The organism is Terriglobia bacterium (assembly GCA_020072815.1).
GTDB lineage: Bacteria > Acidobacteriota > Terriglobia > Terriglobales > Acidobacteriaceae > Angelobacter.
Genome location: JAIQGE010000019.1, coordinates 57672 through 115211 on the forward strand (window position 1 = coordinate 57672; position 57540 = coordinate 115211).

52 protein-coding genes and 1 pseudogene (2 of these 53 running past the window's edge) are annotated in these 57540 nt (G+C 59.1%); 30 read left to right on the forward strand and 23 right to left on the reverse strand.

Annotation, left to right across the window (positions count from 1 at the left end):
- A protein-coding gene (locus tag LAO20_19900) for a hypothetical protein (GenBank protein MBZ5533700.1) crosses the window boundary here: on the reverse strand, positions 1–208 show its 5' portion. Its footprint begins 209 nt before the window's first position; only the first 208 of its 417 coding nucleotides appear in the window; the start codon lies at positions 206–208; its stop codon lies off the left edge, out of view.
- A gap of 224 nt (positions 209–432) precedes the next feature.
- Between LAO20_19900 and LAO20_19905 the strand changes: the two genes are divergently transcribed.
- The 9 genes from LAO20_19905 to LAO20_19945 all read left to right on the forward strand — a co-directional run bounded on the left by LAO20_19905 (position 433) and on the right by LAO20_19945 (position 9754).
- Positions 433–948: a hypothetical protein gene (locus LAO20_19905; GenBank protein ID MBZ5533701.1), complete on the forward strand. Its 516-nt coding sequence runs from the start codon at positions 433–435 to the stop codon at positions 946–948.
- Positions 949–1351: 403 nt separating this feature from the next.
- Positions 1352–2635 carry a hypothetical protein gene (locus LAO20_19910; protein MBZ5533702.1) on the forward strand — a complete coding sequence of 428 codons (1284 nt, stop codon included), beginning with the start codon at positions 1352–1354 and terminating at the stop codon, positions 2633–2635.
- A gap of 124 nt (positions 2636–2759) precedes the next feature.
- Positions 2760–3584: an RNase adapter RapZ gene (gene rapZ, locus LAO20_19915; protein MBZ5533703.1), complete on the forward strand. Its 825-nt coding sequence runs from the start codon at positions 2760–2762 to the stop codon at positions 3582–3584.
- Positions 3585–3677: 93 nt separating this feature from the next.
- Positions 3678–5528, forward strand: coding sequence for an ATP-binding cassette domain-containing protein (locus LAO20_19920; GenBank protein ID MBZ5533704.1), 1851 nt, complete (start codon positions 3678–3680; stop codon positions 5526–5528).
- Between the two features lie 34 nt (positions 5529–5562).
- Positions 5563–6456: a YicC family protein gene (locus tag LAO20_19925; protein ID MBZ5533705.1), complete on the forward strand. Its 894-nt coding sequence runs from the start codon at positions 5563–5565 to the stop codon at positions 6454–6456.
- A complete protein-coding gene (gene gmk, locus LAO20_19930; protein ID MBZ5533706.1) occupies positions 6453–7148 on the forward strand; it encodes a guanylate kinase in 696 nt (231 codons plus the stop codon). Before LAO20_19925 ends, gmk begins: the two co-directional genes overlap by 4 nt.
- 27 nt (positions 7149–7175) lie before the next feature.
- Positions 7176–7391: a DNA-directed RNA polymerase subunit omega gene (gene rpoZ / locus LAO20_19935; GenBank protein MBZ5533707.1), complete on the forward strand. Its 216-nt coding sequence runs from the start codon at positions 7176–7178 to the stop codon at positions 7389–7391.
- A gap of 280 nt (positions 7392–7671) precedes the next feature.
- Positions 7672–8886, forward strand: a complete 1215-nt coding sequence (gene coaBC, locus LAO20_19940; protein MBZ5533708.1) for a bifunctional phosphopantothenoylcysteine decarboxylase/phosphopantothenate--cysteine ligase CoaBC — start codon at positions 7672–7674, stop codon at positions 8884–8886.
- A gap of 118 nt (positions 8887–9004) precedes the next feature.
- Positions 9005–9754 (forward strand): uracil-DNA glycosylase, encoded by a 750-nt coding sequence (locus LAO20_19945; GenBank protein ID MBZ5533709.1) that lies wholly within the window; start codon positions 9005–9007, stop codon positions 9752–9754.
- A gap of 76 nt (positions 9755–9830) precedes the next feature.
- On the opposite strand, the gene LAO20_19950 is transcribed toward LAO20_19945, so the two are convergent.
- The 4 genes from LAO20_19950 to LAO20_19965 all read right to left on the reverse strand — a co-directional run bounded on the left by LAO20_19950 (position 9831) and on the right by LAO20_19965 (position 12555).
- On the reverse strand, positions 9831–10151 hold the full coding sequence (locus LAO20_19950; GenBank protein MBZ5533710.1) for a hypothetical protein: 321 nt from the start codon (positions 10149–10151) through the stop codon (positions 9831–9833).
- 26 nt (positions 10152–10177) lie between these two features.
- Positions 10178–10936 carry a response regulator gene (locus LAO20_19955; protein ID MBZ5533711.1) on the reverse strand — a complete coding sequence of 253 codons (759 nt, stop codon included), beginning with the start codon at positions 10934–10936 and terminating at the stop codon, positions 10178–10180.
- A gap of 42 nt (positions 10937–10978) precedes the next feature.
- On the reverse strand, positions 10979–11992 hold the full coding sequence (gene lpxD, locus LAO20_19960; protein MBZ5533712.1) for a UDP-3-O-(3-hydroxymyristoyl)glucosamine N-acyltransferase: 1014 nt from the start codon (positions 11990–11992) through the stop codon (positions 10979–10981).
- Between the two features lie 83 nt (positions 11993–12075).
- Entirely contained in the window at positions 12076–12555 is a 480-nt protein-coding gene (locus LAO20_19965; protein ID MBZ5533713.1) for a hypothetical protein, read from the reverse strand.
- A gap of 228 nt (positions 12556–12783) precedes the next feature.
- On the opposite strand from LAO20_19965, the gene LAO20_19970 reads away from it, so the two are divergent.
- Positions 12784–14457, forward strand: a complete 1674-nt coding sequence (locus LAO20_19970) for a CCA tRNA nucleotidyltransferase (GenBank protein ID MBZ5533714.1) — start codon at positions 12784–12786, stop codon at positions 14455–14457.
- Between the two features lie 136 nt (positions 14458–14593).
- Here LAO20_19970 and LAO20_19975 read toward each other — a convergent pair whose 3' ends face one another.
- From LAO20_19975 to LAO20_19990, 4 genes are all read right to left on the reverse strand, one after another.
- Complete coding sequence (locus tag LAO20_19975; protein MBZ5533715.1) at positions 14594–14767, reverse strand: hypothetical protein; 174 nt, start codon at positions 14765–14767, stop codon at positions 14594–14596.
- A 283-nt stretch (positions 14768–15050) separates the two neighbouring features.
- Positions 15051–16070: a hypothetical protein gene (locus LAO20_19980; protein MBZ5533716.1), complete on the reverse strand. Its 1020-nt coding sequence runs from the start codon at positions 16068–16070 to the stop codon at positions 15051–15053.
- A 2-nt stretch (positions 16071–16072) separates the two neighbouring features.
- Positions 16073–16369: a hypothetical protein gene (locus LAO20_19985; GenBank protein MBZ5533717.1), complete on the reverse strand. Its 297-nt coding sequence runs from the start codon at positions 16367–16369 to the stop codon at positions 16073–16075.
- A gap of 4 nt (positions 16370–16373) precedes the next feature.
- Positions 16374–16721, reverse strand: a complete 348-nt coding sequence (locus LAO20_19990; protein MBZ5533718.1) for a PadR family transcriptional regulator — start codon at positions 16719–16721, stop codon at positions 16374–16376.
- 231 nt (positions 16722–16952) lie between these two features.
- Between LAO20_19990 and ybaK the strand changes: the two are divergent.
- The 3 genes and pseudogenes from ybaK (at position 16953) to LAO20_20005 (ending at position 18614) form a co-directional block, all read left to right on the forward strand.
- Positions 16953–17432, forward strand: a pseudogene (gene ybaK, locus LAO20_19995) (Cys-tRNA(Pro) deacylase).
- 156 nt (positions 17433–17588) lie between these two features.
- Positions 17589–17927 (forward strand): hypothetical protein, encoded by a 339-nt coding sequence (locus LAO20_20000; GenBank protein MBZ5533719.1) that lies wholly within the window; start codon positions 17589–17591, stop codon positions 17925–17927.
- A 162-nt stretch (positions 17928–18089) separates the two neighbouring features.
- Positions 18090–18614, forward strand: coding sequence for a hypothetical protein (locus LAO20_20005; GenBank protein MBZ5533720.1), 525 nt, complete (start codon positions 18090–18092; stop codon positions 18612–18614).
- Here LAO20_20005 and LAO20_20010 read toward each other — a convergent pair.
- A complete protein-coding gene (locus LAO20_20010) occupies positions 18595–19104 on the reverse strand; it encodes a PaaI family thioesterase (protein MBZ5533721.1) in 510 nt (169 codons plus the stop codon). The two genes, LAO20_20005 and LAO20_20010, sit on opposite strands and share 20 nt — an antisense overlap.
- A gap of 141 nt (positions 19105–19245) precedes the next feature.
- Here LAO20_20010 and dnaE point away from each other — a divergent pair, with 141 nt between their 5' ends.
- From dnaE to LAO20_20050, 8 genes are all read left to right on the forward strand, one after another.
- Positions 19246–22716 (forward strand): DNA polymerase III subunit alpha, encoded by a 3471-nt coding sequence (gene dnaE / locus LAO20_20015; GenBank protein MBZ5533722.1) that lies wholly within the window; start codon positions 19246–19248, stop codon positions 22714–22716.
- 12 nt (positions 22717–22728) lie between these two features.
- Complete coding sequence (locus LAO20_20020; protein MBZ5533723.1) at positions 22729–23682, forward strand: acetyl-CoA carboxylase carboxyltransferase subunit alpha; 954 nt, start codon at positions 22729–22731, stop codon at positions 23680–23682.
- Positions 23683–23710: 28 nt separating this feature from the next.
- Entirely contained in the window at positions 23711–24715 is a 1005-nt protein-coding gene (locus LAO20_20025; GenBank protein MBZ5533724.1) for a GHMP kinase, read from the forward strand.
- A 173-nt stretch (positions 24716–24888) separates the two neighbouring features.
- Complete coding sequence (locus tag LAO20_20030) at positions 24889–26085, forward strand: hypothetical protein (protein MBZ5533725.1); 1197 nt, start codon at positions 24889–24891, stop codon at positions 26083–26085.
- A gap of 42 nt (positions 26086–26127) precedes the next feature.
- Complete coding sequence (locus tag LAO20_20035; GenBank protein MBZ5533726.1) at positions 26128–27768, forward strand: NAD+ synthase; 1641 nt, start codon at positions 26128–26130, stop codon at positions 27766–27768.
- Between the two features lie 3 nt (positions 27769–27771).
- A complete protein-coding gene (locus LAO20_20040; protein MBZ5533727.1) occupies positions 27772–28716 on the forward strand; it encodes a thioredoxin domain-containing protein in 945 nt (314 codons plus the stop codon).
- A gap of 25 nt (positions 28717–28741) precedes the next feature.
- The gene (locus LAO20_20045) at positions 28742–29734 is read left to right on the forward strand and encodes a DsbA family protein (protein ID MBZ5533728.1); all 993 of its coding nucleotides are present in this window, start codon (positions 28742–28744) and stop codon (positions 29732–29734) included.
- Between the two features lie 93 nt (positions 29735–29827).
- Entirely contained in the window at positions 29828–30757 is a 930-nt protein-coding gene (locus tag LAO20_20050; GenBank protein MBZ5533729.1) for a choice-of-anchor D domain-containing protein, read from the forward strand.
- Positions 30758–30874: 117 nt separating this feature from the next.
- Here the strand turns inward: LAO20_20050 and LAO20_20055 are convergent, their stop codons facing one another.
- The 7 genes from LAO20_20055 to LAO20_20085 form a co-directional block, all read right to left on the reverse strand.
- Positions 30875–32650, reverse strand: a complete 1776-nt coding sequence (locus LAO20_20055) for a hypothetical protein (GenBank protein ID MBZ5533730.1) — start codon at positions 32648–32650, stop codon at positions 30875–30877.
- 273 nt (positions 32651–32923) lie between these two features.
- Entirely contained in the window at positions 32924–33211 is a 288-nt protein-coding gene (locus LAO20_20060; protein MBZ5533731.1) for a histidine kinase, read from the reverse strand.
- Positions 33212–33242: 31 nt separating this feature from the next.
- Complete coding sequence (locus tag LAO20_20065; GenBank protein ID MBZ5533732.1) at positions 33243–33785, reverse strand: CvpA family protein; 543 nt, start codon at positions 33783–33785, stop codon at positions 33243–33245.
- A 15-nt stretch (positions 33786–33800) separates the two neighbouring features.
- Positions 33801–34715 (reverse strand): phosphoribosylaminoimidazolesuccinocarboxamide synthase, encoded by a 915-nt coding sequence (locus LAO20_20070; GenBank protein MBZ5533733.1) that lies wholly within the window; start codon positions 34713–34715, stop codon positions 33801–33803.
- 232 nt (positions 34716–34947) lie between these two features.
- Complete coding sequence (gene smc, locus LAO20_20075; protein ID MBZ5533734.1) at positions 34948–38955, reverse strand: chromosome segregation protein SMC; 4008 nt, start codon at positions 38953–38955, stop codon at positions 34948–34950.
- Between the two features lie 339 nt (positions 38956–39294).
- The gene (locus LAO20_20080) at positions 39295–39585 is read right to left on the reverse strand and encodes a hypothetical protein (protein ID MBZ5533735.1); all 291 of its coding nucleotides are present in this window, start codon (positions 39583–39585) and stop codon (positions 39295–39297) included.
- Positions 39586–39636: 51 nt separating this feature from the next.
- Positions 39637–40749 carry a glycosyltransferase family 4 protein gene (locus tag LAO20_20085; protein ID MBZ5533736.1) on the reverse strand — a complete coding sequence of 371 codons (1113 nt, stop codon included), beginning with the start codon at positions 40747–40749 and terminating at the stop codon, positions 39637–39639.
- Positions 40750–40867: 118 nt separating this feature from the next.
- On the opposite strand from LAO20_20085, the gene LAO20_20090 reads away from it, so the two are divergent.
- Positions 40868–41863 (forward strand): GDP-mannose 4,6-dehydratase, encoded by a 996-nt coding sequence (locus LAO20_20090; GenBank protein MBZ5533737.1) that lies wholly within the window; start codon positions 40868–40870, stop codon positions 41861–41863.
- 84 nt (positions 41864–41947) lie between these two features.
- Here the strand turns inward: LAO20_20090 and LAO20_20095 are convergent, their stop codons facing one another.
- The 4 genes from LAO20_20095 to LAO20_20110 all read right to left on the reverse strand — a co-directional run bounded on the left by LAO20_20095 (position 41948) and on the right by LAO20_20110 (position 46078).
- On the reverse strand, positions 41948–43573 hold the full coding sequence (locus LAO20_20095; protein ID MBZ5533738.1) for a hypothetical protein: 1626 nt from the start codon (positions 43571–43573) through the stop codon (positions 41948–41950).
- Between the two features lie 272 nt (positions 43574–43845).
- On the reverse strand, positions 43846–45219 hold the full coding sequence (locus tag LAO20_20100; protein MBZ5533739.1) for a dipeptidase: 1374 nt from the start codon (positions 45217–45219) through the stop codon (positions 43846–43848).
- A gap of 62 nt (positions 45220–45281) precedes the next feature.
- Positions 45282–45851, reverse strand: coding sequence for a nucleotidyltransferase family protein (locus LAO20_20105; protein ID MBZ5533740.1), 570 nt, complete (start codon positions 45849–45851; stop codon positions 45282–45284).
- Positions 45848–46078: a hypothetical protein gene (locus LAO20_20110; protein ID MBZ5533741.1), complete on the reverse strand. Its 231-nt coding sequence runs from the start codon at positions 46076–46078 to the stop codon at positions 45848–45850. The genes LAO20_20105 and LAO20_20110 overlap by 4 nt, the downstream gene beginning before the upstream one ends.
- A 38-nt stretch (positions 46079–46116) precedes the next feature.
- Between LAO20_20110 and ribA the strand changes: the two genes are divergently transcribed.
- On the forward strand, positions 46117–46725 hold the full coding sequence (gene ribA, locus LAO20_20115) for a GTP cyclohydrolase II (protein MBZ5533742.1): 609 nt from the start codon (positions 46117–46119) through the stop codon (positions 46723–46725).
- A 267-nt stretch (positions 46726–46992) separates the two neighbouring features.
- Here ribA and LAO20_20120 read toward each other — a convergent pair whose 3' ends face one another.
- The gene (locus LAO20_20120; protein MBZ5533743.1) at positions 46993–47850 is read right to left on the reverse strand and encodes a DUF2520 domain-containing protein; all 858 of its coding nucleotides are present in this window, start codon (positions 47848–47850) and stop codon (positions 46993–46995) included.
- 135 nt (positions 47851–47985) lie between these two features.
- On the opposite strand from LAO20_20120, the gene LAO20_20125 reads away from it, so the two are divergent.
- The 4 genes from LAO20_20125 (at position 47986) to LAO20_20140 (ending at position 52608) form a co-directional block, all read left to right on the forward strand.
- Entirely contained in the window at positions 47986–48555 is a 570-nt protein-coding gene (locus tag LAO20_20125) for an NUDIX hydrolase (GenBank protein MBZ5533744.1), read from the forward strand.
- 302 nt (positions 48556–48857) lie between these two features.
- On the forward strand, positions 48858–49067 hold the full coding sequence (locus LAO20_20130) for a cold shock domain-containing protein (GenBank protein MBZ5533745.1): 210 nt from the start codon (positions 48858–48860) through the stop codon (positions 49065–49067).
- Positions 49068–50286: 1219 nt separating this feature from the next.
- Complete coding sequence (gene tnpA / locus LAO20_20135) at positions 50287–50820, forward strand: IS200/IS605 family transposase (GenBank protein ID MBZ5533746.1); 534 nt, start codon at positions 50287–50289, stop codon at positions 50818–50820.
- 255 nt (positions 50821–51075) lie between these two features.
- Complete coding sequence (locus LAO20_20140) at positions 51076–52608, forward strand: beta-lactamase family protein (GenBank protein MBZ5533747.1); 1533 nt, start codon at positions 51076–51078, stop codon at positions 52606–52608.
- A gap of 139 nt (positions 52609–52747) precedes the next feature.
- Here LAO20_20140 and LAO20_20145 read toward each other — a convergent pair whose 3' ends face one another.
- Positions 52748–53497, reverse strand: a complete 750-nt coding sequence (locus LAO20_20145; GenBank protein MBZ5533748.1) for a hypothetical protein — start codon at positions 53495–53497, stop codon at positions 52748–52750.
- Between the two features lie 431 nt (positions 53498–53928).
- On the opposite strand from LAO20_20145, the gene LAO20_20150 reads away from it, so the two are divergent.
- From LAO20_20150 to polX, 3 genes are all read left to right on the forward strand, one after another.
- The gene (locus LAO20_20150; GenBank protein ID MBZ5533749.1) at positions 53929–55827 is read left to right on the forward strand and encodes a hypothetical protein; all 1899 of its coding nucleotides are present in this window, start codon (positions 53929–53931) and stop codon (positions 55825–55827) included.
- A 195-nt stretch (positions 55828–56022) separates the two neighbouring features.
- Positions 56023–56646: a DNA starvation/stationary phase protection protein gene (locus tag LAO20_20155; GenBank protein ID MBZ5533750.1), complete on the forward strand. Its 624-nt coding sequence runs from the start codon at positions 56023–56025 to the stop codon at positions 56644–56646.
- An 89-nt stretch (positions 56647–56735) separates the two neighbouring features.
- Positions 56736–57540, forward strand: partial view of a DNA polymerase/3'-5' exonuclease PolX gene (polX, locus tag LAO20_20160; GenBank protein MBZ5533751.1) — the beginning only. Its footprint extends 974 nt past the window's final position; the window shows 805 of its 1779 coding nt (coding positions 1–805); the start codon lies at positions 56736–56738; its stop codon lies off the right edge, out of view.

Below are 57540 nucleotides of genomic sequence, written 5' to 3' on the forward strand. Positions count from 1 at the left end.
CAGTGAGGAATACCGCAACCGTGTTGGGATGGCTGTGCATGACCGATTTCTCATGCGCGCCGTAATGCACCTTGAGGATCCGCACCTGGGCGTTGTCCGTCACCACGGTGTAATGTTTGGGATCAACTTTGGCCGCGTCCTGGGCCGAGAGAATGGGGGCCGCGCAGACGCACAATATCACCACATAAAATGCTAGTCGCAAACGCATGTTGTACTCCTGGGATTTTTTGATTTTCTTGCTTTGGGGGACCCAACGTTGGCTGCAACCCTACTCCGGCAGGTTACTGAAGTCAAATAGGCTTCCGTGATTGCGAACGCGGGCACATACGGGACGCGGTGAGAAGGTCATGCGGAAAATCCGTGCTAATATGCGGACACATTCAGCAAGCAAGAACTTCTCACCACTAAAAATGCGCTTGAGCGGAGGACTCGATGGCAAGCATTAAGTCAGCAGCGGCTTTGTTCGGACTGATGTTCTGGGCGGCGATTGCAGCGTCCCCAACCGTGCATGCCGGAGGAGCCAGCCAGGGAACGTCGGCCGCCGCGCCCAACCAGCTTACCAACGATAGCCTGCGCCAGATGCTGGACGGCATGGGTCTGGAGCCGAAAGCGCTTTCCAAGGGCTATTTGATCGTGATCAAACGCGACACCTGGACCTACAACATGCAACTGGTGCTCAGTGAGAATCAGGAAAAGCTGGGCTTCAACGCCAATTTGGGCATCGTCGAAAACCCCGATGCGGTGACGGCGGCGCAGTGGAAGGCCCTGATGATTTCCAATGGCGACATCGAGCCATCATTCTTTTACTTCGACGCCAAGACCAAGAAGCTGTACCTGCACCGGGTGTTGGACAATCGCGCTATCACGCCTGCTTTCCTGCGCGGCCAGATAGAAAACTTCGTCGGCAACATGAAGAGCACGGCGGACTTGTGGAAATTTACCAAGTGATGCAATCGCCGGGATCGCCGGCATCGCGCGCCATCACCGTAATCGAAACGGAAAAACCTTACCGCTGATGACGCTGATCAGAATCGGTGATTGGGTTGGAATTGCGAAACGCCGAGTTTGGTGAGAACGCCCCACAGCTGTATGGATGACTGACGCAGTGTCGGGATGTTTCGACTTCTCCTCGTCCGCTACGCGGATTCGGAGTCGCTCAACATGACATGTCCCGGAGGGAATCGAGTGGGAGAATAGCTGGAATCATTGACGCCCATTGGCCCCTCGTGGATGCCTAAGTAAGCGGGTGGGTCATCGCTGGTGACCAAAGGCCATCCACTTAAGGCTTAGTGTAGTTGGGCTACAACGACCTTATTATGTCTGTGGCTGGGTCGTTCGGCCCACTCCCCAAATGGAACTTGCAGCGGACACAAGACTGATTGCGCAGTACTCGCCCACGTCCACGCCCATTCTGGACGTGCTCCGGCCCGTTCCGCATGAATCGCGCGCCAAGCTCAGCGCCGGGGAATACTTCTTTTTGTGCAGCGCGGTGATCCTGGTATTGATCGGCCTGCAGGACATCCTGCGGGTGCTGGAAGCCCTGGGTTCCAAGCTGCCGGATCTGGCGCTGATCGGTCTGCTGGTTCCCGCGTGCTGTCTTGGCGCCGCCGCGCTGGTGCACGAATTGGGGCATCTGCTGGCGGGAAAAATTGCCGGGTTCCGCTTAGCGGGATTGAATCTTAGCTCGGCTGCCGGCAGCAATAGCTACGAAGGCCAAAAGCTGGACGCCTGCCAGGTGCTGCCGCTGGGAATTCTGGTCCTGGAGCCAGGCAAGACGGACCGTCTGCCTCGGCGGCTGACCATTCTTCTGCTGGGCGGGCCGCTGGCCAGCCTGCTGGCGCCGCTGGTGCTGGAGGCCTCTCAGTATTGGGCACAGCATTTCTTGCTGAACGTCTTTCTGAACTATGCGGTGCATGTGTTTACCGCCGTATCCGTGTTAGTAGGACTTGCGGCGCTGCTGCCGGATGTGAGCCGTCGCGGAAATTTCAGTGATGGCGCAAGGCTGCTCATGCTGGCCAAGAAAGATGAACTCGCCGCGCGCTGGCTGGCCATCCTTAAATTACAGATGGCGCTGGGACGCGGCGAACACCCGCGAAAATGGGATGAGAGTTCCGTCTTCCGCGCCACTGCTGTGAATGACGGCTCGCGCGACGCGGTCACCGCCATGTGGCTGGCGTACCTGTGGGCCTCTGAGCGCCAGGACATTACTTCCGCCACTCGATATCTGGAAGACGCGCTGGCGGCGCCGCGCGCTTCGTCGGCCTGGCTGCGCGATCGCCTGTTTGTGGAAGCCGCGGTGTTCCAGGCCTGGTTCCGCGACAATCCGGGAAAGGCGCGCTCCTGGGTGGCGCAGATTCACGGACGCAAGCTCACGCCGCTGCAGCAGCAACGCCTGAACATCGCGCTACTGTGGGCGGAAGGCCGGCTCTTTGATGCCTGGGAGAAAACCGCGGAATGCTTCCGCCTGCTCGCCGCCATGCCGGATTCTCCGGCGCGCGACCTGGCCAAGCAAAGCGTAGAGGAGTGGAAGCGTCAGATGGAATCGCGCATGCTCACGCGGGCATGGCGCACCATGTATTCGCTGTCGCACCAGATGGACGCCGCGGTTCGGCAGACGGAACTGTCGTCATCGTGAAGAATCTGCTGGATTGGCTTCATGGTAGTATCGCTGTGTGTCCCCCTCACGGAAATCTCCACGCAGGGGCGGAGTCAAATCGCGGCCCCGGAAGAGCGCCAAGCATCTGGTGGTGATCACCGGAATGTCGGGTTCCGGCAAAGCGTCTGTGCTCAAAGCGTTTGAAGATCTGGGTTACTACTGCGTGGACAACCTGCCCATCGGATTGATCCCGCGCTTCGCTGACCTGGCGAAACAGTCCTCTGAAATCGAAAAAGCCGCGCTGGTCACGGACATCCGCGAAGGCGAGCAGCTAAAGAAATTGCCGGACATCATTCGTTCCCTCAAACGCCAGGTCAACACCACGGTGCTGTTTCTGGAGGCGTCCGACGAAGCGCTCTTGCGCCGCTTCAGTGAGACGCGGCGCCCGCATCCGCTGGGAAAGGAATCCACGGTGAAGGCCGCGCTCAGCCAGGAGCGCCGCATGCTGCAGCCCATCCGCGCCATGGCGGACATGGTGGTGGACAGCTCGCGCTTCAACGTCCACGAGCTGCGCTCGCACATCACTTCAAAGTTCGCCGCCGGCAGCACGGACAAGGACATTCTTGTCTCCATTGTCAGCTTCGGATACAAAGCCGGCGTGCCCAACGATTCTGATCTGCTCTTTGATGTGCGCTTCCTGCCCAACCCGCATTTTGTTCCGGAATTTCGTCCGTTGACGGGACGCCATCCGCAAGTGGCCAAGTACATCCGTTCCTTTCCCCAGACGCGCGAGTTCATCGAACGCATTTCTGAGCTGCTGATCTACCTGATTCCGCATTACGTGCGCGAAGGCAAGAGCTACTTGACCATCGGCTTTGGCTGCACCGGCGGCCAGCACCGCTCGGTGATGATCGCCGAAGACGTGAAGAAACGCCTGGCCAAAGCGGGATACCGCGTGAAGGTTGTCCATCGTGATGCGCCCAAGTGAATTAACAATACTTAACGCAGTTCGCATTGGTGTGCGCGGCAGGATTCAAGTGTGCTCCGTTAGAATAATGAGAATGTTCAGGGAGGGAGGCGTATGCGGCAACTGACTCGTTTGCTCGGATACCTCCGTCCTTACGTGGTCCAGTTTTCCGCGGGTGTGCTGCTCATGGCGGCTGTGGGCGCACTGGAAGGCTTCCGCATTATGTTGCTGGGGCCGATCATTGACAAGGTCTTGAACCCCGGCTCGCCTTCCACCGGACTCATCATGTTCACCATGCCTGTCTCGCAGCGTGTGGTTTTTCTCCAGCAATTTATTCCCAGCCATTTTCACAACGCGCTCACGGTGGTCGCCGTGGCCCTGATCGGTTCCACGCTGATCAAGGGAGTTTGCGATTACGTTGGGACGTACCTGGTGAACCGCGCGGGCTTTGGCCTGATCACCGATCTGCGCAATAGTCTGTACGACCGCATCCTGCAGCGCTCCACGGCTTTTTTCTCGCGCCACGCCACCGGCACCCTGGTTTCCACAGTGATCAATGACATTGAGAAGGTGCAGGTCACCCTGACCATTGCCTTCGCCGAGTTTCTGCAGCAGCTTTTCACTCTGGTGTTCATGGTGGCTGCGGTCATCTTGCTGGGGCACAAGCTGTCGCTGATCCTGCTGGTCTTTGTTCCGTTTGTGGTGGTCTCCGCAGGCAAGATCGGCCTGCGCGTTCGTCGCACCACGCGCAAAGGCCAAGACAAGCTGGCGGACATCCAGAACATCTTGCATGAGTCCATTACCGGCAACCGCATCGTCAAGGCCTTTACCATGGAGCGATGGGAGATTGACCGCTTTCGCGCCGCGGCCAAGAAACTGCTGAAGGCCAATCTGAAGTCGGTGGCCGCCCAGGCCATCAGCTCGCCGCTGATGGAGATTATCGGATCGGTGGCCGTGGCCGCGCTGCTGGTGCTGGGCCGCAACCAGATCAAGACCGGCGCCATGACCACGGGAATTTTTCTCACCTTCATCATCGCCGTGTTCAAACTCTACGACCCCGTCCGCAAGATGGCCTTCTTCAACAACAGTTTTCAGCAGGCGCTGGGCGCGTCGTCAGAGATTTTCCGCTTCCTGGATGAAGAAGACGAAATCAAGGAGCGTTCCGGGGCCATCGCTCTGCCGGCGTTCCGCGAGCGCATTCGCTTTGAGAACCTAAGCTTCTCTTACGCCGGCGCCAGCGGCAGCGAACCCGACATTCTGCGCGAGGTCAACCTGGAAGTGCGCTCCGGAGAAGTGGTGGCCATTGTCGGCTCCAGCGGCGCGGGCAAGAGCACGCTGATGCAGTTGATCCCCCGGTTTTTTGACGTGACCGGCGGCGCCGTGAAAATTGACGGTCACGATGTGCGCGACGTCACCCTGGCTTCGCTGCGCGCGCAGATCGGCATCGTCACCCAGGACACCATTCTGTTTAATGACACGGTGCGCAACAACATCGCTTACGGCCAGCCCGACGTGCCCCAGGACGCTGTCATCACCGCAGCCAAGGCCGCTCTGGCCCATGACTTCATTGAGAAAATGCCCGAAGGCTATGACAGCGTGATCGGCGAACGCGGGTTGCGGCTCTCCGGCGGCGAACGCCAGCGCATCGCCATTGCCCGCGCGCTGCTGAAGAACGCTCCAATCCTTATTCTGGATGAAGCCACTTCCGCGTTGGACGCCGAATCGGAGTCGCTGGTGCAGGCCGCGCTGCACAACCTGATGAGCGGACGAACGGTGCTGGTCATCGCCCACCGCCTGGCCACCATCCGCCGCGTGGACCGTATCGTGGTGCTGGAGCACGGTTGCATCGCCGACTCCGGCACGCATGACGACTTGTTGACCCGGCTGGGCACCTACCGCAAACTTTATGAATTGCAGTTTATGGATTTAGAGCCGAAAATGAGCGAAGAAGAAATTCGGGGCTAATACTAGGGCTGCAAGGATTTTTGCCAATCAATCTATGTCCATCCGATCCATGACCGGGTTCGCGCAGGTGAAGGCCCAGGCCGGGGAAGGCGTTTCCTTCACCCTGTCGCTCAAGTCCGTGAACCACCGTTTTCTTGATCCCCAACTGCGCCTGCCCGCGGACATGGATGAGCTGGAAATGAAAATCCGCCGCGCGCTGAAAGAACGCCTGGCGCGCGGGCACGTGGAGGTCACGCTGGCCGTGGACCGCCGCGGGGTTGAGGGCTTTGATTTCAACCGCGAACTGGTGGGCGGATACGTGTCGGCGTTTCGCAAAGCGGCCAGGGAATTCGGCACCGTGGGCGAACCTGACTTGAACGTGGTGTTTCGCATGCCGGGCGCGCTGGGTGAGAGCGCCAGCCTGGACGGCAATTTTCAATCGGCGGTCATGGCCAGCCTTGATCAGGCCGTGGAAAAGCTCAACGTGATGCGCGAGCATGAAGGTCGCGACACCACCGCCGAGCTTCGCCGCCGCCTCAAGGTCCTGGAAGACGCGGCCGAAGAAGTTTCCAAAATGCGCGCCGCCGTGACCCGAGCCGTGATGGAAAAAGTCCGCGGACGCATGCAGGAGCTTCTGGACAACGCCAACGCCAAAGCCGACCCTGACCGCATCCTGCAGGAAGCGGCCCTGCTGGCCGAACGCAGTGACGTGCAGGAAGAACTGGTCCGCCTGCAGACCCACATCGAGCACTTCCGCAAATTGCTGGATCAGGGCGGCGAAGTGGGCAAGAAGCTGGATTTTCTTCTGCAGGAGCTGAATCGCGAGAGCAACACCATGCTCTCCAAGACCTCCGGCGTCACCGGGGAAGGCCTGCGCATCACCGAACTGGGCCTGCTGATGAAATCAGAGATTGAAAAATGCCGCGAACAGGTGCAGAACCTGGAATGAGCGGAATCCTTTTTATCATCTCTGCGCCTTCCGGCTCCGGCAAATCAACCTTGGTGAATGAGCTGCGCAAGTTTGTGCCGAACCTGGAGTTCTCCGTTTCGTACACCACGCGGCCTCCGCGCGGCAGCGAGCAAGACGGCCGCGAATACCATTTCATCGCGCGCGAAGAGTTTGAGCGGATGATCGCGGCGGACGGCTTCTTTGAATACGCGGAAGTCTTCGGCAACTATTACGGCACCGCAAAAAGCGTGCTGGCCGATGCCGCCCGCGCTGGCAACGATCTGCTTTTGGATATTGACGTCCAGGGTGAGCGCCAGGTCAAGCTGCGCATGCCGGACGCGGTGAGCATCTTCGTGTTGCCGCCCAGCCGCGCGGAGCTGGAGTCGCGCTTGCGCAAGCGCAGCATCAGCGAGAACGTCCACCCCAATGAGATCCGCCGCCGGTTGGACACGGCCCGCCGGGAGATTGAGAACTATCCCAATTACGACTATATTTTGGTAAACGACCACCTGGAGCAATCCGTGGACCGGCTGGTGGCGATTGTCCTGGGTGAGCGTATTCGGCGTTCAGGGAAACCCCCGGCGCCGGACCAGAAACATTACTTAATGAATGCGGAGAAATGCCTGAAGTCCAGAATGGAGCAGGAAATCAGGGCTATTCTGGATTCATTCCGCTTCCCTCCGCAGGCGTGATCTCAAAAGCATGAGGTGATGATCGCCATGAAACTCAAAGACGGCTTTGACAGCAACTATCGCTATGTCCTGGTGGCGGCGCGGCGCGCGCGCCAGCTTTCCGGCGGCGCTCCCCCGCTGGTCAACACCAGTTCGCGCAAAGTCTGCAAGATTGCCCAGGAAGAAATTGACGCCGGCAAAGTGCAGTTCGTGCAGGGCCAGGCCGCGGCCCCTGCGCCTCCGGAAAAACCGCCGGAGAAGTAGCTGGTTTTCCTCTGGAGCACGACCCCCAACCTGCTCTCTCCTCCTGAGGCTCGCTGGGTTTAGCGATGATCGGCGCAATTCGCTGAACTAAGCGCCGTAGGCGCGACCAGAGGTTAGCCCACCCTAAGGCGAGCGAACGCGAAGCCGTAAGGGTGGGTTGGCATGAAGATGAAGTTGAGCCCCGGAGGGGCGACACAGTTTTGTCGCGCAAGCGAAGTGCCCGAGCCCTACCCACACAGGTAACTATGAGCCTCTTACCGGCCAGGACTACAATCTCCCTATGAAGGTCGCTCTGGGCGTTACCGGTGGAATCGCAGCTTACAAAGCCGCGGAACTGGTGCGCTTACTTCAGGACCGCGGCGTCCGCGTGCAGGTGGTGATGACCCGCGCCGCCCAGGAGTTTGTGCGGCCTCTTACCTTTGCCGCGCTCAGCGGCGAAAAAGTGATTACCGATCTTTTCGGCGCCGATGCCGAACAGCCCAACATTGATTCCGCCGTGGAGCACATTGCGGTGGCGCAGGCCATTGACGCCCTGGTGGTTGCGCCGGCCACCGCGGACGTCATCGCCAAATTCGCCCACGGCGAAGCCAATGATTTTTTGACGACATTGTTTCTCGCCACCACCGCGCCCGTCGTCGTGGCGCCGGCGATGAACGTAAACATGTGGGAGAACGCCGCCACGCAAGCCAACATTGAGACGCTCAAGCAGCGCGGCGTGAAGGTGGTAAGCCCTGACAGCGGTTATCTGGCGTGCGGCATGATCGGCGCCGGACGCCTGGCCGCCAATGACAAAATTGTGGACGCGGTGCTGGCCGTGCTGGGCGCTGCGCCCGACTTGGCGGGCGAAACCGTACTCATTACCGCCGGCGGCACGCGCGAACCGATTGATCCCGTGCGCTACATCGGCAACCGCTCCAGCGGCAAAATGGGTTACGCCTTGGCGGAGGCGGCGTTGCGTCGCGGTGCCAAAGTGATTTTGATCAGCGGCCCCACCGCGCTCAAGCCGCCTTCGGCCGCGGAGTTCGTCGCGGTGCAAACTGCCAAAGAAATGCGCGAAGCCGTGCTGGCGCACCTGGATCGCGCTACCATCGTGATCAAGGCCGCCGCCGTGGCCGACTTCACCGTCCGCAACGCCGCCGACCAGAAGATCAAACGCAAAGGTCCGGTGACGCTGGAGCTGGAGCCGACGGCCGACATCCTGGCTGAAGTGGGCGCAAAGAAGGGCGCGCGCATCGTGGTCGGCTTCGCCGCCGAAACCCAGGACACTCTGGAAAACGCCCGCAAGAAGCTGGAGAGCAAATCGCTGGATGCCATCGTGCTCAACGATGTTTCCCGCCCCGGCATCGGTTTTGATTCGGAACGCAACGCGGTCACCATCCTCACGCCGCATGGCGAGGAAGCCGTTCCGGAAATGACCAAGTGGGAAGTCGCGCATCGCGTGCTGGACGCTGTGGTCAAGATCAAAGCCGAGCGAACCACAAAAGTGGCCCGCTGATAGCAGTTCTTCTCTGTTCCGCAACCCATCGCTTCAATTAGACTGTCCTGCCATGCCGAAACCTCTGGACGCCGCCACAAAAAAACAGCTCGCTGATCGCGTGAACTATTACCGCGAGATGGGCATCTACGATTTCTATCGTCGAACTGGAGAAGGCATCGTCGAAGAAAGCGGCGAAGCCTCTGTGGCCGAGGCCCCCATGGCCGCCGGCAGGGAAGCCGCCGGCTCAACGCCCGCCGAAATTGCTGCACCGGCCCAGAGGGCAACGGCGCAATTGCCCGTCATCACCGACAAGCCCGCGGCGCTGCAAGCCATTCGCGACGAAATCGGCGACTGCGCGCGCTGCCGTCTGCACAAGGGCCGCACCAACCTGGTGTTTGGCGTGGGCAATGTCAACGCGGACATCATGTTCGTGGGCGAAGGTCCTGGCGCCGACGAAGACGCGCAAGGCGAACCCTTTGTCGGCCGCGCCGGACAACTACTGAACAACATGATCGCCGCCATGGGCATTCGCCGCGAGGACGTGTACATCGCCAACGTGGTCAAATGCCGTCCCCCGGGCAACCGTACGCCGGAAAAAGACGAGTGCGACACATGCTCGCCGTTCCTGATGAGCCAGATTGCCGTGATCCAGCCGAAAGTTATCGTGGCCTTGGGCGCGGTCTCCGCCAAAAACCTGCTGGCGATGAATGATTCCATGGCCAACCTGCGCGGGCGCTGGTATGACTTCCGCGGCGCCAAGCTGGCCGTCACCTATCACCCCGCGTATCTGCTGCGCGACCCGCGGCAAAAAAAAGAAGCGTGGAAAGACCTCCAGATGGTCATGAAATACCTGGGCCTGCAAGCTCCGGCAAAGCCGCAAGAGTAGGAATCATTCCAGGCCAGAGAGCCGCAAACATAGACCCGCCCCCGGCCGACCAGCGATTGTGTTCTTGCGCGATTAGTTAGTGGTTGGAATTCACTACTTGGGCGGTCGCCGACTCCTGCGTTAGCCGCACTTCGATTGCCCCTTCATCATTCTTATGGAGAGCGGGGCCAGAGTAATTATGCGTGTGGCCTTGCGCGTCAGCGAACTGGATTTTCAACGGCCCGGTCTCCAGCGGCTTGATCTTGTACTGAAAGCTCTTGCCCGGCTCCAGCACATTGACGCCGAAGGTGGCCCCGGGATAATCCACCACAATCGTGGACACCGGCTGCTGGCTGGCGTTGACCAAGGTGACTTGCACCACGCGCGAGCGGCATCCCGTCGCGATCAGCAGAACCAATAGAACGAAAGCACTCCTGCGCAAGATCATTTCTTTTCGATCACCCGCGCGCTCAGCACTGCGCCGTTGCGGTTGTCATGCAGCTTTAATGGGAAGACCAGAATGTTCCAGTTCCAGCGCTGGCGCTTTTTGGCGGGAAGAGGCGGTAGCCCGCGGAAGCTGCGGTCCACGTAGGTTTCGCGCGTGTCAGCCACGGTGCGCAGAATGTCTTTCCACTCGCCGCCCAGTTCGGGAAATTCATCAAAGCGGTTCTTGCCGATGAACCACGTCCGCTTCTTGTCGTAGAGACGGGCAAAGTATTCGTTCACGTATTCCCAGTTGCCGTCGCGGTCCAGGACTTCCAGCACCACGTCGTCGCCCATGGCCATGGCAATGCGTGAATAGAAGAAGTCGCGGGCGTCCACCACCACCGGCTTGCCGCGGCGCTTGGCCTCAAAGGAACGCAGCGCGGCCAGCAGGTCGTCCACGGAACTGTAGCCCTTGAGCAGGTGCATGTCTTCCACGCCGCCGAACTTCCGTTCCAGCGTTGCCGAAAGAATGATGATCGGCACTTCCGGGCGCTTGTCGCGCAGCGACTGGGCGACTTCCGTGCCGAACTGGCCCGCGCCCAGGTGGTAATCCAGCACGGCGATGTCAATTTCATGCAAGTGCGTTTCCGCCTCTTGCACAGAAGCGGACGTCACCGCCTCATATCCGTTCTGGCGCAAGATGGCTGCGCGCAGAATCAGATTGTCATGCTGGTCGTCCAGCAGAAGCACGCGGATTGGTCGTTTGCCGGTTTCCATTCAGGTCTTCGGTCTAAAGCTGATTCTTGTGGTTTGCCGCGATCATTCGTCTTCGCCGGACTTGCCGGCATCGCGCACGGCTTTGGCAAGTTCCGGCAGCCGGTTGAAAATGGCCACGCTGCGCAGCCACTGTTTGTTGTCGAAAGCCGGACTGCCGCTGACTACCGCGCCAGGCTCAATATCGCCATGCGTGCCGGACTGCGCGGTGACCACCACGCCGTCGCCCAGCTTGCAATGTCCGGCAATGCCCGCCTGTCCGGCGAGAATCACGTTCTTGCCCAGCTCGGTGGAGCCAGCCAGCCCCACCTGCGCGCACAACAGACCATTTTCTCCCACGACGCAGTTGTGGCCCACCTGGACCAGGTTGTCCAGCTTGCAGCCGCGGCCGATTCGGGTTTCTCCCAGGCTGGCGCGATCAATGCAGCTATTGGCCTGGACTTCCACGTCATCTTCAATCACCACGATGCCGGTCTGCGGGATTTTGTGCCAGCGGCCTTCATCATCTTTGGCAAAGCCGAAGCCGTCCGAGCCCACCACCACGCCGTTGTGGAGCAGCACGTTGTTGCCGATCCGGCAGTTCTCGCGCACGGCGACATGCGAGTGGGCGAAAAAGTTGTTGCCGATCCGGACTCCGCGGTAAATCACCACGTGCGGCAGCAGCGTGCAGTTCTCGCCGATTTCCACGCCGGCCTCAATCACCACGTGAGCGCCGATGGACGCGTTGGCCCCGATCTTCGCCGATGGATGCACTACCGCCGAAGGATGGACGCCGGAATCGTACTTCGGCGCCTGGTAGAAAAGCTCCATCACTCGTGCGTACGCCAGGTGCGGGTTCCGTGTGCGCAGGCTGGGCTTTTCCAGGACCGGAAACTTCTCATCCACAATCAGCGCGGAAGCCAGCGTGGTCTTGGCGGCCGCGGCGTATTTCTTGTTGGCGATGAAGGTGATCTTGCCCGGCGCCGCGGATTCCACTCCGGCCACGCCGGTGATTTCCGCGTCCGCGTCCGGCGGCTCCAGCCTGGCTCCTATCCTGGCGGCAATGTCCTTGAGCTTCATGGGTCACAAATCCTCGAGCGTTGCCAGGCAACTGCCCGAACCCGTGATTGTAAAGGGTAGGCGGCGAAGTGTCCGAACAAAAATCACTGCGGTTCGGTAAACAGGGTTTCCTGGCGCGCGTCCTGGGCGGTTTTGCGGCGCGCTTCCGGCCGCCCTATCACCGCCAGAACGCTCATCTCTTCCAACGATGTCTTGGGCACAAAGATCCGCTGGGTGTTGCCTCGCGTGTCCGGCGGAGTGATCAGGTAGCCTTCCGGAGCAAGCTGCACCAGATCGTTGGGCATCATGCCTTCCAGCACGTCATTGTCCGTGAACTTCAGGCGGACCCAGAGCCCTTCCGTCCGCGGACGCGTGGTAAAAGTCTTGCGGCCGGCGCCGGAAGGTTCGCTGAAATCGCGCACAAAATCCACGCTCTTGATCTCCGCCAGATCAATCAGCACCACTTTCCCCGCGGGGTTGAGCAGTTCCAGCTTGCCTTCCACGATAAAACGCGGGGCCACGTACCCGCTGAGGGAGTCGCGGCCCATTTTTCTTACGATCACCTTTTTGTGGGTGGAAGGCATGCTTGCAGACTGATTCTCGCACCGATTGCGGAGGCATCAAAGACGCCACCACCGGTTGTACGGCAAAGGGTAGCCAAAGGGTTAACCTTTGTGATATCGTCTAGGGTTTGTGCAGCTTCCTGCGGCGGCCGTCTAAACCTTGTATAACGTGCGACTTACGAAGAATCCAGGAGAGTGGTGGATCTGTCTGGCCCAGGGCCGGGCGGGTCGTGGTGTATTTCTGAGCTGATGGCAGACTTTATCTATTTGATGGAAACGCGGCTTACGCCGGACCAACAGCGTGCTCTTGCGCTGCTGACCGAGGTCGCGCGCGCCCATGAGATGAATATCTTCCTCACCGGAGGCGCGGTCCGCGACATCATCAGCGGCTTCATCATCCGCGATCTCGACTTCTCCGTGCAGGGCAACGCCCTCAAGCTGCAGAAGGATTTTGAAAAAGCCGGCGCGGTAATTGAAGGCACGGACGAGACCACGCGCTCCGTGATGCTTCTGTTGGGGGGCAACGTCCGCGCGGAGGTCACCAGCACCCGTTCGGAACGCTATGACAAGCCGGGCAAGCCGGCGGAGATTACTCCGGGGACCATCTATGACGACATGCGGCGGCGCGACTTCACCGTCAACGCCATGGCCCTGTCCCTCAATCCCGGCTCGCGCGGCTTGCTCACCGATCCCTTCAACGGCGTGGCCGACATTGAAGGCAAAGTGCTGCGCGTGCTGCACAATTACGCGTTTTATGAAGAACCTTCGCGCCTGATCCGGGCCACGCGGCTGTGCGCCCGCTTCCATTGGACGCTGGAAGAACGCACCCAAGCGCGCTATGACGCGGCCAAAGAAAACAACTACATCGAGAACATCTCCGACCGCGCCGTCGGGCATGAAGTTGAGCAACTGGCCCACGAAGAAAATCCGGTTGACGTCCTGAAGGCCCTGGAAAAAGAGGGCTGGCTCAAGGTGCTGGTGCCCCATCTGACCGTGGCCAAAGTGGATTCCTCTGGCCTGGCCCACATGTTCAAGGTCAAGTCGCAGATGCAGGACGTGGGGCTCAATCCCGATGCCGGCGCCATCGTCATGCATTTCCTGACCCGGAAGCTGGGCGACAAAGACGTCTCCGCCATGCAGAAACAGATTCCCAACCGGGGATTCGTGGAACGCTGGCGCAAATTGGACGACGAAGCCAAGGACTTCGCCAAGCGACTGATGGCCAAAGATCTGGCGATGCCGTCGGCGGCGTGGAAGTTCTTCATGACTTGCCGCCCGGACACGCTTTTGTTTACCGCCATCACTTCGCGGCCCGCGGCGGTCGAGCAAAAAATCAAAAGCTTCCTCACCAAATGGCCGCTGGTGCGGCAGAAGCTTCCTTTCCCGGAGATGGCCGAGCTGCGAATCACGCCGGAACATCCGGAGTGGAAGAAGATCCACGACGAAGCGTTCCTGCTGCTGCTGGATGGCAAGCTGCGCTCGCACACGGAGATCGTCAAGTTCCTCACGCCGTATTCGCCGCCGGAGCCTCCGCCGCCACCGCCGCCGCGACGTGGTCGCGGGGCCAAGAAAGAAGTATCCGCCGCTGTGGGCCAGCCCGGCGCGGAACCAGTTCCCGCCGGCCCCAAGAAACGTGGACGCAAACCAAAGAATGCTCTAGCTGCTGCCGCACCGGCGACTGCCGGCCCTGCGATCCCAGCGACTACGCCCGGCAAGCCTGCGCCTGCGGGAAAACCAGGAGTCCCTGTGCCGGCCAAAGCTGCAGCTCCGGCAGGAAAGAAAGAAGCGGCCCCAGCAGCCAAGGCTCCATCCGGAAAGCCGCCTGCCAAGAAGCTAGTAAAGCCCGCGAAGGCTGCCAAAAAGCCAGCCAAGAAGCCCGCCTCAAAGAAGCCGGCAGGTAAGAAGAAGGGGAAGCGGAAGTAAGTCAGCTCGGCAGGGTGATGGTGACTACGCCGCGGCTTCGTTCAACCACAAGCGCACTTTTGCACGAGCCAATACCAGCGCGTCTCCGCGCTAGTCTGTGTGCACTGAGCCGCCCGGCGTCGCCGGCCGAACTTCTTCAGTACAACCCCGCGGTTTTATTTACCAGCGTTTGCATGCGCGCGTCCGCGGGATCAACGAACCGCATTTCCTGCCAGTCGTAGGCAAAGTGTTTGCCGCAATCCAGGCAAACGCAATAGGTGCCGGTAAGGGCGGCAACGCTGGAACGTTCCTGGTCAGGCCGACAGGTCATGATGGGACCGCGTCTCATGTGCCAGCAGCGTACAAACGGGGAGAGCAACATTCTGATCATGTTCACGGGGATACGCCTCTAGTTGTAAGGCAGAGCTCGGTTTCGTCGACTTGGCGTCCAGCAGAGACTTACTTACCAACGATAATGCGAGGGTTTTCTTACTAACTGATTAGAAGGAAGTTAAAAAGCTTAATCATGGCAGGTTATCGGGCTACGGGGCGGGCCGGGATGGTCCAATTTGACGGCCGGTAAATAACGACTAAGAAGTTCCATAAACAAGCCCCTAAGAAACCCCGTTGGAGGAACGCGAGACGATCACCGGTGGACGGGGACGGCGCATCAGGAGTGCCACTTCCACCACGGCATCGATAAAGAAGACCAGAAGGGCGATGGCCGGTCCCAATGCGGCGCCATAGTTGGCAACCTGTCCGGCGGTGAACGTGTGACTGCCGAGTTGCACCGCGCCGTTCAACATGGCGGCGAAGCCGGGATTCGGAACCACGAATTGTCCGGTCAGGAGAAGAAAATAAAACGTGACCACGCCGGTAACGTCAGAAGTCAGCCTGAGTCCCGCACGCAGCCGGGGAAATTGCGGGCGGTACAGGGCGACAAAAGCCGAAGCCGTGCCGAGAGCAACCGCCAGCAGCATGGGGATTTCAAAATGGATCCATGAAGGCGAGAGCCGCACCGCCAGCCCACGAACAAACGCCGGAGCGGGGGAGTGCAAAAAGATGGGCCATCCCACCAGGAACAAACATCCCAGCACAAGCTCAGCCACAGAATTGCCGCGGGGTGGAGCAGATTTTCTGAGAGCCGGCAGTTCCAGAGGATTGAACTTGCCCTGGAACGGGATTTTCCCGCCGGTGAAATACTCAACCAGGGCAAAGATGATGGTGATTTTCCCCACGGCCCCGATCGCACGGATCCAGAAGTCGCCCCAGCCCATTGCCAGTGATTCGAATACCGTGTGCCCGCTCAACATGAATACGACACTCAGCACTACGTGGAAGGCAGCCACCACCAGGAGCGCGAATTCCAGAGTGAGCCAGTAGATCGGAAACAGCTCTGAGCCAATCAGCTGCTGCATGGGCAGGCGGCGGTAGCGCGCGGCGGCCACAATGGGATGGCCGTGCTGCTTGATGATTGCAGCCTGCTCGGCTTCCGTGAGGGAACGGCCCAGTTCTTCGGCCCGGTCTTCCATCTGCGAAAGAATGTTGTCGCCCAGTTCTTTCACAATGTCATTGCGCCGGCGGTCCGGAAGGTATCCGCGCACGGCTTGCAGGTAACGCTCAAGGAGTTCCATGACTAAATGCCTCGCGAAAAATTGGCGCCGTTGCCGGTGGAGGTGCGGAATGCCGTCTTGAAACCGGCCAATTGCTCGCCCGTGTGTTGCGCCAGGGTCCGCGCCGCCACCCGGGCGTCGTGCATGCGCACCATTTGCATCCACAGGAAGACGAGAGACACCAGCAGGAACTGGATAAACGCAGGCGCCAGAAAGTCCCGTGGTTTGAGCGCATGACCAAGGGCCGGCGCCAGCGCCAAAACCGAAAAGTTGGAAACGCCTATGGTCAGGGCCAGAATTTTTCCGTATAGCGACCACATAAACTCATGCCTCCTGCAAAATTTTGTTCAAGGACGCGTTGATGGTTTGCCATTCCTCAAGCAGCTGTCCCAGGATTTCCGCGCCCAGCGGCGACAAACGGTAAAACCGCTTGTTGCGCTTGTTTTCTTCCCGCCACTCGCTCATCAACAGTCCCTGGCTTTCCAGCCGGCGCAGCAGCGGGTAGAGCGTGCCTTCATCAATCGCCAGCCCCAGATCGTCCAGGGCCTTGCGCAGCGTGTAGCCGTAATGCTCTTCCTGCAGCTGCGCCAGGACAGCCAGAATCAGGCAGCCGCGGCGGAGTTCCAACCGCAGGTTTTCGAAGAGTTCGGCAGGTACATTACTGTTCGACATATAGTGTACGACGCATACTGTATTGCACACAGTATAAGTTGTCAAGAGTTTTTGCGCAGGATTTTTGCGGGTTTATTTCAATGACTTACGAGGAATTAGCAGATTTTCTCGGTTTTGCGCATGCTGGTTTGCACATGCTGGTTTGCACATGAAAGAAAGCACCGAAGGCGGGTCGGATAAGGCGGCTACCGCCGGCTGGCGACCAGAGCACTCGACTCGTAAACTCGTTTCATGTAGACCAACGCTGTGCGCCTGCTGGAGACCCTGGGCGTCGCGTACGAACTGCGCGACTACGCGGTTGATCCTGAAGATCTTGCGGCGGAATCCGTGGCGGCCAAGATCGGCATGCCGGCGGAGCAGGTCTTCAAGACGCTGGTAGTGCGCGGCGACCGCCAAGGTGTGTGCTTCGCTGTGGTCCCGGCCAACACTGAACTCGATTTGAAGGCCTTGGCCGCCCTCTCGGGAAATCGCAAAATGGAGATGGTCACGGTGAAAGAGGTGCAGCCGCTCACCGGATACATCCGCGGAGGCGTCACCGTGCTGGGCGCCAAGAAGATGTTTCCCGTCTATGCCGATGAAACCATCCAACTGTGGGACGCCATCTCCGTATCCGCCGGGGTGCGCGGGACGCAGATCATCCTGAAGCCGGAGGATTACCTGCGGGTCACCAACGGCGCCATGGGCGACATCGCCAAAGTAAAGCCAAAGTAACCGAAGCGATGCTCCGCAAGCCCCACATCATTAGGTTCTTTAATCTCGATCTAATCAGCTTGTAAGGGAAATGCCCGAGAATACAGTTGCGGCCCATCCCCGAAAAAGCGGGTCCCGGCACGGCGCCGGGACTCGTCGCAAGGAGCTGTTTCCCCCATGATCGGCGAACCCAACGACCACGTGTGCATCACGCTCATGCATGAAATGCAGAGCTTTGTAAGGCAAGCCCTGGAGCGTCCTGAAGTGATGGCGGAAGTTCGCAACCTGGCGGGCCCCCAGAAAAGCTCCGCCAAAAATGCGACCACCGGCAACGAAAGCATCATCCGGGCGTTCGAGCTGCTGGCCCCGGGACTGCTGGTGGACTTTCTGGAAGCCAACCGCGAAATCCTGAACCGCTACGCCCTGCGCATATGGGCGGCCGAGCGCGCCGGTCTTCTGGAAGTACGGGCGAATTTGAGCTTCAAGGGCGAATTGAAAATGCCGAGCGAGCGGTAGGCGAGGGCTTTTCCGAGTGGATGAGTGCGGACCAGGCTCTGCTATTTCCGCGGAACCGTCCCCAATTCTTTGATCACGCATTCTCTGTCATTTGCGCGAGATCCGGAATCCCCATACAACATCTTCCTTGACCTGGGGACCGCTTCCGTTCAATAATTGAACATGTTCAAGTATTTGAATTCTAAGTTCACGCAGAACGCAACTCTGTTTGCTCTGCTGCTTGTGTGGATTGTTTCGTTCTTCCTGCCAGCGCTTGAGGATAACGGACCTTGGTTTGGGTATCGAGCTGCCTATGGTTCTATGGTCCTCTTTGTGGGTATGGTCCTGGCGCTTTTCCGAGGGGCCTTTGGGGACGTAGAGGCGGTCCCACTGTTCTACGGATTACTCTGGATTGCCAACGTCTTTATGCTGGCGTCACCCTGGATGCTGCGTCGCAGCCGCCGCGGTCAGGGACAGGTCTGCATCGCTCTGCTGACGGTTTGGGATGTCCTGATCCTTGCCACGCTTTGGGTACTGCCGGCTAAAGCAGCCAAGCCACTGGAACGTAGTCCGTTTCTGGTTGGTTACTTCGTTTGGCAGACCTCAGTGCTGGGTATGACCGCTTACCTGTGGCTGGTGCGCCAGCAAGCAAAAAGACTGGCTATGGCTCCCTTGCAAGACGGAAGTGTCAGCCGTGAGACGACTTGATTTTCACCGCTTCACCGGCGATGGCGGACCCGGCTTCCAGAGCCAGGAAGCGGACTTTTCCGTCGGCGACTGTGCGTCCAGCGCTGTCCGTCACGGTGGCGGTCCAGACCTGCGTTCTGCGTCCCCGCATCAGCGGCTTCGCCGTGGCGCGCAGTTTTCCTTCACGTACCGCATGAAGAAACGACGTGTGGTTCTCCAGACCGACGGTGGTCTGCTGGTGCCTCCGCGCCCACAGCGCTGCTCCGACCGACGCGACGGTCTCAATCACTCCTGAGTAGGCGCCACCATGGACAATGCCGTAGGCCTGGCGGTGGTGCGGGCCTATCTCCAGCTCGGCGACAACTTCGTCGGCGGTGGCACGGATGAAATGGATCCCCATGGCGGCGTTCCATCCGCTCTGACGGGCGTTGAGCGCGGCGGAGAAGTCGCCGTCTTCGTTCTGGGCGGTGAACAGGTCGTGCAACGCAGCAGGGTCGGTGTGGTCAGGCATGTGAGTGAAAGTAAACGGAGGCAGGGAAGAAGGCAAGTGCGGCCCACATTCGCGAAGAAAAGTGCCTATTTTCCACAGACTCAAGCTGATGTCCACAGCCTGCTTGTAGCCCGCCCCAATATAATGATCGCTTAGGCCCCCATGTCTGAATTCGTCCATCTCCACCTGCATACCGATTACTCGCTGCTCGACGGCGCTTGCGGCGTTGACGGTCTCATCAAGCGCGTGACTGAGCTTGGCCAGACCGCCGTCGCCATGACCGACCACGGCAACATCTACGGCACAGTGGAGTTCGTTACAGCGGCGGAGCAGGCGAAGATCAAGCCCATCGTGGGATGCGAGCTGTACATCTGCAAGAAAGACGACCATCGCGCCGCGCCGGAAGGCGACACTTACAACCACCTGCTCGTGCTGGCAGAAAACGAAGAAGGCTACCAGAACCTGATCAAGATCACCTCGGAAGCCAGCCTGCACGGCTTCTATTACAAGCCGCGGATCAGCAAGAATTTTCTGCGTGAGCACAGCAAGGGGTTGATCGGGCTGAGCGGTTGCCTGGCCGGCGAAGTCTGCGAGAACCTGCTGGCCGGCCAATATGACGCGGCCAAGAAGACGGCCCTGGAGTATCAGGACATCTTCGGCAAGGGCAACTACTTTATCGAGATCCAGGACCAAGGCCTGAAGGAAGAGCACAGGATCCATCCTGACTTGTATCGCATGGAAAAAGAGCTGGGCATCCCCATGGTGGCGACCAATGACAGCCACTATCTCTGCGAAGATGACGCCCACGCGCAAGACGTGCTGGTGTGCGTGCAGACCGGCAAGAGCATACACGACACCGCCCGCCTGAAGTTTGAGGGCGACCAGTTCTTTGTGAAGTCGGCGGGCGAGATGGCCCGGGTGTTCAATACCCGCGAAGACGTGCTCAAGCGCACGCTGGAGATCGCCGAGCGCTGCAACTTCAAGCTGAACAAGATCAAGAATCCGTTCCCCGAATTTACCGTGCCCGCCGGCTACACCCTGGACAGCTACTTTGACCACATCGCGCGGCAAGGTTTTGCCCGGCGCTGGGAGAACTTGTCGTCGCTGTCGGCTGCGGGGCGGCTCAAGAAGTCGCGCGCCGAATACGAAGAACGCCTGGCGCGGGAGATCGCCATCATCCAGCAGATGAAGTTCTCCGGATACTTCCTGATTGTTTGGGACTTCATACGCTACGCGCGCGAGCACTCCATCCCCGTGGGACCGGGGCGCGGATCCGCGGCCGGCGCGTTGGTGGCGTACGCGATGGGCATCACCGACATTGATCCTCTGCAGAACGAGCTGCTGTTTGAGCGCTTCCTGAACCCGGAGCGCGTGTCGCTGCCGGATATTGACATTGATTTCTGCATGAACCGCCGCGGAGAGGTCATCAACTACGTCACCGAGAAATACGGCCGCGACAACGTGGCCCAGATCATCACCTTCGGCACTATGGCGGCCAAAGCGGCCATCAAGGACGTGGGACGGGCCATGGACATTCCGTACACGGACGTGGACCGCATCGCCAAGATGGTGCCCAGCACGCTGAACATCACCATCAAGCAGGCCCTTGAAGATTCGCCGCCGCTGCAGCAGGCATATGACAATGAGTCGCAAATCAAAGAGCTGATTGATACCGCGCTGAAGCTGGAAGGCCTGGTGCGCAACTCCGGCGTGCACGCCGCCGGCGTGGTGATCTCGCCCAAGCCGTTGACCGAACTGGTTCCGCTGCACAAAACGAAAAACGACGAAATTGTGACCGCCTATGACATGAAGGCGGTCGAGAAGATGGGCCTGCTGAAGATGGACTTTCTGGGGCTCACCACATTGACCATCGTGGACGACGCGCTGAAGCTGATCGCCCAGCGCGGCCAGGCCGTGGACATGGAAAAGATTCCGCTGGACGACGCGGCTACGTATGAAAAAGTTTTTCATACGGGATTGACCTCCGGCATCTTTCAATTTGAATCCGGCGGCATGACGGACGTGCTGCGCCGCTACAAGCCCAACGCGGTGGAAGACCTGACGGCGTTGAACGCGCTCTACCGTCCGGGGCCGATCCAGGGCGGCATGATTGATGACTTCATCGAACGCAAGTGGGGTCGGCGCAAAGTTGAGTACGAACTCCCCGAACTGGAGCCGATCCTGAAAGAGACCCTGGGCGTGATCGTCTATCAGGAACAGGTCATGCAGATCGCCAACACGCTGGCCGGCTACTCGCTGGGTGAAGCCGACCTGCTGCGCCGGGCCATGGGCAAAAAAGACGCGGCCATCATGGTTGAGCAGCGGGCGCGGTTTGTGAACGGCGCGGTGGAACGCAAGTTCCCGCAGAGAAAGATCGAGAAGATTTTTGACCTGATGGCTGAATTTGCCGGCTACGGCTTCAACAAGTCGCACTCGGCGGCCTACGCGCTGCTGGCCTACCACACGGCTTATCTCAAGACGCACCACCCGGTGGAGTTCATGGCCGCGCTGCTGACGTCGCAAACCGGCAACACCGACAACGTGGTCAAGTACATCAACGAGTGCCGCGAGATGGGCATTCCCGTGGAGCCGCCTGACATCAACGTGAGCGACGCGTTCTTCACGCCGCATGAAAACGCCATCCGCTTCGGCCTGGCCGCGGTGAAGAACGTGGGACGCAACGCGATTGAGTCCATCGTGGCCGCGCGCAAAGAGCTGGGGCGTTTCTCGTCCATCTATGAGTTCTGCGAGAAGGTTGATCTTCGTCTCCTCAACCGGCGAGTGATTGAGTCGCTGATCAAGGCCGGCGCCATGGACGCGTTCGGCTATCGCGCGCAGGTCATGGCCGTCCTGGACAAAGCCATGGAGCGCGCGCAGAAAACTCAGCGTGACGCGGAGATGGGCCAGCACGGGCTGTTCGGCGTTTTTGCCCAAGACGCGCAGGCCAATGGCAACGCGGACACCCTGCCTAGCGTGCCGGAGTGGGAAGAGCACCAGCGTCTGGCCAACGAAAAAGAAGTTCTGGGCTTCTTTATCACCGGGCACCCGCTGGACAAATATCGCGACAAGCTGCTGGACTTCCACGCGCTCACCGCCGAAGCAATTTCTGAGATGACCAGCGGCACCGGCCGCGACGAAATCACCACTGCCGGGGTGATCAGCTCAGTGCGGGTGATGAAGTCGCGCAAGGGCGACCTCTACGCCAACGCCATGATGGAAGACATGACCGGCGCGGTGGAAGCCATTGTCTTCCCGGAAGCGTATAAGCGGTTGCAGAACATCCTGAAGCAGGAAATTCCCATGCTGGTGCGGGCCAGCGTGCGGGTGGAAGAAGGCGCCAATCCCAAGATCGCCATCAGCCAGTTGACGCCTTTGGAAGAAGCCAAGCCGGTGCTGCCCCGGTCCATCCGCATTCACGTTGCCCTGGACGCGGCCACCCCGGCCACGGTGGACGCGCTCCATTCCATCTGCCGCGAGCGCCGTGGCGACGCCCGGGTGTTGTTTGACTTGGAACGTGGCGGCGACTTCATGGCTGTGATGGAGGCTGACGGCTATAATGTTTGTCCAGACCGGTCTTTCATCGCCCGCGTGGAAGAGTTGTGCGGGCGCGGAGCGGTCAGGATTGTGGATTAGCACGGAGCCATTTTGGACCCAGCCGTAAAAGCGCAGCGCCAGCTAGAGACCATTGAAGAGCAGATTGCCGAGCTTGAAGCCAAAGCCGGCGCTGATCAAGCGGCGCGCCAGCAGCTTAAACATCTCCAGCAGCAGATAGACCTTCTGCGCGAGCAGATCCGCCACCACGTAAACGCCTGGCGCAAGACGGAACTGGCGCGACACAACCAGCGCCCGTTCACCATGGACTACGTGGACCGCATTTTCAGCGACTGGGCTGAGGTCCACGGCGACCGCGTTTTCGGCGACGATCCGGCCATCGTTTGCGGCATGGCCCGCTACCACGGCGAAGAGGTCATGATCATCGGCCACCAGAAAGGCCGTGACACCAAGGCGCGCGTGTATCGCAACTTTGGCCAGGCCAATCCGGAAGGCTATCGCAAAGCGCTGCGCTGCATGAAGACGGCGGAAAAATTCGGCCGGCCGGTGTTTACCTTTGTGGACACGCAAGGCGCCTATCCGGGGCTGGGCGCGGAAGAGCGCGGCCAGGCGGAAGCCATTGCCCGCAACCTGAGGGAGATGGCGCGGCTTCGCGTGCCCATCATCACTACCATCATCGGCGAAGGCGGCAGCGGCGGCGCGCTGGCCATTGCCGTGGCTGATCGGGTGTTCATGCAGGAAAACTCGGTGTATTCGGTAATCTCGCCCGAGGGTTGTGCCTCCATCATGTGGCGCGACGCAGCCAAGAAAGAGGTTGCCGCGCAGGCGCTGCGCATCACCGCGCCGGACCTGCTGGAAATGAAAATCATTGACGACATTATTCCTGAGCCCCCTGGCGGTGCCCATCAGGACTACGATGGCGCGGCCGCCATGGTGGATGAAGTTCTGCAGCGGCATTTCAACGACCTGAGAAAGCTGCCGGTGCAGCAACTGGTGGACAGCCGCTATGACAAATTCCGCAAGATGGCCCAGTTCTTCACGGAATAACACGCCCTTGCCCGCAAACACCCAAAACATGGACACTGCCTCATCGGCCGCCAGCCTCATGGACAACGCCGCGGAGGTCATTGCCCAGCATATCGTTGTCCATGCGCCGTGCCGGGTGGACTTGGCCGGTGGAACCATGGACATATGGCCGTTGTACCTTTTTCATCCCGGAGCGGTGACAGTGAATTTTGCCGTGAGTGTGCTCACGCGATGCCGCATCCGCCGGCTGCCGGGGAAGCAGATCAAGATGGTGTCGCTGGACACCGGACGCCGCGAAGAGTTTGCCGGCCTGGACCAGGTCTACGCGTCGAAAAAGTTCAAGCATCCGCTGGCTGGCTATCTCACCCGGTTCTTTGCGCCGGAAGGAGGCTTTGAGCTGGAAACCAACTCAGAGTCGCCGGCGGGCGCGGGGATCTCCGGCTCGTCGGCGCTGATGATTGCCACCACGGCGGCGCTGGCGCGGCTGACCGGCAGGGAACTGGGCAAGGAAGAGATTCGGGTGATCGCGCAGAACGTTGAAGCGCAACTGATCAGGGTCCCCACCGGATGCCAGGACTATTATCCAGCGCTGTACGGCGGGGTGAGCGCCATCCATCTGCGGCCGGACGGCATTCGTCATGAAGCCGTGGCCGTGGACGCCGAAGAGCTCGACCGACGCTTTGTACTGGCTTATACCGGCGCGCCGCGCAAGTCAGGGATCAATAACTGGGAAGTCTTTAAGTCGCATATCAATGGCGACAGGAAGATTTTCAGCAACTTTGAACGCATTGGCGAAATCGCCCGGGCCATGCATGCGGCGGTGGCGGCAGCCGATTGGACCGCCGTCGCCCGCCTGCTGCGGGAAGAGTGGAAGCTGCGCAAGACCAACTCGCCCAGAATCACCACTCCGCTTATCGAAAAGCTGATCCAGGCAGCGACCAAGCAGGGTGCGTGGTCTTTCTCACCGAACCCGGCGCGAAGCAGCGGGTCGCCGATGCTATCCGCCAGCAGGGTGGAGAAGTTTTGCCGGCCACGGTGGCGCGACAGGGACTGACCGTAGATTGATTGACCCATAAGTGGTTTAGCCGTCGCGGCGGGTAACCCTGGGGGGCTGGAACACGTCTACTACGGTACAGCCCGCGATTGCCCTATCGGGTCATAATGTCAGTTGAAATGCGTCTAATTTGGATGGACAATAGGTTAAATACAGCTGGAAGGGTATCCTCCATGCTCCGCCGAGCCGTTTTCTTACTTGCCGTGGGTTTAGTAGTCCGCAGTATGGCTGCCGGGCAGGAACCTCAATCCGCCCCGCCTAAGGCACCCGCGCCCGACCCGAACGTGCTCATTCTGAAACCGCCGGAGCCTCCGCCCAACCAGCCGCAGTTCAAGGCCCAACTCACCGCGATGGAGTTGCGCGGACGCAAGGCCCTTTCATCAGGCACCAAGCTGCAGCTTATTCAGTTGATGGAAGCCGAGTTCGTCCACGTGCGCAAGTATTTTCCCCTTGGCGACAAGAGCATTGTGATCACCTCGGACGGCGAGGTGAAGCCCACCGATGCCAACCTCTTCCAGCGGATGCAGAGCGTGGGCGCGGCCGCCAAGCTGGGCGACAAAGTCCAGATCACCAACATCTTCTTCCGCGAGAAGACGGTCTACGTGGAGATCAATGGCGGTCCCAAGAAGAAATCCAAGTGGTATGACCATATCAGCCTGGGTATGGGCGGTCCGGGCGGGATGACGCCCACCACCGATCCCAATCAGGCCCAGCCCACGGGCGCCGCGTTCACCCTGGAATTCAAGAACTTTGTTCCCGAAATGACCGCTGAAGAACTGAAAGCGCTGCTCAGCCCGGTGATGGATTTTTCCATCAAGACCGCTGCCCAGGTCTATGTAGAGAGCCTGCCTCCGAAAGTCCAGGAGGCCGTCAAAGCCCACCAGGTTCTAGTCGGGATGAACAGGGAAATGGTGGTGATGGCCAAGGACCGCGCGCCGCAGAAGATCCGCGAGAAGGACGATAAAGGTAAAGATTACGAAGAATGGATTTACGGTATGCCGCCGCAGGATGTAATCTTCGTCCGCTTTGTCGGCGATGAAGTGGTCCAGGTCAAGACGGCCAAGATGGGCGGAGAAATCCTGGTCAAGACAGAAAAAGAAGTAGATGTCAAAGACGGCGTGACCACGCTGGCGGCGCTGAAGGCCAGCGACTCTCCGCAAGACAAAGCGAAAGAAGGTCCAGAGCCCAAGCAACTCTCCCACCGGCCCACTCTCAAGCGTGAGGGCGAAGGCGCCGATCCCGCAGTCCGGCAGGCCCCGCCCAGTAGCGCGCAGAGCACCCAGCCGTCGCATCCGGACGAACCGGAGTGGGGCACCACCAAACCCGTCCCGCCACAGCCTCCGGCGGACCCCAAGAAGCAACCGCAGTAGGTAGGGCTGACGCGGAGCCGCCGCGCGGTTTACACTGGATATGTGAAGATTGCTCTCGGGCAGATCAACCCCACCATCGGCGATTTCAGCGGCAATTCAAAAAAGATCGTGGAATTTGCGCGTCAGGCGTACGCCCGCGGAGCGTCCCTGGCGCTGTTCCCAGAACTTGCCGTCTGCGGCTATCCTCCGCGCGACCTCCTGGAGAAACCGGCCTTTGTGGCGCGCAGCCAGCAAACCCTCTGTGAGATCGCCAAAGCCGTCCCGGAGATCACCGTGGTGTGCGGCTTTGTCTCCCCCGCCAAGGTGGAAACCGGAAGACGGGTGATGAACTCTGCGGCGCTGCTTAGCGGCGGGCAAGTGCAGTTTGTGCAGTCGAAGCGGCTCCTGCCCACGTACGACGTTTTTGACGAAACGCGCTACTTTGATGCCGCGACAGCGCAAACCGTCTATCCCTTTGACGGCAAGCAACTGGCGCTCACCATTTGCGAAGACGCCTGGAATGACAAACACTTCTGGCATCGCCGGCTGTACAGCGTTGATCCTGTGGATGAACTGCTGAAAGCCGGGGCCAATATAGTCCTGAACATTTCGGCGTCGCCATTCCACATGGGCAAGCGCGAGTTGCGCCGCAAGATGCTGGAAACTATTGCCCGCAATGACAAAGTCCCGGTGGTGTTCGTGAACCAGGTGGGCGGCAATGACAGCCTGGTGTTTGACGGCTCCAGCCACGTGATTGCCCCGGACGGCCGTATTGTGGCCCAGGCCAAATCGTTTGAAGAAGACCTGATCGTCTTTGATACGGAAACCATGCAGGGCGACATGCACCCGCAGATTGAGGGCGACGAAGCCAGCGCGTACGCCGCCTTGGTGCTGGGCACGCGGGACTACGTGCGCAAATGCGGGTTCCGTAAGGTAGTCGTTGGGCTGAGCGGAGGCATTGACTCCGCGCTTACCGCGGCCATTGCCGTGGACGCCGTGGGCGCCGAAAACGTCTCCGGTATCGGCATGCCCAGCCAGTATTCGTCCGAGGGCAGCGTGCGCGACGCGCGCGAACTGGCTGCCAATTTGAAGATCCGCTTTGAGCTGGTGCCCATCGGCGGCGTGTTTGATGCGTATCGCAAAGCCCTGGCGCCGGTTTTTGCCGGCATGCCGGAGGACGTGGCCGAAGAAAACATTCAGGCGCGCATCCGCGGCAATATTGTCATGGCTTTTTCCAACAAGTTTGGCGCGCTGGTGCTTACCACCGGCAACAAGAGCGAACTGGGAGTGGGCTACTGCACGCTGTACGGGGACATGGTCGGCGGCCTGGCTGTAATTTCTGACGTGCCCAAGACCATGGTCTATCGCCTCAGCCATTATGTGAACTCGCTCCGGCCGGTGATCCCGCAATCCACTCTGGACAAGCCGCCGTCGGCGGAGCTGCGTCCCGGCCAGCTGGACAGCGATTCGCTGCCGCCGTATGAAATCCTGGACAACATTCTTGAGGACTACATTGAGGACTACCGCACCGCTGAACAGATCGCGCAGGAGCGCGGATACGACCTCAAGCTGGTGCGCGACGTGGTGCGGATGATCGAGCGCAGCGAATACAAACGCCAGCAGGCCGCTCCCGGCATCAAGATCACTCCTAAGGCTTTTGGATTTGGACGCAGGTTCCCCATCGCACAGAAATCGGAGATCTGACAGATGAGACATCCACTGTGGTGCGCTGTCGTTTTCATTATCATGGCGTTGCCGTTGCTGGCCGCCGGCCAGCAAGCGAGTGCGCCCAAGCAGCCGGCCTCGTCGGCGAAGAAGACCAGTCACGCCACTTCGGCGAAAAGACAAGCGGCAAGATCGGCCAAGAGCGCCGAACCCAAATTGCTGACGAAGGCGGAAGTGGACGCAGTCTTCCAGCGCATGTACGGGTACGATCCTTCCATCCAGTGGAAGGTAGCGTTGATCCGGAAATCCGCCGTCCCCGGAATGACGGAAGTGTTCTTGAAGTTGAAAGACGACTTCCAGCACCTCTACATCACCGCGGACGGCCGCTACGCGATCAATGGCGACATGATGCCCTTTGGTCCCGACCCCTTTGCCGAATTCAGACGCAAACTGCAGGCCGCCAACGGCATTGCGCGCGGACCGGCCAATCCCGCCGTAGTGATGGTGGAGTTCGGCGATCTGCAGTGTCCGAATTGCAAAGACGCCCAGCCGGCCATGGAGAAGCTTGCGGCTGATTTTCCGCAAATGAAGATCATCTTCCAGCAATATCCTCTTCCGGCCCATCTCTGGGCGATGAAAGCGGCGTTGTTTGTTGACTGCGCCGGGCGCGCGGACGCGAGCGCTGCGTGGAAATACATTGCCGCCATCTATGAAAACCAGGGCGGCATCGCGCTGGCCACGGCTGACGAGAAACTCAAAGAGCTGGCCACCGCGTCCGGGCTGGATGCGGCCAAGATTTCCTCCTGCGCGGCGTCGCCCGCCACGGAAGCTCGGGTGAAGGAGTCCATCGCTCTGGGCGATTCCATAGGACTGCCGGGAACGCCCTCCATCTATGTGAATGGGCGCCTGCTCGATGGCGTTGTGGGCATTCCTTATGAGCAGGTGAAAGCAGTCGTTCAGTATGAGATTGACCATGCGGGGAAGTGAACCTCCACAGAAACGGAAACGGGGAATGAAGACCAAACTTAGTTCAGTCGCACTACTTCTTGTGATGGCCATAGCAGTCCTGGGTCAATCGGTCATGCTGGCGCAAGCGCCGGCAGCAAAACCTGCTGGCGCCCAAACGTCCGGCGCCCAAGCGGCCAGCGCCAAGCCAGCGGCCGAGAAACCTGCAGCTAAGCCCGCCGCGCACCCAGCCCAGTCCTCGGCGCCGCCTCCCGTGCTGTTGCCGCGCAAAGAGCAAATAGATGCGGCGATGCAGCGCACGCTGGGCTACGATCCCAACCTCACATGGACCATCGTGGATATTCGTCCTTCCACGCTTCCTGGGCTGGTGGACGTGTTGCTTTCCATCAACAAGCAGGCGATCCAGCATATTTACCTTGCTCCGGGCAGCCAGGAGGCGATTATCGGCGAGCGCATTCCGTTCGGCACGGACCCTTTTGCGACGACGCGGGCAAAGCTGAAAGCCTCTGACGGTCCCACCATGGGAGCGAAAACGCCGGTGATGGAGATTGTGGAGTTCAGTGACCTGGAATGCCCGCACTGCAAAACTGCCGCGCCGATTGTGGAGAAGCTGGCCGCGGATTTCCCGCAGGTCCGCGTCACTTTCCAGCAGTTTCCGCTGCCCGCGTCGCTGCATCCCTGGGCGATGAAGGCCGCTTTGTATGCCGACTGCGCCGGCAATGCCAACCCGGCTGCCTTTTGGAAATACATTGACGCCATCTTTGAAAACCAAGGCGGAATCGCGCTGGCCACCGCCGACGAAAAACTCAAGGAGCTGGCCACCGCCGCCGGCCTGGACGCCGGCAAACTGGCGACGTGCGCCGAATCCAAGGAAGCCCAAGCGCGGGTGCAGAAGTCGCTGGACTTGGGAACGTCGCTGGAGGTGACGTCCACGCCCACGGTGTTTATCAACGGACGCAGAGTGCAGGCCATCGGCAATATTCCTTACGACCAGCTGAAACTGCTGATGCAGTTTGAGATTGACCATGCAGGGAAGTAGGGCGGCTGGCGGAGTCTCGATAGCTTGAGTAGCTTTGGGGCGCACGCTAGACTAAAGGCTGACAATTGCAAGCCAGACTGGAGACCCGATTCCATGAGGCTATCTATCCGCCATCTTAGTTGCGTATTAGTTCTAAGTTCTACCTTGGCTTTCGCTGTGCAGACCGGCACTCCTGGTTTCCAGCCCAACGCCTTTCCCCTGGACTGTGGCACCACCATGGTCGGCGGGCTAGTGAGAAGCCGGACGCTGACCATCACCAATCCCGGCACGGCCACGCTCAACATTACCAGCGCCACGCTTTCGGGTTCCGAGTTCTTCTTCAGTCCGGTATCCATTCCTCTGCCCACAACGGTACCGCCAGGCGGTACCACGCAGCCGTTCATCATCCTCTTCAACCCGGCGGGTCCGGGCGCGCGCTCCGGGCAGATGGTGGTGCAGGACGATGCTCCGGGAAGCCCGCACACCATCGGGCTGGTTGGATTCGGGGTGACGGTTGCTCCCGGCGACTTTGCCATCCTGGCGCCGAACAACATTCCGATATCGCAAAGCCTTCCCGCCGGAGGCACCGCCAAGTTTGATCTGGTGGCTACCGGAGGCCCCAACAACATCACGCTGGCGTGCAGCGGCGCGCCCAAAGGCGCGGTCTGCACGGTACAAGCTGGGGTAGGTCTGGCGGTTGCTTCCGTCAATGGCAGTGACTCCACAGAGCCGGTCCCTGTCACCGTTACCACCACGGGATTCACCGCAGGGCTGCGTGACCCGCACCCCGGCCTCTGGTGGACGCTCACGGCAGCCGTCGGCCTGGTCCTGATGGCAGGCCGTAAGCACGGAATCCGCATGGCCATGCTGACGTTCTGTACAGCCGCGATGCTGGCTGGAATCGCCACCTGCGGCAGCGGGAGCGGCAGTTCCGGAACAACACCCGCGGGAACCTACACACTTGTCCTGACGGCCACGGGCAACGGCGGAATCGTCCACCAGGTGCCGATGACGCTGAACGTGCGTCCACCGGGGACACCGTAAACCTGTTGATTCACCGCCTAACGCTGATTAACGCTGATCACGCTGATCGGAAAGCACGAACGATTCCCCGATCACGCGCGATGTCGCGCGATGTCGCGCGATTCCGGCGATCTCTTCTTAGTGGCTCAGCGTCCAGATGGCGTTGCGGCCTTTGTCGTGGAAAGGTTTGCGGATCACGTGCGGCGTGACCACGATCAGGATCTCGGTGTGGGTGCGTTCCCATTGGTTGGTGTTGAGCACGGTGCGCACGAGCGGCAACTGGCTGATGCCGGGATAGCCCTGGGTGGAGCGGGTCTCCTGGTCGGTCAGCAGGCCGGCGACCACGGACGGCTCGCCGTCGCGTGCGGTGATATTGCCTTTGTATGAGCGGGTGGTGAGTTCCGGAACGTTGTTCAGGCTCACCGTCCCCAGGCCCTGGATTTCAAAATCAATGTCCAGGCGAACGTTGCCGTCGGAGTGGTAGTGCGGCGTGGTCTTCAGCGTGAGCCCCAGGTCCGTGTACGTGAATGACGGCGTGGACGCCACCTGCACCTGGCCCTTTTGGCTGACGGCGATGGCATTGAACGAGCTGGTCAGGATAGGAAACTTGGTGCCGATACGGAAGGTTACAGCTTCGCCGTCCATGGCGCGCAGGGTGACGTGTTCCAGGTTGGTGGCGGTGGAATTGTTGTACACCGCCTTGGCGCTGACGCCGGGAAAGCTGAGGCCCGTGAGTCCAAACAGCCCCTTGCCGAAGAACACAAAGGGCGCCAGCAGCGGCGAGCCCTGCAGGTTGGCGAGCGAGCTGGGAGAGATCTTGCTGGGATCAATGGTCCCCGTGCTGGTGAGCTGGTCAATCACCGGCTGGGCGTCCGATCCTAGCACGCGCCGGATCTCAGAAGGAATGTTGAACACCTGGAAGCTGGTGGGCAGATTCATGCCGAACTGGCGCAGCTTGTCGGTATCGAACTCATATTCGGTCACGTCCAGCATGATTTCCGGTTTGGCGTCCATCAGGTTGTCGAGCAGGCTGGCGGCGGCTTCCACGTCTTCCCGCGGGCCGCGCAGGGTGATGGTGTCTTTGCTGGGCTGGAGGGACACGAATTTGATCTCAAAAACCGTGCGCAGCATGTTGACCAGGTCGGTGAGTTCGGTGGCGGAGACTCCGCCGCCCACGTAGAACGTGCGTACCACCAGGCGTTCGTAGTTCTTGCGCATGTCCAGGCTGTCAGTGGCCACCATCACTTCACGCGCGGCTACCGGCGCCCAGAAAGTTTTGGTCATGCGCCCGGTAATGGTCATGGCGGTGTAGAAATCAACGTTGTCCAGGTCCACGCGCAGGACGCGGGCGCTCATCTCGGGATCGAATGTCACGAAGACATCAAACGCCTTGCCGATTTGCGTGTAGACGGCGCGCGTGTCGCCCTGAATGTGGATGCTTCGTTTGGCCGGGTTCGGCAGGAGATTGATGTTTTCCACCGAAGCCAGCAGTTGCAGCACGTGGTCTTTCTCCGGGTTGACTGGCGGCATCACGTCACGCAAGCGCTGCTTCAGGTATTGGTTGTCCGGGTCCATGGAAATGGCCTGGCTGAAGACCGAGATGGCGGCTTCGGTATCGCCGGCTTCGGCCAGGCGGTTGCCGCGCTCCAGGTACTGGCCAACAATCTGCTGGCGCAACATCTCACGCATAGTCAGGTATTCGCCGTTGCTGGGGACCAACTCCGACGCGCGCGACGCAGCCAGCAACGCCTTGTCCAGATCGCCGGCCTTTTGCAACTCCTGGGCGCGCTTAAACTCCTGCTCGGCGGCCTTGCGGTCTTTCTTGGATCCGCCTGAGTTGTCCTTGGCCGCAGCCTGGCAGACCAGGCCGGCAAGGCACAGCAATAGCATCAGGATGGATGTCCGTAACCGCATAAGGGAAGTTTCATTCTACCTTCATATGGAACGATCTCTTGCGGGAATGTTGCAGGCGATTACTGAAGTTTGAGATTAGCAAGTTTAAGAAACAGAAGTGCTTTCCGACGAGTCAGACGATTGTCCGCCCCGCCTGTGAGCAGCGCGAAGGCTGTAAGTGGCTGTGAATGAAACGGTTATCGGCGACTTCTGAGACGGTGCGGAGCGCAGAAAAAAGTCAGAGCGGTAAGGCTCTGGCTCGCACTCGGACTTAGAGAGTAAAGAGAGAGGATGTCAGCGGACGATCTTCTTGTCCATCTTGTCCAGGGCGACCGGCTTTTCGCTGCGAACGGGACGCCGGCCCATGTCGCGAAACTGCCTTACGTCGAGCTTGAGTTCGGCAATAGTGCGGCTCAGCGTGTTGCGATGCATGCCCAGTTCGCGCGCGGCCTTGCACTGATTGCCTTTGTTCTGCTGGAGCACATTCATGATGAAGCGCTTTTTGAATTCGCGTACGGCTTCAGAGTACAGAATACCGCTGGTATACATCTGTGCCACGAGTGCTTCAAGCTGGTCCTTCACATGCGCCTCGCTTTCCTCTTGCTGGAATGTGTCACTCACTTGTTTTCTTTGTTGTCCCCGGTCCTGGATTACCACGCAGCTTGCTCCAGCCGTCATGAAATTTCTGGCGAATCTCCGCGGGCGCCAGCCAGCTTGCGCCGCCTCCGGCCACCAGAAAATAATTTGCCAAATGCGATCCGGCCAGCTCCTTGGAATCCGGAGCAAAAGCCGTAATCGCCAGCAGTCCAGCGGTCACAATCACTAATCCGCGCAGAAATCCGAACGCTGCTCCCAATGCGCGGTCCACCCAGCGGAGCCCAACTTCCCGGACCATCCAGCGGACGATCCTGGCGATGGCCCCGCCCAGCAGCACCACCGCAACAAAGATGGTGAGAAATCCTGCCAGGTCCGCGAATGCCTGCGACTTCACATACGGCAGGAACCACGGAGCAATACGCCCGTACCCCCACGCCGCTGCCAGGTAACCTGCAATGGCCCCTGCCAGCGAAATCACTTCAAAGAAAAATCCCTGCGCTGCGGCCAGCAACGCCGATCCCAGCGTGATCAGCACAATCAGCCAGTCCAGCCCGTTCATGCCGGCCTGATCATTTCACCCTGCAGGTAAATCCCGTCCTGCAAGCACGGTGTACGCCTGTATGTACTTCTCACTGGTCTTGCGCGCCACATCTTCCGGCAGAGACGGAGCAGGGGGTTGCTTGTTCCAACGGATAGCTTCCAAATAGTCGCGAACATACTGCTTGTCATACGACTCCTGCGCCCGGCCCGGCTGATATTTTTCCGCCGGCCAGAAGCGCGACGAGTCCGGCGTGAGCACTTCGTCGGCCAGCACCAGGCCCTGCGCTGTATGGCCGAACTCAAACTTGGTGTCGGCGATGATGATGCCTCGGGCCAACGCGTAAGCCGCCGCTTTTTTGTAAATCCCCAGCGTGAGATCGCGAAGCTGCTCGGCCAGCTCTTTCCCCGTGCGCTTGACCATTTCTTCGAACGAAATGTTTTCGTCATGGCCGCTCTGCGCTTTGCTGGCCGGAGTAAAGATCGGCTCCGGCAGCTTGTCAGACTCTTTCAGTCCCGGCGGCAGCTTGATGCCGCACACCGCGCCGGTCTGCTGATATTCCTTCCAGCCGGAACCGGAAAGATATCCGCGGGCCACGCATTCAATGTCCACCATGTTCGCCTTCGCCACCAGCATGGAGCGTCCGCGAAGCTGCGCTGCATATTTCTGCGCCCCCGGCGGATAATCTTCGACGCGCGCGCTGATCAAGTGGTTGCTGACCGTGTCTTTCAGGAAGTCAAACCAGAACAGCGAGAGCTGCGTGAGCACCCGGCCTTTTTCCGGGATCCCACTACCAAGAACGTAATCGAACGCGGAAATCCGGTCGGTGGCGACCAGCAATAATTGTCCATCCAGGCTGTACAGGTCCCGTACCTTGCCCCGGGCGTGCAGGGTGAGATCGGGAAAATCAGTTTGCAGCAGTATGCGGCTTAAGGTTGCAGGGCTTGTCATGGCAGCAGTTCGCAGGCGAGGCGCTATTCTAGCTCCTCAAGTTTTTTTGTCAACCACTTGCGGAGGTGGTCAACCGGCGCGCGCGCCGGATTCCCGGCGAAATAATTTCAGGAAAAATAAAAAGCTGTGAAACCCGCATGAGCAGCGGTTTCCACAGCATTGCATTTCAACAAAATTTGTAGTACCGGGTGACTGAAAAATTAACGTGCGCTGGCCGGAAAATACTTTTCGTTTACGCGGTTGCGCGCTGCAAACCGTTTTCCTGTCCGAATTTCACGGAAACAATTTTGGAGACGCCCGGCTCCTGCATGGTCACGCCGTACATCACCGGCGCAATGGACATGGTCTTCTTGCTGTGGGTGATGATGATGAACTGGGTCTCCACCGCCATCTCCCTGATGAGTTCAGTGAAGCGCCCGATGTTGGCTTCATCCAGGGGCGCGTCCACTTCGTCCAGGATGCAGAACGGGCTGGGCTGGTACTGGAAGATGCCCACCAGCAGCGACAGCGCGGTGAGCGCTTTCTCTCCGCCGGAAAGCAGCAGAACGTTTTGCAGCTTCTTGCCCGGAGGCGAAGCCACCACGTCAATGCCGCTCTCTGAAGTGTTCACCTCGTCGGTCAGGCGCATGAAGGCCTGGCCTCCGCCGAACAGCTTGCGGAAGGTGAACTGGAAATTCTCATTGATGCGCTCAAAGGCCTCCTGGAATTTCTGGCGCGAGAACTCGTCAATTTCCTTGATCGTCGCTTGCGTGTTCTCAATGGAATCCAGCAGGTCCTTGCGCTGCGTCTCCAGGAACTGGTGGCGCTGCTCGGTTTCCCGGAATTCCTCCAGGGCCATCATGTTCACCGGACCCATGTTCTCGAGCTTGGTGCGCATTTCGCGATAGGCCAGATCTTCGGCGACCAGCTGTTCGCCTTCCACCAGCAGAATCTCCGCGTTGGCGCGCAAGTCGTCGGCGGTGACGCTGAGTTCATTCAGGCACATCTCCGCCATGTGTTGCAGATCAGATTGCAGCTTGGCCAGTTGCTGGCCCAAGTCGCTCTTGCGATCGCGGGCGGCGTCCAGTTCATGGCGCGCCGTCTTGATCTCCAGTTCAATTTCCGCGATGCGCGCCCGCACCTGTTCAGACTCATGCTGCAACTGGACGCCGGTGGCCTCGGCGGCAGCTTTCTCTACGGCCAGCGCCTGCAAACGGTCGGCGATTTGCAGATTTTCTGCTTCGCGCTGCTGCTTCTCCGCCGCGGCCGACTGAATCTGGGTTTGCAGTTGCTCGACTTGGCGCGCTGCGTCGGCGGCGAGCGACTCCATGCGTTCCAGAGCCGCGGAAGCCGAGCGCCGGCGTTCTTCGAGTCCCGCCATGCGGGCAGCGGCGTCGGCCACCGTGTTGGCCGTGACGTCGCGCGCGGTCTTCAGGAACGCAAGCTGCTCCTGGACGGCGCGAATTTCGTCTTCCAGCGCCTGGCGTTGTTGTTCCAGGGCCAGCGCCTGCTCGCGTTTTTCGGCGACGGCCGCCTCTTTTTCGTTGCGCTCCGAACGGGTGCGCTCAAATTCCAATCGGTAGGTGCTTAGTCGCTGTTCGGCGCGCGCCAGTTCGCTTTCCAGTTGTTTCAGCGCGTGGCCGGACGTGAGCGCCTGCTTCTCCGCTTCGCGACGCTCTTCTTCCAGGTTGCCCAGCAGTTTGGTCAGCTCCGCCAGCTCGCGGACCAGCACGTGGACTTTGCTTTGCTCGTTCTGAATGGCTGATTCCAGGTCGTTGCAGGTCTTGGTCACGTCGCGCAGCTCGCGCTTCAGCGAAAGCGGACCTTCACTCCGCTGCTTGCCGCCCGTGACGGTCACGTTGTGAAAGACTTCGCCGTTGGCGGAGAGGAAGTAGGCGTCTGGGTTCTCCAGCGCCAGGCTGCGCGCGATGTTGGAATCGGGAGCAATGTAGCCGTCGCGCAGCTTGGGCAGCACTACTTCCAGCGACCGTCCAAACCCATCCAGCACGCGAATGCAATTCTTCAGCGATACCAGGTCCTCCGGACGGTGCGTGCTGGGCGGAGGAGCGTCACTTCCCGCGAAGGAGAATTTAGCTTGGGAATCTTCCGGGTGGACCAGGAAAGTCGCGCGGCCGTCGGCGTCGGTCTGCAAAAGGCGCACGCCTTCATTGGCCGAGTCCCAGGACTTCACCACGACAAAGTTCAGCTCGTCGCGCAAGAATTCTTCCACCACGTTCTCATAGCGGGTCTCGACTTCGAGAAAATCCGCCAGCACGCCGGCCGGAGCAAAGCCCTGGCCCAGGGCGCTCGACTGAAACAGCCGCTTGACTGACTCGGTGGAGTAGCCGTGCTCATTAATGACCGATTCGAGCGAGTTCTTTTTGCCCAGGTTGGTGGCAAACTCGGCACGCAACGTGTCCAGGTGCAGCTTGGCGTGCTCTTCTTCTTTGCGCTTGGAATCAATGTGGTTGCGCGTCTCGCCGATGCGCGCGGTGAGCGCTTCCACTGACTGGCTGTTGCTCTCAAACTCAAACGTGATCTGCCCGCGCTTGCCGCCAAAGCCCTCCAGGTCCGTTTGGGCGGACGTCATCTCGCGCTCCAGGCGCTGTGACTCGCGGTCCAGTGAGAGCATGTGCTCCTCCGCCTGGGTAATCTGGTTGCGCACCTGCGAGGCCGACGACATCACTTCCAGCACTTGCTGGCGGCGCGCTTCCTGCTGGCGCTCCACGTCCGTCAATGACGTGGCTGAAGCCTGTGCTTCCTGCTGGCGCATCTGCCATTCATGCTGTGCCGCAGCGACTTCAGAAGCCGCGGACTCGGCAAACTGGTGGTTGGTCTGCAATTCTTCCGTCAGCGAAAGCAGTTGCGCCTGGCCGCGTTCCAGTTCAGCAGTAGCCGCGGCAGAACGCGCTTCTAACTCGGCGCAGCGCTCCTGGTTGGCGGCGCGGCGTCCGGTGGCCCGTTCGGTCTCCAGAGCGATGGCTGTTCCGGTCTGGCTGTTGTGCGCGATCTCGCTCTCAATGGTGTAGCCGCGCTGCGTGCGCTCAGAGTGCTCGGCTTCTTTGGCGCTTACCGACTCCTGCCGTCCGCGAATCTCTTCGCCAACCGACACCATCGCAGCTTGAATGCCGCTCTCATCGCGGCCCATCTGAGCGAAGCGGCTGGCCAGCACCACGCGCAGCTTCTCGCGCATTTCATCGCGCAGCCGCCCGTAACGCTCCGCCTTAGACGCCTGGCGTTTGAGCGAGTTCATCTGTCGCGTGACTTCTTCGAAGATGTCATTGATGCGCGCCAGGTTCAGCCGCGCCTGCTCCAGCCGGGCTTCCGCAAGGCGCTTTTTGGTTTTGAATTTGGTGATGCCCGCAGCTTCTTCGATAATCGCCCGGCGGTCATGCGGCTTGCTGCTTAGAATTTGCCCGATGCGTCCCTGCTCGATGATGGCGTAGGACTCCGGCCCCAGGCCGGTGCCCATAAAGATGTCCTGAATGTCGCGCAACCGGCAGAGCTTGCCGTTCAGGAGATATTCGCTTTCTCCGGTGCGGAACAGGCGGCGCGTGACCATCATTTCGCCTTTGGAAAAATGCATGGGCTTGAACTTGCGCCGGCGAATCTTCAGGACCACGACGCCGCCACTGGTCTGCGCGGCTTGAGCGTCAGGCTCTGCTGCCGATTGCTGGTCACCCATCTCCGTTTCTGCGTGCACTGTTTCTTGCGAAACCCCAGTCTCTTGCGAAACGTCAGACGCGGCTTCAGCGCCTACATCGGCGCCATCTGCTTCCGCAGCTTCGCCGTCGGAAGGTTGCTCTGCGCCTTCCATGCCTTCTTTCCAGTCCAGCGGCCCCGGCTGCACTTCGGCGGTAGCGGCTTCGGTAGCTTCGGCGGCAGAGGCGCGGAACCCAGCTTCGTCCCAATCGTCGTCACTGTTGGGACCGGAAGGCAGGTCGTCTTGAATATCAATTTCCGGTTCGTCGCTGATCTTGCCTTCGTACAACTGGGGATCAATCAGCGTGAGCGATACTTCCGCCATGCCGGTGGGCTTGCGGTCACGCGTGCCGGCAAAGATGACGTCTTCCATGCGCACGCCGCGCAGGCTCTTGGCGGACTGCTCGCCCAGCACCCAGGAGATGGCGTCCGCAATATTGGATTTGCCGCAACCGTTGGGGCCCACCACCGCAGCAATGCCTTCGCCCGGAAACTTCAGTTCCGTGCGGTCACAAAAGGACTTGAATCCGAGGATTTGTACTTTCTTCAGCTTGAGCAACTTCCAACTCCTTCAGGATGGCCAATCGTAACCCGGCACTGAGCAGGGCTGGTAGCGATTTAACTCCGGGTCGGTTGGGCTGGAGTACACGACCCTAGCTACCGTTAATGTACCCACAGAGTAACCGGGGGTCAAGCAGAAGCCCACAATATATTGTGGATTTCCGGGTAGAACCCCAGCCTGTCGCACCGCCTGTGCAACAATTGGCCAAACCACACCGGTGAGGAATTAGATGAAGGAAGGAAGAACCGCGAAGAGCTATTCCGACTGTAGCGCAAATGGTGCAGTGACGCAAGCGGGAAGCGAGAAATTTGGGCGAACCATGAATTGCCGAACCGGTCACTTGGTGAGAAAAAATACAGCCGCAAACGATGCCAGCGCAGCTCCCGCCTGCAGAGCAAGTACACGCAGAGTTTGCCTGGGAGCCTGGGGCAGCCACTTGATGGCGAAGAACGCTATTAGCGGGATCTGTCCAGCCATGAGCAGCTGCCAGAGGTGGGCAGCAGTCCCCTCATCAGCCTCATGGACAACGCCGTAAATGGCAACGTGGCCAAGCACAATTCCCAAGGCGACGAGCGACATTGTCAGTGGAAGGAAGGCGGTCGGCTGCTTCATTGACGGGGCGTTCATGAGAGAACCTCCAAAATGGCTCTCAAACGGGACCGATTCAGTTTACTCCCATCAAGCAGCGGACGAAACCAGAGACCGGTACACCCCCAGCACTTTCTGCGCGAGTTCGTCATGTTTAAATTGCGCGCTGCGCAGCAACCCGCGGACGACCAGCCGTTCGCGCAGTTGCTTATCGCCCAGCACGTTGCTCATGGCGTCGGTGAGCGCACTCGTGTCCAGCGGATCTACCAGGATGGCTCCGTCTCCCGCGACCTCGCCCAGAGAAGATCCGGTGCTGGTAATCGTCGGGACGCCGCTGGCCATGCTCTCAATCACCGGGAGCCCAAAGCCTTCAAAGAAAGAAGGGAAGACAAACATCTCAGCAGCGTTGTAGAAGAGTGGCAGGTCTTCGAACGAAACGAATCCGGGAAAAACCACCGACGACTCCAGGCCGAGTTCCTTGATCCTGGCCACCAACTGCTCTGACTGCCAGTCTTTCTTTCCCACCAGCACCAGTTTTTCGCTGGCGCCGCGGTTGCGCAGCGCGGCGTAGGCTTCCACCAGACGCGGCAGGTTCTTGCGGGCCTGGATTCGGCCTACATAAAGGATGAAAGGGAAATTGATCCCGTAGGTTCGCGCCAGGTGCTCCTGGCACTGGGATTTCTCTCGCGGACGGAAATCCTTGGAAGCAGCCAAGTAAGTGATGGTGATCTTTTCCCGCGGCACGCTATAGCGGGCGGCAATGTCCGCCGCCGAAAACTCAGAGAGCGTGACGATGTGGTCCGCGTGCCGCGCCGTCCACCGCACCATCTTCTTAAGACGAAATGCTTCGCGCGGGTGGAAGTACTCGGGATAGTGTTCGTACGCCAGGTCATGAATGCTGACCACCGTCGCGGGGCAGCCCCAGGGCGGGCGGACATACTGGCAGTGAAAAATGTCCGGCTTGAGCTTGCCCAGCAACCGGGGAAGACTCACGCTGAGACGGCGCACCGGGTCCTTGGGGATGGGCACAAAATTGAAACGCGCGTCGCCCTGCGTGGATTCCAGTGCCGCGTCGTGCGCGTAGAAGAGCGTGTACTGGTGAGCGCTGCGGTCGGCAACCAGCCCAGCCAGGAGCTGCCGGAAATAACTTTCGTTGCCGCCAGCCTGCGTTCCCAGACTGTGGACGTCAATCGCAATCTTCATGATAGGTGGCCGCGACTAGTGTATCGTGCCGCCGCCGTCCGACCGGCAGCGCTGTGGTAAAGTGGCCGATGTTCATCGCAAGAATCGTTTATCGCAAGAATCGTGGGGACATCGTCGAATGCGCGCGCTCATCACCGGGGTCACCGGACAGGACGGCTCTTATCTGGCAGAGCTTCTACTCGCCAAGGGCTACGAAGTGTACGGCCTGGTGCTTCCCAAGAAGAAGATGCGCCCGGGTGACATTGAGGCGCGCAAGCAGATTGCGCTCATCGGCCCGCGACTCAAGCTGCTGGAAGGAGACTTGACCGACCAGAACTCGCTCGACCGTGTTATTGGCAAAGTTCAGCCCGGCGAAGTCTACAACCTGGCGGCGCAGAGTTTTGTGCCGCTTTCATGGACCGAGCCGCTGCTCACCGCGGACGTGACGGCCTTCGGCGTGCTTCGGCTGCTGGAAGCGGTCCGCAAGCATTGCCCCACGGCGCGCTTCCTGCAGGCGTCAAGCTCAGAAATGTTTGGCAAGGCCATATTGAGTGAGAAAGACAAACGCCAGACGGAAGCCACGCCGTTTCGCCCGCGCAACCCGTACGGGTCAGCCAAAGTGTTTGCCCACAACATCACCGTCAACTACCGCGAAAAGCATGGGATTTTTGCCTGCTCCTGCATTTGCTTTAATCACGAATCGCCGCGCCGGGGCGTGGAATTTGTAACGCGAAAAATCACCCAGCACGCCGCTCGCAGTAAGCGCGGCCTCGCGGAAAAACTCTCGCCAAAACTAAAGCTGGGCAATCTTGACGCTCAGCGCGACTGGGGCTTTGCCGGCGACTTTGTGCGCGCCATGTGGCTGATGCTGCAACAGCCGAAGCCCGATGACTTTTTGATCGCCACCGGCGAACTGCATAGCGTCCGCGAAGTTTTGGACATTGCGTACGCTCGTGTTGGCTTGGACTGGAAGAAGTACGTTGAGACTGACCCTGCACTCGTCCGTTCTGCGGAAGAAATGCCCTTGTGCGGCGATGCGTCGAAAGCCGCAAGAGTTCTGGGTTGGAAGCCGGAAGTTGGCTTTCGCGAAATGATTGAGATGATGGTGGACGCAGACTTGGCGGCCGCTAGATAGAGCGTTACGCACGGAGCAAGGATGCAGCTCTCTCTGTTGGCTAGAAGCAGGACCGCCGTGTTGCTGTTTTTCTACATACAGCTTTCAACGCGGCGGACCGGCGCGTGTATCCAAAACCTGCAGCACGCAATAGACCTCTCCGACCGGAACACCGTCAAAGTCCTTGCGTCTTTCTGAAGATTTTTGCCGGACCTCCATCAGGTTGAGGACCAGAGCGTCTGCGGGAGGTTCGTCCGTCTTCAGCTCTCTGTCGAAGTCGTGTTTGCTCGACAGAGGTTGAAATGCGTTGCTGGGACCACGGAGGATCTGGACCAAAAGACGCATTTCCACGTCTTGGTTTTTTTCACTCATTCCTTTTGGCTCGAAAAACTGGAAGCCCGGCCAGCGTTTCTGGTAGAACTCCGTTACGTCCGAAGCAGGGGCGTTAATGATGAACTCCTGCACGCGCAATTCCAGATAATCCTGGATTCGGCCCCTCTCCATCACCATTTCCGCAAAGCCGGCAGCCCCCATGGGGCTAGAAACAGCTTTGTCGGGAACGGGTAACGCTTTGCGGTCGGCAAGCAGCAGGGAAATAATGTGCTGGCCGCCGGCAGCAGAGCGCATGACATCAGCGGCATCATCGTACTTTTCGCCCAGAATCAAGTACTGGGCCAGGGCTTCCCGGTAGGGCACATTGTCCGGCGCAAGTTCTGTAGCGCGGCGGCTGTTACGGATCGCTTCCTGCAGATCGATTGAAACCCGGGTGAACCTTCCGTTGCGGATGGCGGCGTGCCGAACGCCGTACATCCGCGCTTTCCAGTAGTAGGCATCGGCGCGATTCGGCTGAAGCGCAAGCGCGTGGTCCAACCGGGCCATTAATTCATCTAATCGCGCGCGCTTCTCTTTGGCGGTCTGGGCGAGTTCTTCTTCGGCGTTCTTCCCGCCGACAACATCCACTCCCTGCAAATCCTGCAAGCGCGCGAGCCGGACTAAAAGAATGTTCGCATCCATGTCGTCGGGATGGGCGTCGAGAAATGCTCTTACTTCCTTGCTCGCTTGCTCCAGCGTTTCCTTGAACTCTTGTTCGGTTACCACGGCGTTTTGCCGGTCTCTGGCCGCTTCCAGGCGTTCCACCTGTCGCGCAAGACGGTCAAGGGGAGCAAGCTTGGCTTCCTGCTCCAGACGAACCGAGTTGAGTGCCCATCGAATCGAGCCAAAGATCAGATCGGTATCCTCGCCTTTGCCGGAGTGTCGTCCATCATGGAACAGGGCCACCTGGATGGTGCCATCGGGCATGCGAAAGCTCACAATCGCCCAGTCCACCGGGTACGGGCTGGAGTGGCGCTGCGTTGATAACAGCCGGTAATCAAGGGACTCAATCTGAGCATAGTCAATGCGCAGGTTCTCTTTGCCTGCCTTGAAGGTGAGGGCATCCTTCTCCAGAATGAGCTCCCCGGAGGCTTGGTATTCCTTGCCAAAAAGGGCACCCGTTACCGAAGGAGTCAGCTTTTCCACTCTGTACCAGACCGAGCCAAACCCTTTCGGAAATGTCAGTTCGTTGACTTCACGGAACTGATGCTGCATCATCCGCTGCGTCCGCCGGCGCGCTTCCAATTCTTCTCCCATGCGCCGGGCCTGCTCGGCCTGAGCTGCCTGCGCTGCCGGATTCTGGATGGCGCGTGCGCTGCCTGGATGCCCTAGCACGAGAAGAAAAACTGGGATGGGCAATAGCCCGGCGAGGAACGAAATGGGCCATCGTCTCATGAACACACCTCCAGAGAGGCCATTGCGGTAGAGATCTGGCTTGGTGTTTTCTGGGTGGGAGGCCGCACTACAAACTTATATGGCTTGCAGCAAGTTCCCCGGGGGCCCAGGCCGGCCGATTCCAAATTGTTGGTCGCTCTCTGCCGCAGTAGTGACAGTGGGGAGACGAACGTTTCACCTTCTGGAAACTTTGTTTCGGCAAAGCTACGGCGATTTGCCGCAAGTTTGTGCCAAGGCTAGCCTCCCAGCTTCTCAAAGAAGCGGATGATGCTCTCAATCCCGCGATAGAAATTGGGGATGTGGAACTTCTCGTTGGGAGCATGCAGGTTGTCGTCAGGCAGGCCGAAGCCCATCATCACGCTGGGCAGGTTCATCACATCCTGGAAGTCGGTGACGACGGGGATCGAACCGCCGGAGCGTATGAAGACCGTGTCTTTCTTGAACACGTCATGCATGGCTTCCGTGGCGGCCTTGATGTAGTGGTTGTCCGTGCTGACTACGCACGCCGGGCCCTTGCTGTGGACCTTGATATTGATCTCAATTCCCTTGGGCGTGAGCTTCTTCACCATCTTGGTGTAGCGCTTCAGGATGTCGTCGGGATCCTGGTTCGGCACCAGGCGCATGGAAACTTTGGCCGACGCGCGCGCGGGGATCACCGTCTTCGCGCCCGACGCAACGAAGCCTCCGGGCATGCCGTGCACTTCCAGTGTGGGCCGCGCCCATGTGCGATAGAGAACTGAGTATCCGGGTTCGCCGGTCAAGACTTTTGATCCCACTTCCGTCTTGCGGTAGTGCTCTTCGTTGAAAGGCAGCTTCTTCCAGGCTTTGAGTTCGTCTTTGGTGGGAGCTTTCACTTTGCTATAGAAGCCGGGGATGAGCACTTTGCCTTTGGCGTCTTTCAACTTGCTGATGATTTCGATCAAGGCAAAGAACGGATTGGGTGCGGCGCCGCCGTACATGCCGGAATGCAAGTCGGTCTTGGCGCCCTGGGCTTCAATCTCTGTATAAACCAGGCCGCGCAGGCCGACGCACAGCGTAGGCAGATTGGGCGCGAAGAGTTCCGTGTCGCAGACCAGGGCGAAGTCGGCCTTCAGCTTGGCCTTTTCCTTGCGCACGAAGGCGGCAATGGACTCGCCGCCGACTTCCTCTTCGCCCTCGATAATGAACTTCACATTCAGCGGCAGCTTGCCGCCGTGGCCTTTCATCAAAGCTTCCACGGCTTTGAGCTCCATCCAGAGTTGGCCTTTGTCGTCCACGGCGCCGCGGGCGTAGATGTTGTCATTGCGCTCGGTGGGCTCAAACGGCGGCGACAGCCACTCGTTCAGCGGCTCGGCCGGCTGCACGTCATAGTGCGCGTAGCACAGCACGGTCGGCTTGCCGGCAGCGTGGAGCCAGTCCGCGTAGATCAGCGGATGGCCCTTGGTGGGGATGATCTCCACGTTCTCCATGCCAATGCGGCGGAGGTCGCTGGCGACGAACTCAGCGGCCTTGCGGACGTCGTCTTTGTGTTCCGGCGCGGTGCTCACGCTGGGAATGCGGAGCAGGTCTTTGAGCTCTCCCAGAAAACGTTGCTGATTGTCTTTGGCGTAACTGACGGCGGATGAGGCCATGCGAGTGTCTCCTCGGCTCGAATATCAAACCTAAGAGTATATCGCGGCGTAGCGGCTGACGCTCACCCTGGTACCATGCCTGCAACTTTGCAGGCAGAGATCCATTGTGCAGCAAGTGCAAGCTCTTTGACCCATTTCTCGATGTAAGCAAGATCAAGTTCGTCTCTTCGCACTTTCAGAATTCCCGTAACGTCCTCGATTTGCCGCAGCGATGCTCCCATCTTGGCCCATTCCAGCTTTGCGATGATGATGTCTTCCGGACTGACGACAAACAAAGGAACGCCCATCACCAGGGCCGATCTGCGACGCCGGAATTCCTCAACACTGAAGGGCCTCATCTTTTGGAAGATAAAATCAATCTTCAGGCCGGTGATGTTATCAATCAGATTGAACATTGACTTGCGCTGGCAAGCTTCGATTGCCGAGTGTGGCTCGGAGTAGAATTCGTTTTCGGGAAGCAGATCCAGAAGTCGTCGAACCTGGTCTTCGTCAGCGGCAACAATGAGATCAATGTCCAGGGTGGAGCGTCCCATTCCGTAAACCGTTCCCGCAAAAGAACCAGTCACCATATAGGCAATCCCGGCGCGCTCTAAAATCACGGAGAGGCGGCGGAAGAGGTCAGCAGGATTCATCGAACCCAGTCCGGCAAGGGCTCAGGATCAAAAGAGCGACGATAAATCTCAAGCATCACTTCTTTTTCGGACCAATCAGGATGTTGGTCGCGTATGCCAGTCTTCATGATTTCGCGCACGAATAAACTAATATCCAGTGCCAACAGCAGGCGCTGCTCCACAGTCATTGAGCGAATGATCTTGATCTGCATCGCTTCGATTTCGGGAGTCGTGTCACTGATCGCCATATTCCGGATGTTACCACCGTACACTCTATAATGGATAAGTGAGTTCAGAACCCACCGTCCGCAAGCTTGCCGAAGCCGATTTTCCCACGCGCTGGGGGCATTTCCGCATCATGGGATTTGAAGGCCAGATGGGCAGCACTAAAGAAGAAGCCGTGGCCCTCGTCATGGGCGATATCCATGCCGCTCCTCCGCTGGTCAGGGTTCACTCCCAGTGCCTCACCGGAGACGTTTTCGGCTCCTTGCGTTGCGACTGCCGCCAGCAACTGGAGATGGCTTTGCAGATGATCGCCCAAGCCGCCGCGGGCGTGCTGGTTTATGAGATGCAAGAAGGCCGCGGCATCGGATTGATGGCCAAGCTGCAAGCCTACGAACTGCAGGACCAGGGCCGCGACACTGTCCAAGCCAATGAGGACCTGGGCTTCAAGGCCGACCATCGCGAATTCCAGCTTCCCGCGGAAATCCTCAGAGCGCTGGGATTGAAGGCCGTGCGCCTGCTATCGAACAATCCACAGAAAGTCGCCGCGCTGGAGGCTGCGGGCGTCACGGTCGCCGAGCGTGTCCCCTGTGAAGTGGAGCCGCATGCCGCGTCGGAAAAATATCTGAATACCAAGAAAGAAAAGATGGGACATCTGTTCAGGGAAAGATAGCAATTGGCAAATAGCAATTGGCAGCTAGCCACGCATGCTCTTGCTGAAGTCCCGAGCGCAGCTTTTTCTGAAACCCCGAAGCGAAGCGAGGGGTCCCTACGGACTTGCAAACACTTGGGGCCGCGAATTCACGCGAATCTTCGCTAATCATTACAACCTGCAAAGATACTCGTGTGCATTTGTGTTAATTGCAGCTCAACGGAATATTCAGTTTATAGGGTTCCCTCGCTCCGCTCGGGATTGCAGAAAAAGACCTAATGTTGGCTGCTATTTAATCAGCTTTAGCAGTTCTTTCTTTCTTCCCGCCGGCAACTCTCTCACTCCGGACCGCACCAGTGCGCGGTAGACTTCGCCGGCGCCGGGGACGCGCTTCAGTTCGCGCAGGTGCCGCCGGACGGTTTCCAGGTCGCCGCGCTTGATGGGTCCGCTAAAAGCCGCAGCACCGCCGCGCTCCAGATAATTCTTCAGAGTCTGGTGCAGGATGGGCCCCATGACTTCTCTGGCCTGCGCGCGCGTGAACCCGGCGGCCCGCCCCACGCGCTCGGCCGTAACCAGCGCGGCCACTACCATGGGAGAGGAAAACGATCCCAGCGCGTGATAGAGCACCTTGTTCTTTTTCTTGACGACAAAACTTTCCGCGCCCAAACGGCGCACGATCTTGCGGGCCACGGCGACGGCGCGCGCGTCGCCTTCCACGGCGAATGGGACTTTCGACATATCGGGAGCGGTACCGGGAACAAAGGTCATCATGGGATGGAGCGACGCCACCTGCGCTCCGGCGCGTTGCAACGGCGCGAGCACGTCACTGGTGAGGGCCCCGCTGGAGTGGAAAACGACTTTGTTTTTCCAGTTCCATTCTCTTGTGCGCGCAAGTTGGCGAGCGGTCGCGGCCAGGGCGTCATCGGTGTGGAAGATCCAGATGAGGCTCGAATTCGGCAGCGATTCCCCGAGCGCAATTGCTTTGGCGCCGAGTTTCTCGGCCAGCGTCGCGGCCCGTTTTTGCGATCCGCGCAGCCCCCGCGCTGCCACGGCATCAATCCGGTAGCCGGCCGATCGCAACGCCGGCCCCAGTGCCGATGCCAGGCTGCCTGCGCCGATGAGCGTGATGCTGGGGCGTGCCGTCATAGCCGGAGCATAGCAGAACGATAATTGGTAATTGGGTAATTTTGTAATTTGGTAATTGATTTGCCTCAAGCTTCAATTTTTCCGATTACCAAATTGCCAAATTACGAAATTCAACCGATCTATTAAAATCCTCCCATGTCTTCTTCGCGCCACAAATCCAAGAACCTTGCCCGCATCGTTGCCTCGAAAACCGTTTTCAAAAGCCGCGTTTTTGACGTGGTCTCCCAGCAGGTCAAAGAGCCGGGGAACGTTCTGGTTCGCCGGGACATCGTTCGCCATCCCGGCTCCATCGTCATTCTGGCGCTGGACGAATCGCGGCGTCCGCCGCACGTTCTCCTGGAACGCCAGTATCGCCACGCTGCCGGCCAGCGCATGTGGGAATTGCCGGCAGGCAGTCTTGAACCGGGCGAGCAGAAATTGCCGGCCGCCAAGCGCGAGCTGCTGGAAGAGACCGGGTACACGGCGCGCAAGTGGGAGCGGGCGCTCTCTTTTTATGTAAGCCCGGGCTTTGTGACCGAAAGCATGCAAATCTTTCTGGCCCGCGGACTCAAAAAAGGCCAAGCGCAGCCTGAGGACGATGAGCGTATCGCGGTGCGATTCTTTCCTCTGGCCCAAGCCGTGCGCATGGCTGTCTCCGGAAAAATTGTGGACGCCAAGACCATCGCCGGCCTCCTCTGGCTGGAGAAAAAGCTGCGTCGCCGCTAACAAAAATGAAACATCAACCGATTTAGGCCTATTGGCGGCTTCCGGAAAGTCAAATGGCTTGTTCACTTTAGAAACCTAAGAGCTTTCTTAAATCAATAATTGACAATGGCGTCGCAGAAGCAGGAAAATAAAGGAAAGCCAAGGTAGCGGGTAACAGACGTAAAACCAGGGGAAGGTAACCTCCGGTGTCCTGCGTCCCTCCTATATGCAGTGGCAGCACCCAATTGATCCTAAATTGGTCCCCGGCAGGGGCCGGTAGCGGCATTTGCCGGAGGACGCTCGGAGTAAGGAACGTGTCTAGAATTCAAGGCAAAGTGAAATGGTTCAACAACGCAAAGGGATTCGGCTTCATTGGTAGGGAAGACGGCCCCGATGTGTTTGTCCACTACAGCGCCATCCAGTCTGAAGGCTACAAAAGCCTGCAAGAGGGCGATGACGTTGAATTTGAAATAATCCAGGGGCAAAAAGGCCCCCAGGCGGAAAACGTCACTAAACCGGCGCAACCGGCCTGAACTGCCCACCACTTTTTGAAGAACTCGAAGACCCGGATTGCGCCCAGCTCCCCGGGTCTTTGATTTCAACTGACAGCGCACCTGCAACGCCAGGGCGCAATTTTGCGGCGAGAGTTGCCGTGTAACACAGGACGCAGCCGGGTAATCGGTTGTGCCCTTCGGTTCTAGCTCGCTCGGGTCCCATGGCGGCTCCATGGTCCCGGGCCCGCGCCGCAGATGCAAGCCAGCCGCCTTCGCTGAATCACGCCTTCTAGCTGCCCTTAACAACAACGGACCGCGGCAACGCCCACGCCTGTCTCCAGCTTTTCCGGTCCCCGCTTTTCCCTTTGTGTTTGACGGTTTTCGGTCTTCTGATGTGCGGACGATCCGGCGATTCGCGTTTCCCTTATTCGATTTTCAAAGACCCTTCTCTGATCAGCGCTTATCTGCGTTCATCAGCGGCAACATTCTTGCCCTTCCAGCCCAAACTCCATTAACTATTTCGCCAACTACCAATCAGTAACCCGGTACCCCACCCCTCCCCTAAGGTCGCTGTTGCAAATAAACAACTTCCGCCATTCGACCCAACGGTCACCCAACTGTTTACTCAATAGTAAAATCACTGCCGAACCTTTCTATTTTCAGATGTTTAACCGGAATCCCGGCGCACACTGCAGTTTTGGGTTTTTGTAGGGGTTTCAAAGAAGTCGCCCGATCCGTCACCTGGGATTGCTCTTGCTAGTAGCCAGCCGCTAGTTGTAGAAGAACTGGTTTTCTCCAATCTAGCATATTTCTGAAAGCGAATCAAACACGAAAAAGGACATCTTGACAAGCTAGGCGTGTGGTTGTGTTCATTTGCGGACACTGCTACAACCTTCGCCGGGCGGAGCGTGCAGGCGCAGTCCCAACCGGATGTCTCTAAACAACCGGCCAGGTGGCCCAGGCTTTTGATCTTGCGGGCATCACCAACACACTGGGAATGGTGCACGCAAAAATCGTTAAAGGTCGGCCACCCGGGCCGACTTTCGGAAGGAGAGTCCCGTTCTGTCCCCGTTCCAAGTTCTGGATTCTCCGGCGAGATTACTCAAAGCGCCGAAGGCGCGACACAGCCTAGCCCCGACCGTGAGGTCGGGGAAAGCTGTCCCCGTTCCAAGTTCTGGATTCTCCGGCGAGATTACTCAAAGCGCCGAAGGCGCGACACAGCCTAGCCCCGACCGTGAGGTCGGGGAAAGCGAAGAGTATGATGGTGAGCCCCGAAGCCGGGGTCCCCGACGCACGCTTCGTGCGTTGGGGTGGGGAGGGCGCGACACAATCGAGAGAAAGGGCTAAACACCCATTGTCAAGCTACGCACAAAACCACATCCATCTGGTCTTCTCTACTAAAGGACGTCTCAAACTCATTCCCAAAGATATTCAACCGCGCCTTTGGGGATACATCGCGGCGATCTGCAAGAAGAATGCGATGACCGTGTTCGCCGTCGGCGGAATGGCCGACCATATTCACATTCTCTTTCGCCTTCCGCCGTTGTCATTGGTGCGGGCCGTGACGCTCATCAAATCCAACTCGTCAAAATGGATGAAGGAGACGAAAAAGACCTTTGCTTGGCAGAACGGCTATGGCGCGTTCAGCGTGAGCTCATCGAATGTGTCCACGGTGATTCGGTACATCGACCAGCAGGAAGCACACCACAGGAAGAAATCGTTTGAAGAGGAGTTTGTTGCCTTGTTGAAGAGACATGGCGTGGATTTTGATCCCAGGTATGTTTTCGATTAGGTGTCGTTTAGTTCGTGTCGCGCCCTTCGGGGCTCCCCTCCTTTGCGACTCAAGTTCGCGCCGCTTTGCGCGAGCTTGTGCTCAGTCGCAAAGGGTGGGAGATAAAATAACGTCGTGCCAACCCAACCGTCGATCCGTCCGTAAACTTCGCCCCTGACTCTTCTATTCTCTTTCCTCGCCTTTTCTCTGATAACTAATTAATTGGTTGAGACGTCTAAACCTGCCAGACCGTTTCAGAGACATAGGAGATTGCAAATGAGCGCATCAGTTCGCGCCTGGCGGATGTGGGCCGGGATTGTCTGCACCGTCATATTGCTGGTTCCCGGGATGACTTTTGCCCAGAGCCAGACCTCCCCGACGGCCGTCGAACTTCCGTCAACGCCCGCGGGCAAGCTCATGGCCGCGTGGCTGGAGGCTCTCAACAGCGGCGATCGCGACAAGATGCTCAAGTTCCAGACCGCTCACCTTCCAGCGGCGTCCGACGATCGCCGCGAACAGCGCCTCAACCGCATGTTCGGATTGCGGCAGCAAACCGGCGGCTTCACCGTAGAAAAGATTGAAAACTCTTCGGCCAACTCCATCACCGGCGTCGTGAAAGAGAAGAACTCAGAGAACCGCGCCAGCTTCACCCTGGAAACTGAAGGCGATGACCGCATCGCCAACATGGGCCTGCAGTTGATCGGGCCACCGCCTAGCGCCGCCCAGGGTCCCGATTCTCAGCGGCCTCCGGAGCCCGCTCCGGCCAAGAAGCCGGTTCCGGAGTTAATCAAGGACGTGGATTCGCAACTGACCAAGCTCACCGCGGAAGACAAGTTCTCCGGAGCGGTGCTGATCGCCAAAGACGGCAAGGTGCAGTGGCAAAAGGCGTATGGCATGGCGAACCGCGAAAGCAAGACTCCTAACACGCTGGACACGCGTTTCCGCCTGGGCTCCATGAACAAGATGTTTACGTCGGTGGCGATTGCCCAGCTTGTCCAGCAGGGCAAGCTGAAATATTCTGACGCGCTGGCCCACGTGCTGCCGGACTATCCCAATAAAGAAGTCGCCGCGAAGATCACCGTGGACCAGTTGCTGACCCACACGTCCGGCCTGGGCGATTTCTTCGGGCCGGAATTTGACCAGAAAAAAGATTCGCTGCGCGACCTGAAAGATTATCTGCCGCTGTTCGCGAACAAGCCGCTGAAGTTTGAGCCGGGCAAAGGCTGGGCCTACAGCAATGCGGGCTTCCTGGTGCTGGGGCTGATCGTGGAGAAACTCTCTGGGCAGAATTATTACGACTACGTTCAAAAACATATCTACGACGCGGCGGGGATGAAGAACTCCGGCAGCCCGCCGGCGACGGAGAAGGTCGCCAACCTGGCTGTGGGCTACACGCGGCAGGGTGATGGAGACGGAGACGACGATCCCAAGGCTCCGCTCAAACCCAACACCGCGGGTCTTCCCTGGCGCGCCAGCTCGGCCGGCGGCGGCGATTCAACGCTGGGCGATCTGCTCAAGTTCCACCAGGCGCTGCAAGGTAACAAGCTGCTGAGCCCGGAGCTGACGCGTGAAGTCACCACCGGCAAGGTCCATCCGCCGATGTTTCCGCCGGGACGCAAGTATGCCTACGGCTTTGGCGACTTCATGGTGGGCGGGCATCGCGTCGTCGGACACAACGGCGGCGCTCCCGGCATGAACGCGCAACTGGACATGCACTGGGACACCGGATACACGGTCGTCGTGCTGGAGAACATGGACCCGCCGGGAGCCAGCGACATGGCCAAGTACATCAGCGACCGGTTGCCGTAAGGCGAGGGCCCTCTTTTTTGGTCTCTGCATCGTAGACACGGGCGAGTGAACGGAGGAAAGGGCGGGTGAAAATCGGTGAGTGATGATCTCCCACCCATTGGCTCCGAGGCTAAAAACCGCAGAATCCGGCCAGAAGGACTCATTCAGTTACATGCACCTGCCAACTTATCTTCAATGTTGGCAGGCAGAGCAAGTCTGGGGGCCGGATAGGGTAAGTCGCGGTGAAAAACTGGTCCTGGGTGCTGACGGTTCCTCCCAAAAAGCTCGACGGCGAAGTTGCGTAGCACGTCAGGTGTGTACCAGGATTTTGAATGCCTGTTATGCCGACATGGGTCTTGGTCGTCGGATTACAGAAGAGTACCGGGTACAACACGGTCACGGTTTCTGACGTAAAAGCGTCCTGTAGCGCCACTTGTATTGGACTGAAGGGCGTTATCGCCTGCGCCGAATAGCACCCGTAATGGTCCAGGTCAGTTGGAGGTGGAGGCGGTGGTTGACCCGCGCCTGCGGGCACGGCCATGATTGTCGGCCCGCCCATGGCAAGGGTCTGGGTGCCGAATTGATTGCTGATCGTGGCCTCATACCCGGTCGTTGGTATGGCGACCACATACATCACAAAGTGATGATTGGCACTCAGGATAGGGGTGACTACACCGTTCACCGTCTTCTGCACCGGATTGCAGAATTCTGTCGGGGTGATTGAGAGTGTGAATGGTGACAAATTAAACGGGATCTGGAACTGGTCCTTTAGTCCAACAGTAATTGGACTGCCCGGCTGCTGTGGAAACGGGTAGCACCTGAAATGGTCAACCAGGGTTAGTGGTGACGGCTGTGCGATCGCTGAACCGGTCATAGCGATCAGTATTGTCAAGAGAGCGACGTGTTTCATGGATGTCTCCTGGAGCGAACCTCAGATCAAGATTCGTGATTTAGTGTCAATCTTGGGAATCTCTGTGTCGACAATCGTCGTCGAGAACCATCGTTTTACTATGGCCCAGCCAGATCAAAAAGCGAGCATTTCAGAAAAGAAAACCCATGCCTGCAGTTTCATTTCGGTACGATTCAACGTAGGCACTACCCGAGAACTCGCAGGCGAGTTCGTCATCGCTAGAGAAACAACCAGGAAAGTCAGCCCGTCCGCCTCTGCTGTTCCAAAACGGAACGCCATCCTGAATTCGTAACAACCCCTCTTTTCCTGGACTTCTCTTTCTACATTCCGCGTATCTTGCTAAAGCTGCGCGGACCACTCTGTGCTCTGAAGTTCGAAAAAAGCACACATTCGAGTAAACAGTGAACAACGTCCCGCGAGGAGGCTATTGGATGAAACGCAAGCTCGCAGTTGCACTCCTGCTGTTTGCATGTGCACTATTGGCCGGGGCCCAGACCTGGACTGCGTTAGCGCATCAGCCCCCCGTTCCCCTGGGAACGGCGCTGCTGCTGACTGACGGTACCGTCATGGCGCAGCAAATGACCAGTGACGGCTTCGGCACCGGGGCCTGGTGGAAGCTTACGCCTGACGCCAACGGCAGCTACATCAACGGTACCTGGACGCAACTGGCATCCATGCCCTCCGGCTACGCGCCGCTTTACTTTGCCTCCGCTGTGCTGCCCGACGGCCGCTTGTTGGTGGAAGGCGGGGAATTCAATGGGAGTTCCAACAACCAGGTCTTGACCAACCAGGGCGCTATTTACGATCCAGCGTCGAATACCTGGACATCCGTTGCGCCGCCTGCGGGCTGGAGTAACATTGGCGACGCGCAAAGCGTGGTCCTGAGCAATGGAACCTTCATGCTGGCCAATGCCTCGGACTCGGAGGCTGCGCTGTTCAATGCCGCCACGCTGACCTGGACTGCCACCGGCAACAATAAGGCTGACCGGAACGGCGAGGAAGGCTGGATGCTCCTGCCCAACGGCAAAGTCCTGACCGTGGACGCGGCCAATGGGACAAATTCTGAACTTTATGATCCCGCAACGGGATCGTGGTCGTCCGCCGGCAGCACCATCGTGCAGCTTCCCGCACCAGACACTGAAATTGGCCCGGCTATCCTTCGCCCCGACGGGACCGTTTTCGCCACTGGAGGAACATCGAATACGGCAATCTACAACCTGACGACGGGCGGCTGGTCGGTTGGTCCAACCTTCTCCGGCGGGCTGGATATCGCTGACGGTCCGGCCGCCATTCTACCCAGCGGCAATGTCCTGGTAGACGCCAGTCCCGGCGTCTTTCAGTGTTGCTCCAGCTTTTTTGAATTCAACGGCAGCAACCTGCTCTCCGTGCCTTCCCCGCCAAGGCTCAATCTCTTCGATTTCCCGCGTTCATCCTTTCAAGGACGGATGCTGGTGCTGCCCACGGGACAAATCCTATTTACCAAGGGCAGCACCGCGGTGGTGGTCTACACCGGCGCCGGACTTCCTCAAGTGGAATGGGAACCGGTGGTCACCTCGGCGCCGGGGACATTGCTTCTGGGCAGCTACAACAACCTGATTTCCGGAAGACAGTTCAACGGGCTGTCACAAGGCGCGGCCTATGGTGATGACGCGCAAATGGCAACCAACTATCCCCTGGTGCGCGTTACCAATAACGCCACCGGTCACGTCCGTTACGTCAAGACCCACAACCACAGCACAATGGGGGTGGCCACCGGGAGCGCAACCGTGTCCACCATCGCCGATCCCATCACCAACCTTGAGACCGGCACCAGCACTCTTCAGGTGGTGGCCAACGGAATCGCTTCCAATGGAGTCACGGTCCAGGTGGTCAGCAACGGGAACCCATTTATCTACCGCATCCCGCGCGACCAGCAGCTTGCCTGCTACGGGATTTCCGTGGCCCCCAACTTCCCCACCAATTGCCGCGACATCACTGATTTTGACGACAAGCAGATGTGCTTTGGACTGTCGCAGAAATCGCAGACTCCCTGCCAGTCCATCCAGGACCGCAACCTGCAACTGGCCTGCTTCGGCATGGCAGTCACGCCCAGCTTTCCTTCGAATTGCGACAGCATCACCGATCCCCAGCTCAAGAACTTCTGCTATGGCCTTTCCGGCAAGGGTTCGTCGTTTTGCAACAACCTGACGGACACCAACTCGAAGGCGATGTGCCTGGGCATCTCGCTGCACAATTCTTCCAATTGCTCCAGCATCACCAACAGCAACGATCGCTTGTTCTGTCAGGGAATCGCCAGTGGTTCCCAGACGCCCTGCACCTCTATTCAGTAAGCGTCTCTTGCCGGCGGACCCTGCTCTGTGAGCGGGGTCCGTTTTGTCCCCACGCTGCTCCAACGCTCGGCGATAAGCGTAATAGGCCGCGCTTGCAGCTTCCTCTTTGAATTCAAGTTCCAATTAGGCCTACCATGGAAGTAGCGCTGCCACGGGTCTTCATACCGGCGGCGCTGTGGATGAAGGAGAAACTTCATGACAAAGAAAACTTCTCATATTAGCGGGAGAATCGATGCCCAGCCGCGGCTCCATCAAAACGCCGCTGAGATTCAGGCCTACGGCACCGTCAATCATATGCTTCCTCTGGATCTGCTAGAGCCTGTCCGGCTGGAAATGACTGAGCAGCTGAACGTATTGCTGGCGGACACCATGACGCTCCGCGACCTCTATAAGAAATCGCACTGGCAGGTCTCCGGGCCGACCTTTTATCAACTGCACCTTCTGTTTGACAAACATTTCAACGAGCAAGCGGAGATTGTTGACACCATCGCCGAGCGCATACAGTTGCTGGGCGGAATCGCCATTGCCATGGCCGCCGACGTGGCGGAGACCACACAGATTGAGCGCCCCCCGCGCGGACGCGAAGAAGTCCCAGTGCAACTCTCGCGCCTGCTGGACGCGCACCAGATCATCATCGGGCTCTGCCGGACTCTGGCAAAACGAGCGGCCACGCTGGGCGATGACGGGACCAGCGATCTTGTTGTCAGTGACGTTCTGCGCGCCAATGAATTGCAAGCCTGGTTCCTGAGTGAGCACCTGGTGAACATGCCTCTGGTGCACGCCAAAGAGCCCTCTGCGCAAGCCAAGAAGACCGCCTGACGGGCGGCAGGCGTTAGCGATGCAACGTGCGTGGGATGGAAGCGTGGGGACCGCCGCTCAACTCGCCCCGCTTCCACCCGCACGTTACAATGTCTTTCGTGCCTGCGCTCGACAACAAAGCCGTCGCCAACATTCTTAGCGAAACCGCCGACCTGATGGAGATCGCCGGCGAAGACTCCTTCCGCATACGCTCGTATCAGCGGGCCGCCGAAGCCATTGAGTCGCTGGACCAGCAACTCTCGGAAATCTACAAAGACCAGAAGGCGCTGTTGGAAATCCCCGGCATCGGCAAGAGCATGGCCGGGCACATCCAGGAGATTTTCGGCAAAGGCAAGCTGCCGCACCATGAAGAGCTGCTGAAGAAATACAAGCCCTCGATTTTGGAGCTGCTCAAAATCCAGGGACTGGGGCCCAAGACCATCGCGCTGATCTGGGACGCGTTCAAAGTCTGCGATCCTGAGGGCGTGGCCAAACTGGCGCGTGAAGGCAAGCTGCGCGAGCTTCCCCGGCAGAGCGAAAAAACCGAACAGAAAATTCTCAAGGCCATTGAGAGTTATCGCCAGATGACCGGGCGCTTCCTTCTGGACGTGGCCGCTGAAACCGCGCAGAAGATGATTGACCTGATCAAAGACCTGCCCGGCGTGGACAAAGTCACTCCGGCCGGATCGTTGCGTCGCGGCAAAGAGACCGTGGGCGACCTGGACATGCTGGTCACGGGCAAGTGCGCGACTAATGAGAAGCAGCGCGACAAAGTGATCGAACAGATCGTGGATTTTCCCGGCATCCATGAAGTGCTGGCCAAGGGCGAAAACAAAGTCAGCTTCAAGCTGCGCAGCGGATTGCAAGTGGACGTCCGCATTCTTGCGCCGGAATCCTTTGGCGCGGCGCTGCTGT

Excerpts from the sequence above, each read along its gene's own strand:
- LAO20_20080 (MBZ5533735.1), bottom strand. The coding sequence starts at position 39,585 with ATGAACGCCCCGTCAATGAAGCAGCCGACCGCCTTCCTTCCACTGACA.
- dnaE (MBZ5533722.1), top strand. The coding sequence starts at position 19,246 with ATGTCTGAATTCGTCCATCTCCACCTGCATACCGATTACTCGCTGCTC.
- lpxD (MBZ5533712.1), bottom strand. The coding sequence starts at position 11,992 with ATGAAGCTCAAGGACATTGCCGCCAGGATAGGAGCCAGGCTGGAGCCG.
- LAO20_19910 (MBZ5533702.1), top strand. The coding sequence starts at position 1,352 with ATGGAACTTGCAGCGGACACAAGACTGATTGCGCAGTACTCGCCCACG.
- LAO20_20110 (MBZ5533741.1), bottom strand. The coding sequence starts at position 46,078 with ATGGCGATCAGTGACACGACTCCCGAAATCGAAGCGATGCAGATCAAG.
- rapZ (MBZ5533703.1), top strand. The coding sequence starts at position 2,760 with ATGTCGGGTTCCGGCAAAGCGTCTGTGCTCAAAGCGTTTGAAGATCTG.
- LAO20_20140 (MBZ5533747.1), top strand. The coding sequence starts at position 51,076 with ATGAGCGCATCAGTTCGCGCCTGGCGGATGTGGGCCGGGATTGTCTGC.
- LAO20_19990 (MBZ5533718.1), bottom strand. The coding sequence starts at position 16,721 with ATGTCGAACAGTAATGTACCTGCCGAACTCTTCGAAAACCTGCGGTTG.
- gmk (MBZ5533706.1), top strand. The coding sequence starts at position 6,453 with ATGAGCGGAATCCTTTTTATCATCTCTGCGCCTTCCGGCTCCGGCAAA.
- LAO20_19985 (MBZ5533717.1), bottom strand. The coding sequence starts at position 16,369 with ATGTGGTCGCTATACGGAAAAATTCTGGCCCTGACCATAGGCGTTTCC.
- LAO20_19975 (MBZ5533715.1), bottom strand. The coding sequence starts at position 14,767 with ATGACCTGTCGGCCTGACCAGGAACGTTCCAGCGTTGCCGCCCTTACC.
- coaBC (MBZ5533708.1), top strand. The coding sequence starts at position 7,672 with ATGAAGGTCGCTCTGGGCGTTACCGGTGGAATCGCAGCTTACAAAGCC.
- LAO20_20040 (MBZ5533727.1), top strand. The coding sequence starts at position 27,772 with ATGAGACATCCACTGTGGTGCGCTGTCGTTTTCATTATCATGGCGTTG.
- LAO20_20000 (MBZ5533719.1), top strand. The coding sequence starts at position 17,589 with ATGATCGGCGAACCCAACGACCACGTGTGCATCACGCTCATGCATGAA.
- LAO20_19920 (MBZ5533704.1), top strand. The coding sequence starts at position 3,678 with ATGCGGCAACTGACTCGTTTGCTCGGATACCTCCGTCCTTACGTGGTC.
- LAO20_19970 (MBZ5533714.1), top strand. The coding sequence starts at position 12,784 with ATGGCAGACTTTATCTATTTGATGGAAACGCGGCTTACGCCGGACCAA.
- LAO20_20065 (MBZ5533732.1), bottom strand. The coding sequence starts at position 33,785 with ATGAACGGGCTGGACTGGCTGATTGTGCTGATCACGCTGGGATCGGCG.
- LAO20_19925 (MBZ5533705.1), top strand. The coding sequence starts at position 5,563 with ATGTCCATCCGATCCATGACCGGGTTCGCGCAGGTGAAGGCCCAGGCC.
- LAO20_20070 (MBZ5533733.1), bottom strand. The coding sequence starts at position 34,715 with ATGACAAGCCCTGCAACCTTAAGCCGCATACTGCTGCAAACTGATTTT.
- LAO20_20085 (MBZ5533736.1), bottom strand. The coding sequence starts at position 40,749 with ATGAAGATTGCGATTGACGTCCACAGTCTGGGAACGCAGGCTGGCGGC.
- LAO20_20005 (MBZ5533720.1), top strand. The coding sequence starts at position 18,090 with ATGTTCAAGTATTTGAATTCTAAGTTCACGCAGAACGCAACTCTGTTT.
- rpoZ (MBZ5533707.1), top strand. The coding sequence starts at position 7,176 with ATGAAACTCAAAGACGGCTTTGACAGCAACTATCGCTATGTCCTGGTG.
- LAO20_20155 (MBZ5533750.1), top strand. The coding sequence starts at position 56,023 with ATGACAAAGAAAACTTCTCATATTAGCGGGAGAATCGATGCCCAGCCG.
- LAO20_20150 (MBZ5533749.1), top strand. The coding sequence starts at position 53,929 with ATGAAACGCAAGCTCGCAGTTGCACTCCTGCTGTTTGCATGTGCACTA.
- LAO20_20025 (MBZ5533724.1), top strand. The coding sequence starts at position 23,711 with ATGGACACTGCCTCATCGGCCGCCAGCCTCATGGACAACGCCGCGGAG.
- LAO20_20100 (MBZ5533739.1), bottom strand. The coding sequence starts at position 45,219 with ATGGCCTCATCCGCCGTCAGTTACGCCAAAGACAATCAGCAACGTTTT.
- LAO20_19980 (MBZ5533716.1), bottom strand. The coding sequence starts at position 16,070 with ATGGAACTCCTTGAGCGTTACCTGCAAGCCGTGCGCGGATACCTTCCG.
- LAO20_20055 (MBZ5533730.1), bottom strand. The coding sequence starts at position 32,650 with ATGCGGTTACGGACATCCATCCTGATGCTATTGCTGTGCCTTGCCGGC.
- LAO20_19905 (MBZ5533701.1), top strand. The coding sequence starts at position 433 with ATGGCAAGCATTAAGTCAGCAGCGGCTTTGTTCGGACTGATGTTCTGG.
- LAO20_20090 (MBZ5533737.1), top strand. The coding sequence starts at position 40,868 with ATGCGCGCGCTCATCACCGGGGTCACCGGACAGGACGGCTCTTATCTG.
- tnpA (MBZ5533746.1), top strand. The coding sequence starts at position 50,287 with ATGATGGTGAGCCCCGAAGCCGGGGTCCCCGACGCACGCTTCGTGCGT.
- LAO20_20050 (MBZ5533729.1), top strand. The coding sequence starts at position 29,828 with ATGAGGCTATCTATCCGCCATCTTAGTTGCGTATTAGTTCTAAGTTCT.
- LAO20_20145 (MBZ5533748.1), bottom strand. The coding sequence starts at position 53,497 with ATGAAACACGTCGCTCTCTTGACAATACTGATCGCTATGACCGGTTCA.
- LAO20_20120 (MBZ5533743.1), bottom strand. The coding sequence starts at position 47,850 with ATGACGGCACGCCCCAGCATCACGCTCATCGGCGCAGGCAGCCTGGCA.
- LAO20_19965 (MBZ5533713.1), bottom strand. The coding sequence starts at position 12,555 with ATGCCTTCCACCCACAAAAAGGTGATCGTAAGAAAAATGGGCCGCGAC.
- LAO20_19955 (MBZ5533711.1), bottom strand. The coding sequence starts at position 10,936 with ATGGAAACCGGCAAACGACCAATCCGCGTGCTTCTGCTGGACGACCAG.
- LAO20_20125 (MBZ5533744.1), top strand. The coding sequence starts at position 47,986 with ATGTCTTCTTCGCGCCACAAATCCAAGAACCTTGCCCGCATCGTTGCC.
- LAO20_20045 (MBZ5533728.1), top strand. The coding sequence starts at position 28,742 with ATGAAGACCAAACTTAGTTCAGTCGCACTACTTCTTGTGATGGCCATA.
- LAO20_20105 (MBZ5533740.1), bottom strand. The coding sequence starts at position 45,851 with ATGAATCCTGCTGACCTCTTCCGCCGCCTCTCCGTGATTTTAGAGCGC.
- LAO20_19945 (MBZ5533709.1), top strand. The coding sequence starts at position 9,005 with ATGGGCATCTACGATTTCTATCGTCGAACTGGAGAAGGCATCGTCGAA.
- LAO20_20030 (MBZ5533725.1), top strand. The coding sequence starts at position 24,889 with ATGCTCCGCCGAGCCGTTTTCTTACTTGCCGTGGGTTTAGTAGTCCGC.
- LAO20_20010 (MBZ5533721.1), bottom strand. The coding sequence starts at position 19,104 with ATGCCTGACCACACCGACCCTGCTGCGTTGCACGACCTGTTCACCGCC.